General features: G+C 72.1%; 57 protein-coding genes (1 of these 57 only partly in view). 43 read left to right on the top strand and 14 right to left on the bottom strand.

Going from position 1 to position 56709, the window contains the following annotated elements; all coding sequences use genetic code 11:
* Together ACFCZ1_RS26175 and ACFCZ1_RS26180 are read left to right on the top strand one after the other, a co-directional pair.
* Window positions 1-127, top strand: a 127-nt coding sequence (locus ACFCZ1_RS26175; RefSeq protein WP_366083555.1) for a methionine adenosyltransferase domain-containing protein, incomplete at its 5' end; no start/stop codon positions are given.
* A gap of 245 nt (window positions 128-372) precedes the next feature.
* Window positions 373-2472 (top strand): primosomal protein N', encoded by a 2100-nt coding sequence (locus ACFCZ1_RS26180; RefSeq protein WP_376680703.1) that lies wholly within the window; start codon window positions 373-375, stop codon window positions 2470-2472.
* Between the two features lie 169 nt (window positions 2473-2641).
* Here the strand turns inward: ACFCZ1_RS26180 and ACFCZ1_RS26185 are convergent, their stop codons facing one another.
* Window positions 2642-3163, bottom strand: a complete 522-nt coding sequence (locus ACFCZ1_RS26185; RefSeq protein ID WP_376680704.1) for a hypothetical protein — start codon at window positions 3161-3163, stop codon at window positions 2642-2644.
* Between the two features lie 251 nt (window positions 3164-3414).
* Here ACFCZ1_RS26185 and fmt point away from each other — a divergent pair, with 251 nt between their 5' ends.
* The 7 genes from fmt to ACFCZ1_RS26220 all read left to right on the top strand — a co-directional run bounded on the left by fmt (window position 3415) and on the right by ACFCZ1_RS26220 (window position 9124).
* Window positions 3415-4359 carry a methionyl-tRNA formyltransferase gene (gene fmt / locus ACFCZ1_RS26190; RefSeq protein ID WP_376680705.1) on the top strand — a complete coding sequence of 315 codons (945 nt, stop codon included), beginning with the start codon at window positions 3415-3417 and terminating at the stop codon, window positions 4357-4359.
* A 101-nt stretch (window positions 4360-4460) separates the two neighbouring features.
* A complete protein-coding gene (locus ACFCZ1_RS26195) occupies window positions 4461-5939 on the top strand; it encodes an RsmB/NOP family class I SAM-dependent RNA methyltransferase (protein ID WP_376680706.1) in 1479 nt (492 codons plus the stop codon).
* Window positions 5940-6138: 199 nt separating this feature from the next.
* Window positions 6139-6825: a ribulose-phosphate 3-epimerase gene (gene rpe, locus ACFCZ1_RS26200; RefSeq protein ID WP_376680707.1), complete on the top strand. Its 687-nt coding sequence runs from the start codon at window positions 6139-6141 to the stop codon at window positions 6823-6825.
* A gap of 124 nt (window positions 6826-6949) precedes the next feature.
* The gene (locus ACFCZ1_RS26205; RefSeq protein ID WP_376680784.1) at window positions 6950-7966 is read left to right on the top strand and encodes a sugar-binding transcriptional regulator; all 1017 of its coding nucleotides are present in this window, start codon (window positions 6950-6952) and stop codon (window positions 7964-7966) included.
* An 81-nt stretch (window positions 7967-8047) separates the two neighbouring features.
* Window positions 8048-8269 (top strand): CarD family transcriptional regulator, encoded by a 222-nt coding sequence (locus ACFCZ1_RS26210; protein ID WP_030012151.1) that lies wholly within the window; start codon window positions 8048-8050, stop codon window positions 8267-8269.
* A 49-nt stretch (window positions 8270-8318) separates the two neighbouring features.
* Window positions 8319-8747, top strand: a complete 429-nt coding sequence (locus ACFCZ1_RS26215; RefSeq protein WP_376680708.1) for a ribonuclease domain-containing protein — start codon at window positions 8319-8321, stop codon at window positions 8745-8747.
* Entirely contained in the window at window positions 8744-9124 is a 381-nt protein-coding gene (locus tag ACFCZ1_RS26220) for a barstar family protein (RefSeq protein WP_376680709.1), read from the top strand. The genes ACFCZ1_RS26215 and ACFCZ1_RS26220 overlap by 4 nt, the downstream gene beginning before the upstream one ends.
* Window positions 9125-9220: 96 nt before the next feature.
* On the opposite strand, the gene ACFCZ1_RS26225 is transcribed toward ACFCZ1_RS26220, so the two are convergent.
* From ACFCZ1_RS26225 to ACFCZ1_RS26245, 5 genes are all read right to left on the bottom strand, one after another.
* On the bottom strand, window positions 9221-9697 hold the full coding sequence (locus ACFCZ1_RS26225; RefSeq protein WP_376680710.1) for a group II truncated hemoglobin: 477 nt from the start codon (window positions 9695-9697) through the stop codon (window positions 9221-9223).
* Window positions 9698-9699: 2 nt separating this feature from the next.
* A complete protein-coding gene (locus tag ACFCZ1_RS26230; RefSeq protein ID WP_376680711.1) occupies window positions 9700-10023 on the bottom strand; it encodes a putative quinol monooxygenase in 324 nt (107 codons plus the stop codon).
* Between the two features lie 72 nt (window positions 10024-10095).
* A complete protein-coding gene (locus ACFCZ1_RS26235; protein ID WP_376680712.1) occupies window positions 10096-10614 on the bottom strand; it encodes a hypothetical protein in 519 nt (172 codons plus the stop codon).
* A gap of 59 nt (window positions 10615-10673) precedes the next feature.
* Window positions 10674-12386: an FAD-dependent oxidoreductase gene (locus ACFCZ1_RS26240; protein ID WP_376680713.1), complete on the bottom strand. Its 1713-nt coding sequence runs from the start codon at window positions 12384-12386 to the stop codon at window positions 10674-10676.
* A complete protein-coding gene (locus ACFCZ1_RS26245) occupies window positions 12383-12655 on the bottom strand; it encodes a UBP-type zinc finger domain-containing protein (protein ID WP_376680714.1) in 273 nt (90 codons plus the stop codon). Before ACFCZ1_RS26245 ends, ACFCZ1_RS26240 begins: the two co-directional genes overlap by 4 nt.
* A 278-nt stretch (window positions 12656-12933) precedes the next feature.
* Between ACFCZ1_RS26245 and ACFCZ1_RS26250 the strand changes: the two genes are divergently transcribed.
* From ACFCZ1_RS26250 to ACFCZ1_RS26385, 28 genes are all read left to right on the top strand, one after another.
* Complete coding sequence (locus ACFCZ1_RS26250) at window positions 12934-13758, top strand: type 1 glutamine amidotransferase domain-containing protein (RefSeq protein ID WP_376680785.1); 825 nt, start codon at window positions 12934-12936, stop codon at window positions 13756-13758.
* 48 nt (window positions 13759-13806) lie between these two features.
* Complete coding sequence (locus ACFCZ1_RS26255; RefSeq protein WP_376680715.1) at window positions 13807-15456, top strand: thiamine pyrophosphate-binding protein; 1650 nt, start codon at window positions 13807-13809, stop codon at window positions 15454-15456.
* Window positions 15457-15496: 40 nt separating this feature from the next.
* Entirely contained in the window at window positions 15497-15931 is a 435-nt protein-coding gene (locus ACFCZ1_RS26260; RefSeq protein WP_376680716.1) for a nuclear transport factor 2 family protein, read from the top strand.
* 22 nt (window positions 15932-15953) lie between these two features.
* Window positions 15954-16409, top strand: a complete 456-nt coding sequence (locus ACFCZ1_RS26265) for a nuclear transport factor 2 family protein (protein ID WP_376680717.1) — start codon at window positions 15954-15956, stop codon at window positions 16407-16409.
* Window positions 16410-16438: 29 nt separating this feature from the next.
* Window positions 16439-16807 (top strand): nuclear transport factor 2 family protein, encoded by a 369-nt coding sequence (locus ACFCZ1_RS26270; RefSeq protein ID WP_376680718.1) that lies wholly within the window; start codon window positions 16439-16441, stop codon window positions 16805-16807.
* An 18-nt stretch (window positions 16808-16825) separates the two neighbouring features.
* Window positions 16826-18433, top strand: coding sequence for a GMC family oxidoreductase (locus ACFCZ1_RS26275; RefSeq protein ID WP_376680719.1), 1608 nt, complete (start codon window positions 16826-16828; stop codon window positions 18431-18433).
* Window positions 18426-19064 carry a DJ-1/PfpI family protein gene (locus tag ACFCZ1_RS26280; RefSeq protein WP_376680720.1) on the top strand — a complete coding sequence of 213 codons (639 nt, stop codon included), beginning with the start codon at window positions 18426-18428 and terminating at the stop codon, window positions 19062-19064. Before ACFCZ1_RS26275 ends, ACFCZ1_RS26280 begins: the two co-directional genes overlap by 8 nt.
* Window positions 19064-19519 (top strand): VOC family protein, encoded by a 456-nt coding sequence (locus tag ACFCZ1_RS26285; RefSeq protein WP_376680721.1) that lies wholly within the window; start codon window positions 19064-19066, stop codon window positions 19517-19519. The genes ACFCZ1_RS26280 and ACFCZ1_RS26285 overlap by 1 nt, the downstream gene beginning before the upstream one ends.
* A 143-nt stretch (window positions 19520-19662) precedes the next feature.
* Window positions 19663-21486 (top strand): AGE family epimerase/isomerase, encoded by a 1824-nt coding sequence (locus ACFCZ1_RS26290; protein WP_376680722.1) that lies wholly within the window; start codon window positions 19663-19665, stop codon window positions 21484-21486.
* Between the two features lie 37 nt (window positions 21487-21523).
* Entirely contained in the window at window positions 21524-21886 is a 363-nt protein-coding gene (locus ACFCZ1_RS26295; RefSeq protein ID WP_376680723.1) for an STAS domain-containing protein, read from the top strand.
* Window positions 21883-24021 carry a glycogen debranching protein GlgX gene (gene glgX, locus ACFCZ1_RS26300; protein WP_376680724.1) on the top strand — a complete coding sequence of 713 codons (2139 nt, stop codon included), beginning with the start codon at window positions 21883-21885 and terminating at the stop codon, window positions 24019-24021. Before ACFCZ1_RS26295 ends, glgX begins: the two co-directional genes overlap by 4 nt.
* Window positions 24022-24037: 16 nt before the next feature.
* Entirely contained in the window at window positions 24038-24349 is a 312-nt protein-coding gene (locus ACFCZ1_RS26305; protein ID WP_376680725.1) for an STAS domain-containing protein, read from the top strand.
* Entirely contained in the window at window positions 24346-24810 is a 465-nt protein-coding gene (locus tag ACFCZ1_RS26310; protein ID WP_376680726.1) for an ATP-binding protein, read from the top strand. Before ACFCZ1_RS26305 ends, ACFCZ1_RS26310 begins: the two co-directional genes overlap by 4 nt.
* 195 nt (window positions 24811-25005) lie before the next feature.
* Window positions 25006-26262: a PP2C family protein-serine/threonine phosphatase gene (locus ACFCZ1_RS26315; RefSeq protein WP_376680727.1), complete on the top strand. Its 1257-nt coding sequence runs from the start codon at window positions 25006-25008 to the stop codon at window positions 26260-26262.
* Window positions 26263-27006 carry an AAA family ATPase gene (locus tag ACFCZ1_RS26320; RefSeq protein ID WP_376680728.1) on the top strand — a complete coding sequence of 248 codons (744 nt, stop codon included), beginning with the start codon at window positions 26263-26265 and terminating at the stop codon, window positions 27004-27006. It begins immediately after the preceding gene.
* Between the two features lie 69 nt (window positions 27007-27075).
* On the top strand, window positions 27076-27816 hold the full coding sequence (locus ACFCZ1_RS26325) for a type 1 glutamine amidotransferase domain-containing protein (protein WP_376680729.1): 741 nt from the start codon (window positions 27076-27078) through the stop codon (window positions 27814-27816).
* Between the two features lie 34 nt (window positions 27817-27850).
* Entirely contained in the window at window positions 27851-29344 is a 1494-nt protein-coding gene (locus ACFCZ1_RS26330; protein ID WP_376680730.1) for an aldehyde dehydrogenase family protein, read from the top strand.
* The gene (locus ACFCZ1_RS26335) at window positions 29281-30000 is read left to right on the top strand and encodes an NADPH-dependent F420 reductase (RefSeq protein WP_376680731.1); all 720 of its coding nucleotides are present in this window, start codon (window positions 29281-29283) and stop codon (window positions 29998-30000) included. The genes ACFCZ1_RS26330 and ACFCZ1_RS26335 overlap by 64 nt, the downstream gene beginning before the upstream one ends.
* Window positions 29997-30497: a (2Fe-2S)-binding protein gene (locus ACFCZ1_RS26340; RefSeq protein WP_376680786.1), complete on the top strand. Its 501-nt coding sequence runs from the start codon at window positions 29997-29999 to the stop codon at window positions 30495-30497. The genes ACFCZ1_RS26335 and ACFCZ1_RS26340 overlap by 4 nt, the downstream gene beginning before the upstream one ends.
* Window positions 30498-30502: 5 nt before the next feature.
* The gene (locus ACFCZ1_RS26345) at window positions 30503-32908 is read left to right on the top strand and encodes a xanthine dehydrogenase family protein molybdopterin-binding subunit (protein ID WP_376680732.1); all 2406 of its coding nucleotides are present in this window, start codon (window positions 30503-30505) and stop codon (window positions 32906-32908) included.
* Window positions 32905-33732 (top strand): FAD binding domain-containing protein, encoded by an 828-nt coding sequence (locus ACFCZ1_RS26350; protein ID WP_376680733.1) that lies wholly within the window; start codon window positions 32905-32907, stop codon window positions 33730-33732. Before ACFCZ1_RS26345 ends, ACFCZ1_RS26350 begins: the two co-directional genes overlap by 4 nt.
* A gap of 60 nt (window positions 33733-33792) precedes the next feature.
* Window positions 33793-35040: an MFS transporter gene (locus ACFCZ1_RS26355; protein ID WP_376680734.1), complete on the top strand. Its 1248-nt coding sequence runs from the start codon at window positions 33793-33795 to the stop codon at window positions 35038-35040.
* On the top strand, window positions 35037-36587 hold the full coding sequence (locus tag ACFCZ1_RS26360; RefSeq protein WP_376680735.1) for an ATP-binding protein: 1551 nt from the start codon (window positions 35037-35039) through the stop codon (window positions 36585-36587). Before ACFCZ1_RS26355 ends, ACFCZ1_RS26360 begins: the two co-directional genes overlap by 4 nt.
* 15 nt (window positions 36588-36602) lie before the next feature.
* A complete protein-coding gene (locus tag ACFCZ1_RS26365) occupies window positions 36603-36944 on the top strand; it encodes a nuclear transport factor 2 family protein (protein WP_376680736.1) in 342 nt (113 codons plus the stop codon).
* A 96-nt stretch (window positions 36945-37040) separates the two neighbouring features.
* Window positions 37041-37688, top strand: a complete 648-nt coding sequence (locus ACFCZ1_RS26370) for a TMEM175 family protein (RefSeq protein ID WP_376680737.1) — start codon at window positions 37041-37043, stop codon at window positions 37686-37688.
* Between the two features lie 72 nt (window positions 37689-37760).
* A complete protein-coding gene (locus tag ACFCZ1_RS26375) occupies window positions 37761-39086 on the top strand; it encodes an IS701 family transposase (protein WP_376680738.1) in 1326 nt (441 codons plus the stop codon).
* On the top strand, window positions 39086-40300 hold the full coding sequence (locus ACFCZ1_RS26380; RefSeq protein WP_376680739.1) for an XdhC family protein: 1215 nt from the start codon (window positions 39086-39088) through the stop codon (window positions 40298-40300). The genes ACFCZ1_RS26375 and ACFCZ1_RS26380 overlap by 1 nt, the downstream gene beginning before the upstream one ends.
* A 72-nt stretch (window positions 40301-40372) precedes the next feature.
* A complete protein-coding gene (locus ACFCZ1_RS26385) occupies window positions 40373-41836 on the top strand; it encodes a GuaB1 family IMP dehydrogenase-related protein (protein ID WP_376680787.1) in 1464 nt (487 codons plus the stop codon).
* 273 nt (window positions 41837-42109) lie between these two features.
* Here the strand turns inward: ACFCZ1_RS26385 and ACFCZ1_RS26390 are convergent, their stop codons facing one another.
* From ACFCZ1_RS26390 to ACFCZ1_RS26415, 6 genes are all read right to left on the bottom strand, one after another.
* Window positions 42110-43345: a sensor histidine kinase gene (locus tag ACFCZ1_RS26390; protein WP_376680740.1), complete on the bottom strand. Its 1236-nt coding sequence runs from the start codon at window positions 43343-43345 to the stop codon at window positions 42110-42112.
* Entirely contained in the window at window positions 43342-45072 is a 1731-nt protein-coding gene (locus ACFCZ1_RS26395; RefSeq protein WP_376680741.1) for a cation acetate symporter, read from the bottom strand. The genes ACFCZ1_RS26390 and ACFCZ1_RS26395 overlap by 4 nt, the downstream gene beginning before the upstream one ends.
* A 140-nt stretch (window positions 45073-45212) precedes the next feature.
* Complete coding sequence (locus tag ACFCZ1_RS26400; RefSeq protein ID WP_376680742.1) at window positions 45213-45488, bottom strand: hypothetical protein; 276 nt, start codon at window positions 45486-45488, stop codon at window positions 45213-45215.
* Window positions 45489-45812: 324 nt separating this feature from the next.
* Window positions 45813-46673 (bottom strand): LytR/AlgR family response regulator transcription factor, encoded by an 861-nt coding sequence (locus tag ACFCZ1_RS26405; RefSeq protein WP_376680743.1) that lies wholly within the window; start codon window positions 46671-46673, stop codon window positions 45813-45815.
* Between the two features lie 174 nt (window positions 46674-46847).
* Window positions 46848-47828 (bottom strand): SCO0930 family lipoprotein, encoded by a 981-nt coding sequence (locus ACFCZ1_RS26410; RefSeq protein WP_376680788.1) that lies wholly within the window; start codon window positions 47826-47828, stop codon window positions 46848-46850.
* A gap of 124 nt (window positions 47829-47952) precedes the next feature.
* Entirely contained in the window at window positions 47953-48975 is a 1023-nt protein-coding gene (locus ACFCZ1_RS26415; protein ID WP_376680744.1) for a GDSL-type esterase/lipase family protein, read from the bottom strand.
* A gap of 469 nt (window positions 48976-49444) precedes the next feature.
* On the opposite strand from ACFCZ1_RS26415, the gene ACFCZ1_RS26420 reads away from it, so the two are divergent.
* On the top strand, window positions 49445-50899 hold the full coding sequence (locus ACFCZ1_RS26420; protein ID WP_376680745.1) for an amino acid transporter: 1455 nt from the start codon (window positions 49445-49447) through the stop codon (window positions 50897-50899).
* 10 nt (window positions 50900-50909) lie between these two features.
* A complete protein-coding gene (locus ACFCZ1_RS26425) occupies window positions 50910-51365 on the top strand; it encodes an Lrp/AsnC family transcriptional regulator (protein ID WP_007262967.1) in 456 nt (151 codons plus the stop codon).
* Window positions 51366-51632: 267 nt separating this feature from the next.
* On the opposite strand, the gene ACFCZ1_RS26430 is transcribed toward ACFCZ1_RS26425, so the two are convergent.
* Both ACFCZ1_RS26430 and ACFCZ1_RS26435 read right to left on the bottom strand, forming a co-directional pair.
* Window positions 51633-51950, bottom strand: a complete 318-nt coding sequence (locus ACFCZ1_RS26430; protein WP_376680746.1) for a WhiB family transcriptional regulator — start codon at window positions 51948-51950, stop codon at window positions 51633-51635.
* Window positions 51951-52030: 80 nt separating this feature from the next.
* Entirely contained in the window at window positions 52031-52732 is a 702-nt protein-coding gene (locus tag ACFCZ1_RS26435) for a GNAT family N-acetyltransferase (RefSeq protein WP_376680747.1), read from the bottom strand.
* Between the two features lie 369 nt (window positions 52733-53101).
* Here ACFCZ1_RS26435 and ACFCZ1_RS26440 point away from each other — a divergent pair, with 369 nt between their 5' ends.
* The 4 genes from ACFCZ1_RS26440 to ACFCZ1_RS26455 form a co-directional block, all read left to right on the top strand.
* Window positions 53102-53485, top strand: a complete 384-nt coding sequence (locus tag ACFCZ1_RS26440) for a hypothetical protein (RefSeq protein WP_376680748.1) — start codon at window positions 53102-53104, stop codon at window positions 53483-53485.
* 184 nt (window positions 53486-53669) lie between these two features.
* Window positions 53670-54470: a carbon-nitrogen hydrolase family protein gene (locus ACFCZ1_RS26445; protein ID WP_376680749.1), complete on the top strand. Its 801-nt coding sequence runs from the start codon at window positions 53670-53672 to the stop codon at window positions 54468-54470.
* A 51-nt stretch (window positions 54471-54521) separates the two neighbouring features.
* Complete coding sequence (locus ACFCZ1_RS26450; protein ID WP_376680750.1) at window positions 54522-56219, top strand: flavin monoamine oxidase family protein; 1698 nt, start codon at window positions 54522-54524, stop codon at window positions 56217-56219.
* Window positions 56220-56382: 163 nt separating this feature from the next.
* Window positions 56383-56709: the start of a GDSL-type esterase/lipase family protein gene (locus ACFCZ1_RS26455; RefSeq protein ID WP_376680751.1), read on the top strand. 870 nt of this gene lie beyond the right edge of the window; only the first 327 of its 1197 coding nucleotides appear in the window; it begins with the start codon at window positions 56383-56385; its stop codon lies off the right edge, out of view.

Raw genomic sequence — 56709 nt, forward strand, 5'->3', positions numbered from 1 at the left:
CCTCGACCTGCTGCGCCCGATCTACGCCCAGACCGCCGCCTACGGCCACTTCGGCCGCGAGCTCCCCGACTTCACCTGGGAGCGCACCGACCGCGTCGACGCCCTGCGCGCCGCCGCCGGTCTGTAAGCACCACCGCTCGTGACGGACGGCCCCGGACCCGGTCCGGGGCCGTCCGCATGCCCGGGGGAACGCGGGTGAGCCCCGCCGTGATCGCGGCTATGCCGGCGCACGCCTCCCGGTGCGAAGGCAGCGGTTACTTCCGGAGCGGTTGTGTCGTCCCCGTGTTGGAAGAAACCCCCCGCCGCCGGTGAAGATCTCGGGAGGACGCCGGCCCCCGGCCGTTGTCGGTCGCGTTTGGTAAGAATGCAGGTGTGAGCAGCGCGAACGATTCCCCGCCGGAGCAGCTGGCGCTGATCCGGGAGATGGTCGCCGAGGCGAAGGCCAAGGCGCCCAAGGCGAAGCCCCGCACATGGCGCGGGGCCGCCCTCGCCGAGGAGCTGCCCGTTGCCCGCATCCTCGTGAACAAGGGCGTGCTCCACCTCGACCAGCTCTGGGACTACGCCGTCCCCGCCGAACTCTCCGAGGCCGCGCAGCCGGGCGTCCGCGTCCGGGTCCGCTTCGGCGCCGGCTCCCACCAGGTGCACGGCGGCCGGCGCGAGGGCGGCGGCCTCATCGACGGCTTCATCGTCGAGCGCCGCGCCGAGTCCGACTACAACGGAGCGCTGGCCGCGCTCGCCCACGTCGTCTCGCCCGAGGTGGTGCTGAGCCCGCGCATGCTGGCGCTCGCCCGGGCCGTCGCCGACCGGTACGCGGGCAGCCTGGCCGACGTACTCCAGCTCGCCCTGCCCCCTCGCAACGCCCGCGCCGAGGCCAAGCCCTCGCCCGAACCGCTGCCCCCGCCCGCCGCGCCCGACCCCGGCGGCTGGCAGCGGTACGGCTCCGGGCCCGCCTTCCTGCGCGCCCTCGCAACCGGCGCCGCCCCGCGCGCCGTCTGGACCGCCCTGCCCGGCCCCGGCTGGGCCGACGAGCTCGCCCGGGCCATGGCAGCCACCCTCGCCTCCGGCCGCGGGGCCCTCGCCGTGGTTCCCGACGGGCGGACCGCCGCCCGCGTGGACACGGCGCTCACCGCCCTGCTCGGCGAGGGGCGGCACGCGCTGCTGACCGCCGAGTCCGGGCCCGAGAAGCGTTACCGCCAGTGGCTCGCCGTGAGCCGGGGCTCGGTGCGGGCCGTCGTCGGAACCCGGGCGGCGATGTTCGCGCCCGTACGGGACCTCGGGCTGGTCGCCGTCTGGGACGACGGGGACTCCAGCCACAGCGACGACCGCGCCCCCTTCCCGCACGTCCGGGAGGTGCTGGAACTGCGCGCCGTCACCGACGGCTGCGGCTTCCTGGCCGGGAGCACGAGCTGCACCGTGGAGGCCGCCCAGCTGGTCGAGTCGGGCTGGGCGCGGCCGCTGGTCGCCGACCGCGAGACGGTGCGGGCCCGCGCGCCCCGGATCCGCACCGTGGGCGACGAACTGCTGGCCCGCGACGAGGCGGCCCGGGCTGCGCGGCTGCCGAGCCTGGCGTGGGAGACCGTACGGGAAGGCCTCAAGACCGGGCCCGTGCTCGTCCAGGTGCCCCGGCGGGGCTACGTACCCCGGCTGGCGTGCGAGCGCTGCCGAACGCCGGCCCGCTGCACGGTCTGCGCCGGGCCGCTGGAGGCGCCCGACGAGCGGGACCTGCAGTGCGGGTGGTGCGGGCGGGCCGAACCGTCCTGGCACTGCGAGGAGTGCGGCTCGTTCCGGCTGCGCGCCCAGGTGGTCGGCGCGCGGCGGACGGCCGAGGAGCTGGGGCGGGCCTTTCCGGCCGTGCCCGTACGGACGTCCGGGCGCGACCACGTCCTGGACGAGGTGCCGGACCGGCCGGCGCTGATCGTGTGCACCCCGGGGGCGGAACCGGTCGCGGCGGGGGAGGGGTACGCGGCGGCGCTGCTGCTGGACGGCTGGGCGATGCTGACCCGGCCCGACCTGCGGGCGGCCGAGGACGCGCTGCGGCGGTGGATCGCGGCCGCGTCGCTGGTCCGGGGCGACGGCCAGGTCGTCGTGGTCGCCGAGCCGACGCTGCGGCCCGTGCAGGCGCTGGTGCGCTGGGACCCGGTGGGCCATGCCGTCCGGGAGCTTGCGGAGCGGGCGCAGCTCGGTTTTCCGCCGGTGTCGCGGATGGCGGCGGTGGCGGGGCGCGGCGAAGCGGTGGAGGCCTTCCTGGCCGACGCCGGGCTGCCGCCCGACGCGGAGATCCTCGGCCCGGTGCCCCTCGTGGGGCGGCGCGGTGAGCCCTCCGCGGGGGAGCGGGCGCTGGTCCGCGTCCCGCCGGGCAGCGGCGCGGCCCTGGCGGCGGCCCTGAAGTCGGCGCAGGCCGCCCGGATGGCGCGGGGGGTCCCGGCGTCGGAGGCGGTCAGGGTCCGCATCGACCCGCTGGACATCGGCTGACGGGCCGGCTGCCGCTGCGCGGGCGGGCCTCGGCCGCACGCCGGGCGGGCGGGGAGGGGATCGGTGACGCCGAACGACCCCGGCGGGGCGGCCCGTGGGGGCGCTCCGCCGGGGTCGGGGGGCCGGCTGGGGGCCGTCGGGGGTCGGCGTCCCGGCGGCGGGCGCCGGGTCAGCCGTTGCGGGGGCCCGGGAAGGCCGGGGAGCGGGGGGCGCTCGCGGCGGGCTGGGAGTCCTCGCGCTGCGGCTGCGGCGGCACCGAGCGGGCCGCCGGGATCGTGGGGAGCGGCCCCAGCGTCCGGGTGGTCGTCGCCTCGGCCGGCGGCTCCGCGGATTCCGCCGCCTGCGCGCGCCGGGCACCGTAGCGCCGGTGCACGGCCTGCTTGGTGACACCCAGCGCCGAGCCGACCGCGTCCCACGAGAAGCCGAGCGAGCGGTCGAAGTCCACGGCGGCGGTGACCAGCGTCTCCACGCTGTCCCGCAGCTCCTGGGCGAGGCGGACGGTGGGCGCCGGCGCCCGGCCGTAGACGACGAAGCCCGTGGACGGACCGGAGCGGCGGGGACGGTACACATTGCCGAGCTGGGCAGTGAGCGTACGCAGGGCATCCACCTGCCGGCGAACCCGCTCGATGTCCCGCACCAGCAGGTGCAGGCTGGCCCGGGCTTGGGCGTCGTGGGTGGCGTGGTCGGCCATGAAGAAGCCTCTCGAACCGGTGCTGAAGGGCGGATCGGGCCGCGGAAACCGTTCCCGAAGCGGCCCGTTTTGGTCAATCTCTCTTGACCAACGCGCCACCCGGCGCCCAGGTCACGCTCTGGGGGCGTGTCGGCATATGCGAGAGGCGCGCGTGTGTGCGTACGCCCCCTGACGGCCACCGGACACCCCCGGCCCCCGCGCCCCATAGACTGATGTGCTGCTGACAGCCGAGATAGCGAGGTAGGACCCCAGTGAAGCTCGTCTTCGCAGGCACCCCCGAGGTTGCCGTGCCCGCCCTGGACGCCCTCATCGCCTCCGGGCGGCACGAGGTCGCGGCCGTCGTCACCCGGCCCGACGCACCCGCCGGCCGCGGTCGGCGGCTCGTCGCCAGCCCCGTCGCCGAGCGCGCCGAGGAGGCCGGGATCGAGGTCCTCAAGCCGGCCCGCCCGCGCGACCCCGACTTCCAGGCCCGGCTGCGCGAGATCGACCCGGACTGCTGTCCGGTCGTCGCGTACGGGGCGCTGCTCCCCAAGAGCGCCCTGGAGATCCCCAGGCACGGGTGGGTCAACCTGCACTTCTCGCTGCTGCCCGCCTGGCGCGGCGCCGCGCCCGTACAGCACTCGATCATGGCGGGGGACCAGGTCACCGGCGCCTCCACCTTCCTGATCGAGGAGGGCCTCGACTCCGGCCCGGTCTACGGCATCCTGACCGAGGAGATCCGGCCGACCGACACCAGCGGCGACCTGCTCACCCGGCTCGCCTTCGCCGGCTCCGGACTGCTGGCCGCCACCATGGACGGCATCGAGGACGGCACCTTGCGCGCCGTCCCGCAGGCCGCCGACGGGATCTCGCTCGCACCCAAGATCACTGTGGAGGACGCCCGGATCGACTGGGCGGCCCCGGCGATGCGCGCCGACCGCGTCGTGCGCGGCTGCACCCCGGCACCGGGTGCGTGGACCGTCTTCCGCGGGGAGCGGCTCAAGCTGATCTCGGTCGGCCTGGTGCCCGACCGCACGGACCTGGAGCCCGGCGTGCTGGCCCCGGCCAAGAACAACGTCCACGTCGGCACCGGCTCGCACGCCGTGGAGCTGCTGTGGGTGCAGCCGCAGGGCAAGAAGCCGATGCGGGGCGCCGACTGGGCGCGCGGGGTGCGGATCGCGCCCGGCGAACGGCTCGGCGGCGCCGACGTAGGCTGAACCCAGCCGTTCGTCGTACCGGCGGCCTCCTCTTCCGTCTCCCTGTCCTGACCGCACACCCGTAGCACTCGTAGCACTCGTACCTCCGGAGCACCTTTCACGTGAGCGAACAGCCTCGTCAGCCCAGTCGGCGTCCCGCGGGCGGCGGCAAGCCGTCCGGCAAGCAGGCCAAGCCGTACCGCCGGCCCCAGAAGGACCCCGTCCGGCTGCTGGCCTTCGAAGTGCTGCGGGCGGTGGACGAGCGCGACGCGTACGCCAACCTCGTGCTGCCGCCGCTGCTGCGCAAGGCCCGCCAGGACGAGAGCTTCCAGGCGCGCGACGCGGCCCTGGCCACCGAGCTGGTCTACGGGACGCTGCGCCGGCAGGGCACGTACGACGCGGTGATCAAGGCGTGCATCGACCGCCCGCTGCGGGAGGTGGACCCGCCGGTGCTGGACGTGCTCTCGCTCGGCGCGCACCAGCTGCTGGGGACCCGGATCCCCACGCACGCGGCCGTCTCGGCGAGCGTGGAGCTGGCCCGGGTGGTGCTCGGGGACGGGCGCGCGAAGTTCGTGAACGCCGTACTGCGCAAGATCGCCGCGCACGACCTGGACGGCTGGCTGGAGCGGGTGGCGCCGCCTTACGAGGAGGACGCCGAGGAGCACCTCGCGGTGTACCACTCGCACCCGCGGTGGATCGTCAGCGCCCTGTGGGACGCGCTGGGCGGCGGGCGCGCCGGGATCGAGGACCTGCTGGAGGCCGACAACGAGCGGCCCGAGGTCACGCTGGTGGCCCGGCCGGGGCGGTCCACCCCGGAAGAGCTGCTCGCGGCCGTGGGCGAGGAGTCGGCGCTGCCGGGCCGCTGGTCCCCCTACGCCGTGCGGATGGCCGAGGGCGGCGAGCCGGGCGCGCTGGAGGCCGTGCGCGACGGCAGCGCGGGCGTCCAGGACGAGGGCAGCCAGCTGGTGGCGATGGCCCTGGCCGCCGTGCCGGTCGAGGGCCGCGACGACCGCTGGCTCGACGGCTGCGCCGGCCCGGGCGGCAAGGCGGCGCTGCTCGCGGCGCTTGCGGCGCAGCGCGGGGCTTTCCTGCTGGCCTCGGAGAAGCAGCCGCACCGCGCCCGCCTGGTGGAGAAGGCCCTGTCGGGCAACCCCGGGCCGTACCAGGTCATCGCGGCGGACGGCACCCGTCCGCCGTGGCGGCCGGGCTCCTTCGACCGCGTGCTGATGGACGTGCCGTGCACGGGCCTGGGCGCCCTGCGCCGCCGCCCGGAGGCCCGCTGGCGCCGTCGCCCGGAGGACCTGGAGGGCTTCGCGCCGCTCCAGCGCGGGCTGCTGCGGGAGGCTCTGTCGGCGGTACGGGTGGGCGGTGTCGTGGGCTACGCGACGTGCTCGCCGCACCTGGCGGAGACGCGGGTGGTCGTGGACGACGTCCTGAAGGGCCGGGGCGCGGGCCAGGCCCCGGTGTCCGCCGAACTGATCGACGCCCGGCCGTACATGGCGGGCGTACCGGGCCTGGGCGACGGCCCGGACGTGCAGCTGTGGCCGCACCTGCACGGCACGGACGCGATGTACCTGGCGCTGCTGCGGCGCACGGCGTAGGGGCCGCTGCCCATCGTGACGTAGGAGAACGGGGCACGAGTGCCCCGTTCCCGTACCGATCGGCGTCGTCCGGCCCGGGCGCGAGATCCGACGCTCCATCCGGTCCGGGCGCCGGACCTGTTCGGGCAGCGGCGCCTGCGCCGCGGACGACTTGCAGGGTCGTGGCCGGAACCGTGCGGAGGCATGGCAGGCTTGGGGCATGGCCGCTCAGATTTATCCCAGCATCCTGTCCGCCGACTTCGCACGGCTCGCCGACGAGGCGAAGGCCGTCGAGGGGGCCGACTGGCTGCATGTCGACGTCATGGACAACCACTTCGTCCCCAACCTCACCCTCGGTATGCCGATCGTGGAGTCCCTGAGCAGGGCCACCGACATCCCGCTGGACCTCCACCTGATGATCGAGAACCCGGACCGCTGGGCCCCGCAGTACGTGGAGGCCGGCGCGGGTTCGGTCACCTTCCACGCCGAGGCCGCAGCGGCGCCGGTGCGCCTGGCGCGGGAGATCCGGGCCAAGGGGGCGCGGGCGTCCATGGCGCTCAAGCCCGCGACGCCGATCGAGCAGTACGAGGACATCCTCCCCGAGCTCGACATGCTGCTGATCATGACGGTCGAGCCGGGCTTCGGCGGCCAGCCCTTTCTCGACATCATGCTGCCCAAGATCCGCCGCACCCGGGAGCTGATCGCCAAGCACGGTCTGGAGCTGTGGCTCCAGGTGGACGGCGGGGTCTCGGCCTCGACCATCGAGCGCTGCGCCGAGGCCGGAGCCGACGTCTTCGTCGCGGGCAGCGCGGTATACGGCGCGGTCGATCCGGCCGCCGCCGTGAGCACGCTGCGTGAGCAGGCGGGCGTGGCGATCGCCGCGGCGCCGTGGGCTTGCGACCACTGAACCAAGGGTTGATGAACAGCTCGGTGCACGGGGGCTGTCCAGGCTGATCAACGGCCGTCGGATCTGACAGGATGAACGGCGAGTCGAGAGTGTGAACAGCAGTGAGGAGAACGCGGTGTCTGCAATGTCGGCGGGACGGTCAGCCCTGCGGATGGGACCCGCGGAGCTGGTGCAGGCGGCGGCCATGGCCCGCCGCTTCTACCTGGAGGGCAAGTCCAAGATCCAGATCGCCGAGGAGTTCGGCGTGAGCCGCTTCAAGGTGGCCCGGGTCCTGGAGACCGCACTCGAACGCGACCTCGTACGGATCGAGATCCGGGTTCCGGCGGAACTGGACGCGGAGCGGTCGGACGCGCTCCGGGCCCGGTACGGGCTCAGGCACGCCGTCGTGGTGGAGTCGCCCGCCGACGCCACCGAGGACGCGCCGGATCCGGAGAACCTGGGCGCCGTCGCCGCCGACCTGCTGGGCGAGCTGGTCAACGAGGGCGACGTGCTGGGCCTGGCGTGGGGGCGGTCGACCATTCACATGGCCGCGTCCCTGCACCGGCTGCCGCCGTGCACCGTGGTCCAGCTGACCGGCGTGTACGACGCGGGGACCGCCGAGCGCGGGTCCGTGGAGGCGGTGCGGCGGGCCGCGCAGGTGTCGGGCGGGGACGCGCACCCGATCTACGCGCCGATGCTGCTGCCCGACCCGGCGACCGCGGCCGCGCTGCGCAACCAGACGGGGATCGCACGCGCCTTCGAGTACTTCGACAAGGTGACGGTCGCCGCCGTCTCCATCGGCTCCTGGGAGCCGGGCATCTCCACCGTCCACGACATGCTGACGGACGAGGAGCGGGAGCACTACGCCTCGCTGGGCGTGGCGGCCGAGATGTCGGCGCACCTGTTCGACACGGAGGGCCGGCGTGTCGGCCGCGACCTCGGCGAGCGGTGCATCACCGTTGAGGCGGACCGGCTGCGCCGGATCCCCGAGGTCGTGGCCATCGCGGGCGGGCTGCGCAAGGCCTCCGCGATCGGGGCGGTGCTGCGGTCGGGTCTGGTGACCAGCCTGGTCACGGATACGGCCGTCGCCGACTACCTGCTCACCGAGTCGTCCCCGGGGCTGCGGCCGGCGCTGGAGCGGGCCGACCCCGACGACCTGTAGCCACGGCCGCGGCGGATGGTGCCGGAATTGAGATCCGAACGGCGGGCCGCGAGGCGGCCCGCTGGGCGCATACTGGTTTCAATGACAAAGTCCGCAGTACCTCGCCGCCATTTGCCGTCCAGCCCGTTCAAGGCCCCCGTGGAACAGCCCATCCGGCAGTTCAACGTCGGTGACCGGGTTACTCACGATGAGCACGGCCTCGGCCGTGTCGTCGGAATCGAGGAGGGGATCGCTGTTCTCGTCGACTTCGGTTCGGTCCAGAAACGAATCCTGAGTCCGTACACCAAGATGGCCGCCCTCTGAGGCGACCGGGCGATTCGCGAGCGAATCGGATATTTGGCACGATCGGCGCATGATCTTTCGGAACGTGCCCCGGTCGTTGCTGCGCGTGCTGGGGGCAGTGTTCCTGTGCGTCGCGCTGGTCGGTGCGGTGGGCTGTGGCGGGCAGAAGTCCGCGCCCGCCGCCGCCGGCGCCAGCACCGGCGCTCCGGCGTGGGCGCGGGGGCTGGTGACCGTACGGGCCGCCGAGCTGCCGCGGCAGGCCCGGGACGTGCTGGCGCTCATCGACGAGGGCGGGCCGTATCCGTACCGCCAGGACGGGGCGGTCTTCGGGAACTTCGAGAAGGCCCTGCCCCGGCAGAAGCGCGGCTACTACCACGAGTTCACGGTGAGGACGCCGGGGGAGCGGGACCGCGGGGCCCGGCGGATCGTGACGGGCGAGGGCGGGGAGTTCTTCTACACGGACGACCACTACGAGACCTTCAAGGCGGTTCTCCGATGACCCTCGACCCGCAGCCGCTCGCCCCTGCCCTCGCCGCCGCCGAGGCCGCCGGCTGGACGACGGTGCGGCTGGACCTGGACGGCGTACGGGGCAAGGCCGGGCTGATGCGCCGGTGCGGGGACGCCCTGCGGCTGCCGGAGTGGTTCGGGGGGAACTGGGACGCACTGGCGGACTCGCTGAGGGACCTGTCCTGGCTGCCGGACGCCGCCGGCCGGCTCGTGGCCGTGACCTCGTGGCGTGGGTACGCCGCCGAGCGGCCCGGCGACTGGGAGACCCTGGTGGAGATCCTGGAGGACGCCGTGGACTTCTGGCGCGGGCAGGACGGGGCGCCGCCGCTCACCGTGCTGCTGGCCGGGCCCGGTCCCGGGCGGGGCTGAAGGACCGGGCTCCGCCCCGGACCCCGGTCCCGGCCCCGGACGCAGAGGCCGGCCGGGGCGGAGCCGGGCCGGGCCCTCGTGGTCAGTGCGTCGCGGTCATTCCGTCGCGGTCTTCGGGACCCACGGAGGGGTCTGGCCCCAGGACCAGACCGGGATCTTGGCCGCGTCGACCGGGGGCGGGTTGGGGCCCGAGTAGATCAGGGCCATGCGGGTTCCCCACTCGATGTAGTAGACGAACACCGCGCGGAACTCCGGGTCCGTCGGGAGGCCGACCTCGTCGGCCGTGTCCAGGAGCAGGTCCACCCAGCGGCGGCGCTGCTCTTCGGTGATCGCGCGGCCCAGGTGCTTGGTGGCCATGTGCTGGTGGCCGCCGTGGTGGGCGGAGTAGTCCGACGGGCCGCCGAAGACCTCCGACAGCCAGACCGCGACGTGCTGCGGGTGCTCCGAGTCCATGCCCGCGAAGACCGGGGCCAGGACCTCGTCCCGCAGGGCGCGGGCGTAGAAGGCGTCGGTGAGACGGTTCATCGCCTCCGCGCCGCCCATCCACTCGTAGATGGTGGGTGTCGTGCTCATGGTTACCCTGCGGCCTTTCCGGTGCCCACGACGCCGGTCACCGTGTAGTGCTGCATTTCCTCGATCGCCGTCACGTACGGCCGGATCGCGCTGAAGAAGGCCGGGAAGTGCTCGCCCTTGCGGAAGCCGCCCAGGTGGGCGTCGACCGAGGTCCAGCGGATGCGGAGGATGTAGCGCTCCTTCTCCTCCTCGCAGCGTGCCAGCTCGTAGTCGATGCACTCGGGCGAAGCGGCCAGGGCCTCGGCCGCCCGGGTGTACGCGTCCTCGAAGGCCTGCTGGTCGTCCAATGCGATCCGGTAGCGGATGTATTCGACGGTGGTCGTCATCGTGCGTGCCTCTCCCTGGATGGTGGTCGTGGCCAGCCTTGCGGGATCATGCGTGCCCGTGGGGGAATTCCGTTATTCGGACTCGGACTTCCTGGAGTCCGTCGGTTCCGGGGACCCGGCCACGTCCGGGCCCTGCGCGCGGACCTGCTGGACCTTGTCCAGGGAATCGCGCAGTTCCGCCAGCCAGGTGTCGGTGTTGCGGCCCACCAGGCGGACGCACCAGGCGAGGGCGTCGGCCCGGCTGCGGGCCACGCCGCCGGCGACGAGGGTGTCGAGGACCTGGCGCTCGGACTGGCGCAGGCGGGTCATGACCGGGACGGCGAGGTGGGTGAAGAGCGTCGTCTCCCCGCCCACCCGCACGCCCCAGGCCACTTTGCGGCGGTAGAGCTCCTCGGCCTCGCGGGCGACCTCGATGCGCTGCTCGCGGGTGCGCTCGCGGAACTCCTTGACCGACTCGGTCGCCGGGACGGTGCCGACGACCGTGATCTCCTCGCGGTCGGCCGTGACCGACACGAGGGACTCGTAGACGTCCACCGGCAGACGCTCGGCGAACCACACACGGAGCTGTTCGCTCTGTTCGGCTGTAATCATGTAATCAACGTTGCGTCCGGTGTGGCCTTGATCGCAAGCGTCGCGGCGTCTGTTCGCTCTCAGCCCATCGAGCGGTAGCGGTGGACGAGGGAGACCGCCATGGCGCCCTCGCCCACGCCCGACGCGACCCGCTTCACCGAGTGGGCCCGGACGTCGCCCGCCGCGAACACGCCCGGGACACTGGTCTCCAGCGGGTAGGGGGCGCGTTCCAGACTCCACTCGGCCGGGAGCTCGCCGCCGTTCGCGATCAGGTCCGAGCCGGTGAGGACGAAGCCGTACTCGTCCCGCTCGACGACCCCCGAGAGCCAGTCGGTGTGCGGGCGGGCGCCGATGAACGTGAACATGAAGCGGGCCGGGACCTCCGTGTCCGCGCCCGTCTCCCCGTCGTGCAGGGTCAGCCGTTCCAGATGCTCGTCGCCGTCCAGCCGGACCACCGTCGTACGGACCTTCACCTCGATGTTCGGGGTGCGGCCGATCTCGTCGATCAGATAGCGGGACATGCTCGCGTCCAGCGAGTCCGCGCGGACCAGGATCGTCACGCGGGCGGCGTACTTGGCGAAGTGCACCGCGGCCTGGCCGGCCGAGTTGGCCCCGCCCACGATGAACACGTGCTGCGAGATGCACGCCGAGCTCTCGGTCGTGGCCGCGCCGTAGTAGAGACCGGCTCCCTCGAAGCGGTCCGCGCCGGGCGCCTGGAGGCGGTTGTAGGAGACCCCGGTGGCGAGCAGGACCGTCTCGGCGGAGATCTCCGTGCCGTCGGCCAGGGTGAGGATCTTCGCCGGGTCGTCCCTGGTCAGCGAGACCACCTCCACCGGGTGCAGGATCTCGGCGCCGAACCGGGAGGCCTGGATGGTGGCGCGGCGGGTCAGGTCGCCGCCCGAGAGGCCCGAGGGGAAGCCGAGGTAGTTCTCGATCAGGCTGGAGGTGCCGGCCTGGCCGCCCGGCGCGCGGGAGTCCAGCATCAGGGTCGACAGGCCCTCCGAGGCCGCGTACACCCCGGCCGCGAGGCCCGCGGGCCCCGCGCCGACGATGACGCACTCGTAGTGCGGGCGGGAGGCGGTGGTGGCCAGGCCCAGGCGCCGGGCGAGCTCGGTGTCGGTGGGTGCGCAGAGCACCGACCCGTCCGGGAAGCGGACCAGTGGGAGCACCGCGTCGGGCTGGGCGGCGATCAGGGTCAGCGCCTCGGGGTCCCGCTCCACGTTGAGGAAGCGGAACGGCTGGCCGTTGCGCGTGAAGAAGTCCCGCACGGCGTGGGTGCCGGGGGCGACCAGGTGACCGACGACGATGATCCCGTCGTACGCGGGCCGGTAGGTGGCCAGCCAGTCCGACAGCAGGTCGTCCAGGACCGGGAAGAGCCGCTCGTGGGGCGGGTCCCAGGGCTTGAGCAGGTAGTAGTCCAGCCGGACCCGGTTGATGGCGGTGATCGCCGCGTCGGTCTCCGCGTACGCGGTCAGCAGCACGCGGCGGGCGTCCGGGAACCGGCTGACCGCCTCCAGGAGGAACTCGACGCCGGTGACGTCGGGCATCCGCTGGTCCACGAGGAACAGCGCCGGGTCGTGGCCGCGCTCGTCGAGCGAGTCCAGGATCTTCAGGGCGTCGGCGGCCGAGGAGGCGCCGAGCACCCGGTAGCGGTCGCCGTAGGCACTGCGCAGGTCGCGGCGGACGGCGCGGAGCACCTGCGGGTCGTCGTCCACGGCCAGGATGACGGGCTTCCTGTTCTCCGCGTGCTCGCCGGCGGCCGTGACGGCCGCGCTCTCCGGGGCCGCGCTCACGCCGGGTCCAGCATCAGTTTGTCGGCGTAGCACCAGGCCCAGTCCTCGCCGGGCTCGTGCGATGCCGCGATGGGGTGCTCGGTGGTGCGGTAGTGGCGGGTGGCGTGACGGTTCTTCGAGGAGTCGCAGCATCCGACGTGCCCGCAGCTGAGGCACATCCGCAGGTGCACCCAGGCGTCACCGGCGATGAGGCACTCCTCGCAGCCCTCGGTTCCGGGCTCCACCGGACGTATCCGATCGGTATGGGTGCACAACAGGTCCATCGTCATCGTCCCCGTCCCTCTTCATCTCGACGGTCTCGTACTCCGCGCGCCCGTGATTCACAGCGCGTCCAGACGATAGGGCGCGGCCTTGGCGATGGTTCACCGATTCGGCCGAAGTCAGGTAGTCCTGGAGGTACTTCATGACGTCGGGAGACGACTTCCTGAGGTGCCCCCATGAGCTGGGCCGCTACCTCACGAAGTCGCACACCGGCGCTTTGACGAAGGCTCCGGGCGCGGCCAGTGTGGGGGACGCCAACGACAACAGGCGGCGCCTGGAGGAATACGTGAGCAGAAAGATTCTGGTCATTGTCTCCGAACACGGTTACTGGGCCGAAGAACTGATAGGGCCCGTATCGAAGTTCGACGAGCGGGGCTACGAGGTCGTGTTCGCCACGCCCACCGGAAAGCGTGCGCACGCTCTTCCGCCGAGCCTCGACGCGAACTACGTCGATCCTCCACTGGGACGCTCGGTCACCACCGAGGAGAACGCCCGGCTGGGCCGGGAGTTCGAGCAGTCGAGCCGGCTGGACTCGCCGCTCGACATCGAGGCGTGGGTCCCGGAGCGCCCGTACACGAGCGACGAGGGCTATCTGCGGAAGCTCGAGCAGTACCACCGCGATCTGGACCGGCTCGACGCCGACATCGCCGGATACGACGCGATCCTCATCGTCGGCGGCAGCGGCCCGATCGCCGACCTCGCCAACAACGAGCGCGTGCACGCCCTGATCCTGGCCTTCGAGAAGGCCGGCAAGGTCGTGGCCGCGGAGTGCTACGGGGTCGCCTGCCTGGCCTTCGCCCGGGACTGGAGCGACCGCAGGAGCATCATCCGGGGCAAGCACGTGACCGGCCACTGCAAGGAGTACGACTACAAGGACGGCACCGGATTCCTCGGTACCGATTTCAACATGGGGCCGCCGCCGTATCCGCTGGAGTACATCCTGCGCGACGCGACGGGCCCGCTCGGCGCGTACCACGGGAATTTCGGCAAGCCGGTCTCGGTCATCGTCGACTTCCCGTTCGTGACCGGACGGTCCACCCCTGACTCGTACCTCACCGGACAGAAGATCGTGGAAGTCCTGGAGGACGGTCTCACCCGATACGGCTGGTAGTTCCGGAAACTGGTGGGCCGGCAACTCGTGGGAATGAGGGGGAGTTCGATGAACACCGGAGCCACTCCCGGACGGGAAAGGCTGATCGAGCAGTTCAAGGCCGACGGCCTGAATGTGATGTTCGGAAATCCCGGGACGGTGGAACAGGGATTCCTCGACGCGGTCGACGCGGCGGAGGACTTCCGTTACGTCCTCGCCCTCCAGGAGACCGTGGCCGCCGGTATCGCCGACGGCTACGCCCGGGCGACCGGCGGCGCGGCGCTCCTCCAGCTGCACTCCGGGGTGGGGCTGGGCAACGGCATCGGCATGCTCTACCAGTCGCTGCGCGGCCACACCCCGCTCGTCGTGGTCGCCGGTGACGCCGGGGTGCGCTACGACGCCATGGACGCGCAGATGGCGTCCGACCTGGTGGCGATGGCCAGGCCGGTGACGAAGTACGCGACCCGGGTCACCGACCGGCACTCCGTGCTCCGCACCGTCCGGCGGGCCGTGAAGATCGCGCTCACCCCGCCCCGCGGGCCCGTGTTCGTGGCGCTGCCGATGGACGTGCTGGACGAGCTCAACTCCGAGCCCGTCCTGCCCGCCACGGTGCCGCTCACGGACGTGGCGCCCTCGCCGGCCTCGGTGGGGCGGGCGGCCGAGCTGCTCGCCTCCGCCGAGCGGCCGGTCGTCCTCATCGGGGACGGGGTCTCGCTCTCCGGGGCGCAGCACGAACTGGCGGCGGTCGCCGAGCTGCTCGGGGCCGACGTGTACGAGGTCGACTCCTCCGAGGTCAACATCGCGGCCTCGCACCCGCTGCGGCGCGGCCAGACGGGCCACATGTTCGGCCCGCACAGCACGGACCTCGTAGCGGACGCCGACGGGGTGCTGATCGTCGGCACGTACGTCTTCCCGGAGGTGTTCCCCGAGCTGGAGAGCCCCTTCCGGGACGGCGCGAAAGTCGTCCACATCGACCTCAACGCCTATGAGATCGCCAAGAACCACCCGGTGGACCTCGGCCTCGCCGCGGACCCCAAGCAGGCACTGCGCGCGCTGGCCGGCGCTCTGGAACACCGGCTGACCCCGCAGCGGCGTGCGGCCGCGGCCGCCCGGCTCGACGTACGGACCCGGGAGCGGGCCCGCGACGCGCAGGCGCAGGCCCGGACGGACGACGGCACGCCGATGGCCGTCTTCCTGCGGACCCTGGCGGAGCGCACCGGCGGGGACCTGATCGTCTTCGACGAGGCGCTGACCACCTCCCCGCTGGTCACGAGGTACCTGCCGGCGGAGCGTCCGGGCGACTACCACCTAACCCGGGGCGGTTCGCTGGGCGTGGGCTTCCCGGGCGCGGTCGGCGCCAAGCTCGCCCGCCCGGACCGGCTCGTCGTCGGCTTCGCGGGCGACGGCGGTTCGATGTACACCTACCAGGCGCTGTGGACGGCGGCCCGGCACGGCATCGACGCCAAGTTCGTGGTCTGCAACAACCGCAAGTACCGGCTGCTGGACGACAACATCGCCCAGTACTGGCGGGAGCGGGACATCCCCGAGCACGGATTCCCGGGCTCCTTCGACCTCTCCCACCCCGAGATCGACTTCGCCGGGCTGGCCCGGTCGCTCGGCGCCGGCGGGATGCGGGTGGAGAAGCCGGACGAGGCGGCGGCCGCGGTGAGCCGGATGCTGGCCCACCCCGGTCCGTTCCTCGTCGACATCCAGATCTGACCAGAGCAGTCACGCAGCACACGGAACGGGAGGAGACCGCATGCCCGCCGAAAGGCAGTTGACCGAGGACGCGATCCGCAGTTTCGCCGAGGACTGGTACGTGGCGCTGGACCGGCACGTAGGGCTGGACGAGGTGCTCGCCCTGATCACCGAGGACCTGGAGTTCAAGGTCCCCGAGGACACCTTCCTCGGCCACGAGGGCTTCGGCCGCTGGTACGAGGCCGTCACCCACCGGTTCTTCGACGAGGCGCACACGGTCACGAAGGTGGAGCCCGTCATTGAGGGCGACCGGGCGGTCGTCCGGGTCCTCGTCAACTGGCAGGCCAAGATCTGGGACCCGCCGGCGGCGCGCAGCCAGTGGCTGGGCTTCGACGCCGACCAGACCTGGACCGTGGTCGCCGGCCCCGACGGACCGCTGATCAAGCAGTACACCGTCAACGACCTGGCGCCGATGCCCGGTTCCAGCTCCCTCTGACGCCGGCCAAGGAGACGTCACGATGACCGAAGTGACACGGGAGCGGGTGAAGGCCGCCTACGCCGCCCTGGGTTCGGGCGACCGGGCGCGCATCCTGGAGTACTACTCCGAGGACCTGAGCTGGCTGGTACCGGGCAACCACCCGCTCGCCGGCCGGTACGAGAGCCTGGACGCCTTCCTGGAGCTGATGGGGCAGACCCACAAGCTCACGGGCGGCACCTTCCGGATGGACCTGGAGGCGGTGCTCGTCGGCGAGGACTGTTCCGCCGACGTGTGCCGCAACGTCGCCCTGCGGGCCGGCGCGGCCGAGGACAGCCGGTCCCCGTACGAGCGGATGGACTACCCGGTCTTCCACTTCATGCGGTGGCGGGACGGCCGGATCGTCGAGGGCCGCGACGGGCTCTTCGGTGACACCGCCTCCGCCTTCAGCCAGTTCTGGGCGCCGTTCGCGCCGGACGGAACCCGCAGGGACCGATAGGGATGAGCGACGTCATGGATGCGCGAGAGATGAACACCGAAGTCCTGCGAAAGTACTACGAGTACGCCAACGCGGGGGACTGGGACCGCTGGTGCGACCTGTTCGCCGACGACCAGGTCATGGACGAGCAGCTGGCCGGCCACATCGAGGGCCTCGAAACGCTGCGCTCGATGATGAAGGGCATGGGCACCATGTACCGGGTCTTCCGGAACGAGCCCGTGCACTTCCTCGTCGACGGGGAGAAGGCCGCGGCCGTCTCCCACCTGACCGCGGTCAGCGCCTCGGGCGAGTCCGTCGAGGCCGAGGTCATGAACTTCTTCCGGATCGTGGACGGGAAGATCGCCTACATGGCGAACTACCACGACACCGTCCCCTTCCAGGTGCTGAGCCAGGGCTGAGGGGGAGATCTCGTGGGAGTGTCCGAGACCGAAGAGTACGACTACGTCGTCGTGGGATCCGGCACCGCGGGCAGCGTGCTGGCGAGCCGCCTCTCCGAGGACCCGGACGTCACCGTCCTGGTCCTGGAGGCGGGCGGATCGCGGATCCCGCCCGAGGTGGACGACCCGTCCTCCTGGTACAAGCTGCTCGGCGGCCCCGTGGACTGGGGCTACACCAGCACCCCGCAGCCCGGCCTGGGCGGCCGCCGCACCTACGAACCGCGCGGCAAGGCCCCCGGCGGCAGCAGCAACCTCTACATCATGATGCACATCCGGGGCCACGCCTCGGACTTCGACAACTGGGCCTACCAGGGCGCGGCCGGCTGGGCGTACGAGGACGTGCTCCCGTACTTCGCCCTCCTGGAGGGCCAGGAGGACGCCACCGCCGCCACCACCGGCACCCGCGGCCCGCAGCGCATCACCAACGCCGGGCAGCACGGCCCCAACCCGGTCTCCCGCGCCTTCATCGACGCGGCCGTCGAGCTGGGGCACCAGGAGATCGCCGACTTCAACACCGACGGTCCCCGGCGCGGCCTCTTCGGCACCGGCTGGCACCACATCGACGTGGCCGACGGCCGCCGCCAGGGCACCCTCGCCGCGTACCTGGAGCCCGCCCTCGGCCGCCCCAACCTGACCCTGCGCACCAGCGCGCAGAGCACCCGGCTGCTGTTCGACGGGGACACCTGCACGGGCGTCGAATACGTCCAGCTCCGGCCCCCGGCCGAATTCCCGGGCCGCACCGTCCGCGACGGCCACAGCGCCGCCGCCGCGCCCGGCCCGCACACCGTACGGGCCCGCCGGGAGGTGATCGTGGCCGCCGGGGCGATCGAGTCCCCGAAGCTGCTGCTGCTCTCCGGCATCGGGCACCCGCACCAGCTGCGCGAACACGGCATCGAGGTCACCGCGGCCCTGCCCGGGGTCGGTGAGAACTTCCACAACCACGTCCTGACCGGGCTGATGGCCGAGGTCACCCAGGAGCTCCCGCCGCCGGCGCAGAACCTGTCGGAGAGCGCTCTGTTCCTGTCCTCCCGGCCGGGACTGCCCGCGCCGGACCTGCAGATCGCCTTCGTCCACGTGCCCTTCGACGTGATCGTCGGCCGGGACCACCCGAACACGGTGTCCATCCTGCCCGGTGTCGTACGGCCCGTCTCGCGCGGCTGGATCAAGCTCGCCAGCGCCGACCCGCTGGCCCACCCGCTGATCAACCCGAACTACCTGGGCGACCGGTGGGACCTGGAGCGGATGGTGCAGGGCGTCAAGACCGCAAGGGAGATCTTCGCGACCTCCGCCTTCTCGCCCTGGTACAAGCAGGAACTCCAGCCCGGGCCGGGCACCGTGTCCGACGACGACCTGCGCACCTTCGTGAAGCAGAAGTCGGAGAGCTACCACCACCAGACGGGCTCCTGCCGGATGGGCATCGACGACCTCTCCGTCGTCGACCCCGAGCTGCGGGTGCACGGCGTACGGAACCTGCGCGTCGTCGACGCGAGCGTGATGCCCGCCGTCCCGTCGGGCAACTGCCACACCGCCATCGCGATGATCGCCGAGCGCGCGGCGGACTTCCTGAAGGGGGTGTCCCGTGCCTGACGCCGTACTGCGCGAGGGCGCGCTGAGCGGGACCCGCATCGCGGTCCTGGTCGAGAGCGATTTCTACGAGCCGGAGATCTTCTACTACCAGCACCGGTTCGCGGAGGAGGGCGCCGAGGTCGACTTCCTCACCCGGCTGTGGGGCAACGACTCGATCACCTTCTCGGGCCACGAGTACCGGGCGCCCTTCACCGCCAGCCGGTCCCTGGAGGGGCTGAGCGACGACGAGCTGCGCCGGTACGCGGCGATCATCGTGCCCTCGGGCATGGTGGCCGACCGGCTGCGCTACACCGAGGACGTGGACGTGCTGGCGCCCGCGACGGAACTGCTGCGCCGGGCGTTCGAGGAGCCGACGGTCCTCAAGGGGATCATCTGCCACGGCATGTGGCTGGCGTCCTCGATCCCGGGCAAGGTGCGCGGTCGCAAGGTGGTGTGCCACAACAATCTCATCGGTGACGTGCGGAACATGGGTGCCGAGTACGTCGACGAGGACGTGGTCGTCGACGGGGACCTGGTCACCGGCCGCACCGGCGCCCACCACCACCTCTTCGCCCGCCGGATCATCGAACTGATCTCCCCCGGCTACCGCCGGGGGTACCCCCAGGCGGGGCGGGGCCGGGGGGCCGCCTGATGGGACGGATGGTCTGGTCGCACGTGGGCCTGAACTGCACGGACCAGAAGACCACCGAGGAGTTCTACACCCGGTACTTCGGCTTCGCACGGGCCAGGGTGGTCGACCTCGGAGAGGCCCAGATCGTGTTCCTGCGCAAGGGGGACGCGTACCTGGAGCTCTTCGCGGCCGGCGCCGAACCGACCCGGCAGGCGCTGGGGGTCCCCACAGCGGTAGCGGGGGGAGACGGGCCGCAGACCCCCGGCCGGATGCGTCACCTGGCCTTTCAGACCGACAGCGTGGACGCGTTCCTGGCGGAGCTGGGCGACGCGGCCGAGGTGACCCTGGGGCCGCTGGACTTCGACGACTTCATCTGCGGCTGGCGGACCGTCTGGGTCCGCGATCCCGACGGGGTGATCGTCGAGGTCAGCCAGGGCTTCGAGGACGACCGCAACATTCCCGCTTCCGGCGAGTGATCCGAAGGGGCGCGCCGGGGGAACAGGTTCGAGCGCGCGGAGGAAACGCGAGGAACGAACGTTTTCGAGCACGCACGGACCTGTGAGCCCGGCTGCAAGCGCCCCGGAGGCGAACCGAGCCCTCAAACAAAGGACGGCATGACATGGCGGACGCCGTGAGCTTCTCCTTCTCCGACACCATCGCCGGATACGTCACCCGCTTCGACTCCGGTTCGCGCGTGCTGGGTCTCAAGACCTCCGACGGGCGCGCGTTCGACGTCTCGCTCGCCGGTGACCCCAGCGCCGAGCTGGTCCGCAACCTGGACGAGCCCTACATCGACGCGTCCGGGCACATCGACGAGATGCTCTCGCCCGGCCGGTTCCTCTTCGTCTACGGGGTCCACTACCCGGAGCAGGGCGGGCGCTTCGACGCCAAGCGCCTGGTGTTCCTGGGCCGCGGCGCCGAGGACTTCCGCTTCGAGGAGCCCAGCTGGTGGATCAAGCAGATCGAGTCGCTGGCCGACTTCTACAAGCGGGCGCAGTTCGGCGACGGGCCGGTGGACTTCACCGAGTACCGCACCGAGATCCGGCTCGGCGGTGACAAGACCGCGAGCCACGTCCAGGAGACCGACACCATCTCCCGGCTGGTCTACGGCATGGCCTCGGCCTACCTGCTGACCGGCAAGGACGAGTACCTGGAGGTCGCCGAGCGCGGTACCGAGTACCTGCGCAAGCACATGCGGGTCGTGGACAGCGAGGAGGACGTGGTCTTCTGGTACCACGGCATCAGCGTCGACGGGGACAGCGAGCGCAAGCTGTTCACCTCGGAGTTCTCCGACGACTACGACGCGATCCCGATGTACGAGCAGATCTACGCGCTGGCCGGCCCGATCCAGACGTACCGCGTCACCGGTGACGTCCGGATCAAGAACGACGCGGACGCCACCATCCGGCTGTTCGACAAGTTCTTCTTCGACCCGGAGCAGGGCGGCTACTACTCGCACATCGACCCGATCCTCTTCAGCGCCGACCACGAGTCGCTCGGTGAGAACGCCGAGCGCAAGAACTGGAACTCGGTCGGCGATCACGCGCCCGCGTACCTGATCAACCTGTACCTGGCGACGGGCGACCAGAAGTACGCCGACTTCCTCGAATACACCTTCGACACCATCGCGGACAAGTTCCCGGACTACAAGAACAGCCCGTTCGTCCAGGAGCGGTTCTTCCGCGACTGGTCGCACGACACCGCGCACAGCTGGCAGCAGAACCGCGCGGTGGTCGGCCACAACCTGAAGATCGCCTGGAACCTGATGCGGATGAACTCGCTGAAGGCCAAGCCGGCGTACGAGGAGCTCGCCAGGAAGATCGGCGAGATCATGCCGGCCGTCGGCAGCGACGTGCAGCGCGGCGGCTGGTACGACGTCGTGGAGCGGACCACGTCCGGGGACGAGGAGACGTATCGTTTCGCCTGGCACGACCGCAAGGCCTGGTGGCAGCAGGAGCAGGCGATCCTCGCCTACCTCATCCTGAACGGCACGGTCGGCGGCGAGGCGAACCTGCGCGAGGCCCGGCAGGCGCAGTCCTTCTACAACACCTTCTTCCTCGACCACGACGAGGGCGCCGTCTACTTCAACGTGCTCGCCAGCGGTACGCCGTACCTGCTCGGCACCGAGAGGCTCAAGGGCAGCCACTCGATGTCCATGTACCACTCGGCGGAGCTCTGCTACCTCGCCGCCGTCTACAACAACCTGCTCGTCAACGGCCGGGAGATGGACTTCCACTTCCAGCCGGACCCGACCGGCCTGCCCGACCGCGTCCTGCGCGTCTCGCCCGACCTGCTCCCGGCCGGCTCGGTGCGGATCGCGTCCGTCGAGATCGACGAGAAGCCGTACACGGACTTCGACGCCGAAGCCCTCACCGTACGGCTGCCCGATGTCCAGGGGCGGGTGAAGGTCAAGGTCCGGCTGCGTCCAGTGGCCAAGAAGTAGCGCTCAACGGGGGGCGCCCCAAACAGAGGGGAATGCAATGACTCTCAACGTCAAGGAACGCCGGAACAAGACGGGCACCGTGCTCGTCGCCACCGGTGAGATCAACAGCGAGACATCCGGCTCACTGCTCGAGGCGCTGCTGCCGCTCGTCCGCGAGGGCAGGCCGCTGAAGATCGACCTCACCGCGGTCAGCTACGTCTCCAGCGCGGGCCTGCGCACCCTGCTCGTGGTCTACCGCGAGGCCCAGCACGCCGGCGTCGCCGTGACCCTCTACGGGGTGAGCGAGGAAGTCCGGTTCGTCATGTCGGCCACCGGGTTCCTCGACTTCTTCGAGACCGGCGAGGCGGCCGCCGCGGCCGCCAAGGCCAAGGCCAAGGCCAAGGCCAAGGCCGCGCGATGAGCGAGGCCCGGTCCGAGCAGGTCCTGCGCGTCGACGCGTACCCGACCCACGAGGTGGGCGGGTACCGCGTCCGCGCCGGCAAACCGTTCCCCTTCGGGGCCAACGTGGTCCCCGGCGGGGTCAGCTTCTCCGTCTTCTCCGACCAGGCCACCTCCATGACCCTGGTCATCTACAAGCGCGGAGAGCCCGAGCCGACGGCCGAGCTGGAGTTCCCCGAGGAATTCCGCACCGGCAGCGTCTTCTCCATGATCGTCTTCGGTCTCGACCACGAGAACATCGAGTACGGGTACCGGGCCGACGGCCCCTACGATCCCGTCACCGGCCACCGCTTCGACGCCCGGCAGGTGCTCTCCGACCCGTACGCCCGGCTGATCGCCGGCCGCGACGTGTGGGGCGTGGAACCGGACCGCAGCCGCGGCTACCAGTACCGCTCCCGGGTTTGCCTGCAGGACTTCGACTGGGGCGACGACACCCCACTGGGCATCCCCGCCGAGGACCTCGTCGTCTACGAGACCCACGTGCGCGGCTTCACCCGGCACCCCTCCTCGGGCGTCACCGCCCCCGGCACCTTCGCGGGGCTGCGCGAGAAGATCCCGTACCTCAGGGAACTCGGGGTGAACTGCATCGAGCTGCTCCCCGTGTTCGAGTTCGACGAGAGCGACAACCCGCGCTCCAACCCGGAGACCGGCGAGAAGCTCTTCGACTACTGGGGCTACAACACCGTCTCGTTCTTCGCGCCGAAGGCCGGCTACGCGGCCACCGGACGGTACGGGATGCAGGGCGACGAGTTCCGCACCCTGATCAAGGACCTGCACGCCGCGGGCATCGAGGTCATCCTCGACGTCGTCTTCAACCACACCGCGGAGGGCAACGAGCAGGGGCCGACGATCTCCTTCAAGGGGCTCGACAACGCCACGTACTACATGCTCACGCCCGAGGGGTACTACTTCAACTTCAGCGGCACGGGCAACACCGTCAACTGCAACCACCCCGTCGTGCGCAACTACGTACTCGACTGCCTGCGGCACTGGGTCGCCGACTACCACATCGACGGCTTCCGCTTCGACCTCGCGGCCATCCTCGGCCGGGACCTGGACGGCACCCCGCTGCCCAACCCGCCGCTGCTGGAACTGCTCGCCTTCGACCCCGTCCTGCGGCACACCAAGCTCATCGCCGAGGCCTGGGACGCGGGCGGCCTCTACGAGGTCGGCAACTTCCCGGCCTACGGCCGCTGGGCGGAGTGGAACGGCAAGTACCGCGACACCGTGCGCAGCTTCCTCAAGGGCGACCCCGGGGTGACCGGTGAACTGGCCACCCGCATCGCCGGCTCGCCGGACCTCTACTCCACCCGCGGGACGTCGGCCTCCGTCAACTTCCTGACGGCGCACGACGGGTTCACCCTCGCCGACCTGGTCTCCTACAACGACAAGCACAACCAGGCCAACGGCGAGGACAACAACGACGGCGCCAACGACAACGCCAGCTGGAACTGCGGCGCCGAGGGGCCGACCGACGACCCCGAGGTGGGCGCGCTGCGGCTGCGCCAGATGAAGAACGCCCTCGCGATCCTCTTCACCAGCCAGGGCATCCCGATGCTGCTGGCCGGGGACGAGGTCGCGCGCACCCAGCAGGGCAACAACAACACGTACTGCCAGGACAACGAGCTGTCGTGGTTCGACTGGGACCAGGTCGAGGAGAACGCCGAACTGCTCCGCTTCACACGGCAGATGATCGCCTTCCGGGGGCGCCACCGGGAGCTGCGCTCCACCTCGCACCCCACCGGACAGGTCCGCCAGAACCTGGGCCTGCCGGACATCAGCTGGCACGGGGAGCGGGCCTGGCAGCCCGACTGGTCGGCCGAGAGCCGACTGCTCGCGGTGGCCCGCTGCGGCACCGGTGACGACGACGTGGTGTACGTCGCCATGAACGCGCACTGGGAGTCCCACGACCTGGAACTGCCCGCGCTGCCCGGCGGGCGGAGCTGGCACCTGTTCGCCGACACGGGGGCCGAGGCGCCGCACGACATCCGCACCCCGGGCACCGAGCAGGAACTGGACAACGCCGGGAAGTACCTGATCGGCCCGCGGTCGGTCGTGATCCTGGTGGGCCGTACCAATGATCCCGAGATGCCGTGACCGAAGGAGACCTGACATGCCGCTTTCCGTGTCCCTGAGCATCGAGGGCGACACCACCGTGATCGAGCTGACGGGCGAGCTGGACGCCAAGACCGCGCCGGACTTCCACCAGACCATCGAGAAGGCCGCCGGACACGGCACCAGCACCGTCGAGATCAGGATGGCCGGCGTCGGCTACATGGCCAGCGCCGGGCTCCGCTCCCTGGTCTTCGCCCAGCAGAAGGTCGCGAACCACGTCACCATCAAGGTGGTCGGTGCCATCGAGCCCGTGTCCCGGACCATCCGGACGGCGGGGCTCGACCGCAGCATCCTCCTCTCCGATGAGTGACCACCGTGAGTGACATGGTCGAACTGGCGAGGACGCCCGTCGTACTGGAGGTGCCCGCGACGGTGGGGGCACTGGGCGAGATCGCCTCGTTCGTCCTGCGGCTGGCCGGACGGGCGGGCCTGGACAAGGGCGCCGCCTACCGGCTCCGGCTGGCCGTGGACGAGCTGGCCACGAACATCGTGATGCACGGGTACCGGGGCGGCGACGGACGGATCACCGTCCGCGGCCGCTCCGGCCCGGGCGGGGTGCAGATCGCCATCGAAGACGCCGCACCCGCCTTCGATCCCGTCGAAGGCCGCCTTCCGCCCGCCCCCGGGGTCGCCCCCGAGGACCGGCGGATCGGCGGCCTCGGCATCCATCTGGCACTGACCAGCGTGGACGAGTTCAGCTATGCGCACAGGGACGGCCGCAACATCAGCACGCTGACTGTGAAGGCCCATCATGGGGGTAACCGTGCGTAGCGACCTTGGAACGACATGTGCACGCACGCCCGGCGCCCAGGCGACGTCGGGCACCCTCCTCGGCACACGGCCGCACGGGCTCGGGCCGACCGGCGTCCGGAGGGACGTGCTCACACGCGCCGCGGGCCGGCGCCGGGGCACGAAGACGACCGGCGGGATCGCTGCGCCGATCAGAGACGCTGAGGGGACGGACCCATGGCCTCCACGACCGTGATCATCCTCGACGAGTTCCCGCCTCCGCCACCCGAGCTGCTCACCGCACTACGGGAGATGGATGCGGTACTCGTCCCCCGTACCCTCGCCGAACTGCTGTCGGGTCCGCTGGAGGACCTGGCCGCCGCGGACGTCCTGCTCGCCCCCGCCGAGGCGGACGGGGAGGATGTACGCGCGGCCGTACGCCGGCTGCGCCGCTGGGCCGGGGCCCCCATCGTGGTCGTCTGGACGGTGACCGAGTTCGCCGCCCTGGAGGAACACGTCAGGATCGGGCACGACTACCTCGTACCCCCCTTCCTGCCCGCCCTCGTCGGGGCCCGGCTGCTCAGCTGCTCGGAGCGCGCCGGACTCGGCCGCACCCTGCGGGAGGCCGACGCCCGCGCCGAACTCATGGGCTACGAGAAGGAGCTGGAGATCGGCCGGGAGATCCAGGCCGGGTTCCTGCCCGAATCGCTGCCCGTCCCGGACGGCTGGGAGATCGACGTCCGCTTCCGGCCCGCACGCCAGGTCGCGGGGGACTTCTACGACGTCTTCGAGATCTCCCGCGGCCGCCGGCTCGCGTTCGTCGTCGCCGACGTCTGCGACAAGGGGGTCGGGGCGGCGCTCTTCATGGCGCTCATCCGCTCGCTGCTGCGGCACACCGCGGAGAACAGCGGCCTCCAGCACCTGGTCGCCGGACGTGCGGGCGGCAGCCGGCGGATCCCGGTGGTCGGAGCCACCCCGCTGCTCAACGCGGTCACCGCCACCAACGGCTACCTCACCCGCAACCACCTGCGACAGGGCTACTTCGCCACCCTGTTCTTCGGCGTGCTCGACCCGCTGACCGGCAGCCTCGTCTACATCAACGGCGGCCACAACCCGCCGCTGCTGCTGCGCGCCGACGGCAGCGAGCCCGTCGCGCTGGACGTCACCGGCCCGGCCGTCGGGGTCCTGCCCGACTGCGTGTACACCCTGGGCTACGCCCAACTGGACCACGGCGACACCCTCTTCGCCTTCACGGACGGCGTCCCCGAGGCCCGCTGCCCCAGCGGCAGCTTCCTCGGCGACGAACGGATGCTGGAACTGCTCGCCGGCGCCCCGGTGAGCGGCAAGGACGTGGTCGACCGGATGGACCTGGCGGTGCGCGAGCACACCGGCACCGCCGAACAGCACGACGACGTCACCATGCTGGCCCTGCACCGGCCACGCGCGGCGCGGGGGCCGTACGCCGACGGTGCCGGTCACAAGGTGGTGGCCTAGGTGACCCGGACCATCGTGGTGCACTCGCACCGCGGCGGGACGGGCAAGTCCTCGGTGCTGGCGAACCTCGCGCTGCTGATCGCCGCCGAGGGGCGCCGGGTGGGACTGGTGGACACCGACATCCAGTCACCCACCCTGGACCTGCTGTTCCGGCTCGGCCCCGGCGCCTCCCTGGCCGACTACCTGCTCGGCCGCTGCGAGATCGAGGCCGCGGCCCAGCAGGCGGGCGCGCCCGGGCTGTACGTCGTACCGGCCCGGACCGGCACCCCGGCCCTGCGCGAGCTCATGACCAGCGGCTACGACGTGGGTCTGCTCCCGGAGGGGTTCGACCGGCTCGCCGGGCACTACGCCCTCGACGTCCTGCTCCTCGACACCCACGCCGGGCTGAACAACGAGTCGGTCACCGCCATGGCGAGCGCCGACGTACTGATGATCATGGCCCGGGCCGACCGGATCGACCTCTCCGGGGTCGAGGAGACCATCGCCCTCGCGGGGCGCCTGGCCTGCCGGCGGACCGTGGTGCTGAGCATGGCCCCCGAGGGCATCGACCGCGTCCGGGCCCGGCGGCGGACCGAAGAGGTCTACTGCGCACCCCTGGCCGGAATCCTTCCGTACTCACCGGAAATGGCGGCGCTGTACGGAGAACGCATATTCGCAGAAGCCCATCCCGACCACCCCCTGGTCGGTGAATTCCGCACCATCATCTCGGCGTTGGACGCACGTGACGAAGTATCGCGGGCCTGACGCCGTCCCCTTACGCCCCCTGCGGGGGCCGTGTTGAATCGGCAGCGAATCCAGAACAAGGAGAGAATCATGAAGATTCTCGTCGTCATGACGGCCAAGGCCACGCTCCATCTGCTGGACGGCGAAGAGCACCCCTCGGGATTCTGGGCCGAGGAATTCGTCGTTCCCTTTACCCTGTTCAAGGCCGCCGGCCACACCGTGGACGTGGCGACGATCGGGGGCCGGGCTCCGACCGTCGACCAGACGAGCATCGATCCCCAGTTCCTCCGGTGGGTCCGCCCGCAGGGCTCGCCGGACGAGGACGCGGCCAACGCCGCCGAGTACGTCCGGGTCATCGGGGACACGCCCCAGCTGAAGGCCCCCCTCGCGCTGGAGTCCCTGACCGAGAAGGACATCGCCGACTACGACGGCGTCTACGTCAGCGGCGGTCACGGCGCCATCGGCGACCTGCCGAAGTCCGACGAACTCGCGCAGATCCTGCGCTGGGTGATCGCCCAGGACAAGCCGCTCGCCACCGTGTGCCACGGCCACACCTCCCTGCTCGCCCTGCGCGACGGCGAAGGCCACTGGCCCTTCGAGGGCTACCGGATGACGGCCTTCTCGCACAGCGAGGAGCTCGTCACCAACATGGCCGGCCGGCTCCCGCTGATCCTGGAGGTCGAGCTCACCCGGCTCGGCGCCCGCTACGAGAAGGCCGAGGCGATCTGGGACTCGCACGTCGTCGTGGACCGCAAGCTGACCACCGGTCAGAACCCGTACTCCTCCAAGGCCCTCGCCGAGACGTTCCTGACGCAGCTCGCGAAGCACTAGGCACCGCCCCAGCATCCGACACCGGAAGGCAGCCATGACCAAGCGCGCGCTCAGCGACCAACCCTTGGCCAACCCCGGGAAGCTGTTCATCGGCGGCACGTGGGTCCCCGCCCGGGACGGCCGTACCGAACCGGACATCAGCCCTGTGGACGGCCAGGAGATCGTGCCGGTGGCCCAGGCCACCGCAGCCGACGCGGACGCGGCCGTCGCCGCCGCCCGCAAGGCGTACGAGGAAGGTCCGTGGAGCAGACTGTCCGCGCAGGAGCGCGCGCTCAGGCTGAACCGGGTCGGTGAGCTCATCGAGCGCGACCTGGAGGAGATCGCCCTGCTGGAGACCGTGGACATGGGCAAGCCGTTCGCCTTCTCCAGCACGGTCGACGCCCCCATGGCCGCCCAGCTCATGCACTACTACGCCGGTGCGGTGACCCGCGTCGACGGCTCCTCGCGGGCGCCGGCCGGCGGGCAGCTGGCCTACACCCTGCGCGAGCCGCTGGGCGTGGTGTGCGCCATCACCCCGTTCAACTTCCCGCTGCTGCTGTCGATGACGAAGATCGCACCGGCGCTGGCGGCGGGGAACACGGTCGTCCACAAGCCCTCCCCGGCCACTCCGCTCACCGCCCTGAAGATCGCCGAGCTCTTCCAGGAGGCGGAGATCCCGGACGGCGTGCTGAACGTGATCACCGGTCCCGGGGTGGAACTGGGGGAGACCCTCACCGACCACCCGGACATCGACAAGATCGCCTTCACCGGCTCCACCGTGGTCGGCCAGTCCATCATCCGCAAGGCGGCCGGCACCCTGAAGAAGGTGACGATGGAACTCGGCGGCAAGTCCGCCAACATCGTCTTCGCCGACGCCGACCTCGACGCCGCCGAGGAACTCGCCTTCTTCGGCATCTACTACAACAAGGGCGAGATCTGCACCGCCGGCTCCCGTCTGCTCCTGCACCGGCCCATCCACGACGAGATGGTCGAACGCCTGGTCCGCCGGGCCGCCGCCCTCAAGCCGGGCGACCCGCGCGACCCCGCCACGCTGTTCGGGCCGCTGGCCCACCGCGGCCAGTTCGACAAGGTCAGCTCGTACATCGAGATCGGCGAGAAGGAAGGCGCCGTCCTGCGCACCGGCGGCACCGGATGGACCCCCGAGGGCGCATCCAGCGAGCTCTCGGCCGGCCTGTACTTCCTGCCGACCGTCTTCACCGGCGTCGACAACGGGATGCGGATCGCCCAGGAGGAGATCTTCGGACCGGTCCTGTCGATCATCCCCTTCGACACCGAGGAGGACGCCGTGCGCATCGCCAACGACAGCGCGTACGGCCTCGCCGCCGGCGTCCACACCAAGGACCTGCGGCGCGCCCACCGCGTCGCCTCGCAGATCAAGGCGGGCACGGTCTGGGTCAATTGCTACAACCAGTACGACCCCTCCGTCCCCTACGGCGGCTACAAGGCCTCCGGCTACGGCCGCGAGTGCGGACCCGAGTCGCTGGAGAGCTACACCCAGACCAAATCGGTCTGGATCGGCATGGACTGACCCCGCGGGCCGCGCGGAATCCAGCGATCGAGGAGCGTCACATGCGGACAGGCATCATCGGCACCGGACGGATCGGCACGGTCCTCGCACGGATCCTGGTGGCCGCGGGCCACGAGGTCGTGCTGGCCAACGCCCGGGGCCCGCAGACCCTCGGCCCGCTCGTGGCCGAACTCGGCCCGGCGGCCTCGGCGGCGCACCCCGCCAAGGCCGCCGGACAGGCCGAACTCCTGGTGCTGATGGTGCCGTTCGACAGCGTGCGGGGACTGCTTCCGCCTCACGTCGTGCAGGACAAGGTGCTGGTGGACGCCACGAACGCGTTCAGCGGCCCCGGCGCCCCCGCCGACCTCGGCGGCCGCGGCTCCAGCGACCTGGTCGCCGAGTGGTATCCCGGCGCGCTGGTCGTGAAATCCCTCAACACCATGCATTTCGAAACTCTCGCAGTCGCCGGCGCCGCTGCCGGTGAGCGCCTGGCGCATTTCACGGCGGGCGACGACGGGAAAGCGAAGGAAATCGTCGCGGGAATCATCACGGATCTGGGATTCGCGCCCGTCGATACCGGCCCGCTGCACTCCGGGGGAATTCTCCAGCAGCCCGGCGGGCCCCTCTTCAACCGGCCGCTCACGGAAGCGCAGGCGCTGGCATGGATATCACACTGAACGTGAACGGAAGACCCGAGCAGTTCTCGGCGCAGCCGAACGAACTGCTCGTGGAAAGGCTCCGGGACGGCCTCGGACTCACCGGCACCAAAGTCGGCTGCGACACCGGCCAGTGCGGCTCCTGCGTCATCCGGCTCGACGGCAGGTCGGTCAAGAGCTGCCTGATCCTCACCGCCTCGGCCGCCGGCTCCGAGGTGGCCACCATCGAGGGCGTCACCACCGCCGGCGGCGAACTGACCGGGCTCCAGGAGGCCCTGCGCCAGGAGCACGGCACCCAGTGCGGGTTCTGCACCCCCGGCATGGTCATGGCCCTCGGCGAGCTGGTCGGCAACACCGCCGGCGGCGAGGCCCCCACGGAGCCCGAGATCCGTGAGTGGCTCACCGGCAACCTGTGCCGCTGCACCGGCTACCACAGCGTCGTGCGCGGAGTGCAGCGGGCCTGTGCGGCCGCCCGCGCCGAAGCGCCCGCCGGCTCCACCGCCGGACAGGAGGCGTGAGGAACATGACCACAGTGACGGGGGAGAGCGCCCAGCAGGGCAACGGCATCCTCGGCGAGCCCCTGGACAGCCGCGAGGACCCGCAGCTCCTGCGCGGCGAGGCCACGTACGTCGGGGACATCGACCTGCCGGGTACGGCCCACATGGCCATCCTGGGAAGCCCGGTCGCCCACGCGAAGATCCTCTCCATCGAGACCAAGGCCGCGGAGCAGCTGCCCGGCGTGCTGAAGGTGGCCACCGCCGCCGACTTCACCGACGTCATGCCGCTGCCGTGCATCTGGATACCCGGCGGGGTCGAGAGCCACTTCCCGCCCCACCCGTACGGCCTTCCCGGCGCCCGTCCGGTCCTGACCGGCGACACCGTCCGGCACGTCGGCGACCCCATCGCCGTCGTCGTCGCCGAAACCCCGCGCCAGGCCGCCGCCGCGCTCGCCGCCATCGCCGTCGAGTACGAGCCGCTGCCCGTGGTCACCCGGGCCGACGAGGCGCTCGCCGAGGGCGCGTCCCAGCTGCACGAAGCCGTCCCGGGCAACCTGAACGCGTACTGGACCTGCGGAGACAAGGACCGCACCGACGCGGCCATCGCCGAAGCCGAGGTCACCGTCGAGCTCGACCTCGTGAACCAGCGCACCATCAACAGCCCCATCGAGCCGCGCGGAGCGGTCGGCGACTACGACGCCGCCACCGGTGAGTACACGCTCTACGCCTCCACCCAGGGCCCGCACAACCACCGCTTCCTGCTCTCCGCGCTGGTCCTCGGCATCCCCTTCAACAAACTACGGGTGATCGCCCCGACCGTCGGCGGCAGCTTCGGCACCAAGGGGTACCTGTACCCCGACATGCCACTGGTGCTGCTCATGTCCAAGGCGCTCGGCCGGCCCGTGAAGTGGGTGGACACCCGCACCGGTCTGATGACCTCCACGGTCCAGGGCCGCGACCACCGCCAGCACGTCACCCTCGCCGGTACCCGCGACGGCCGCATCACCGCCGTGCGCTGCACCAGCTACGCCAACCTCGGCGCGTACCCCTCGACGATCGGCCCCGGTGTCGCCACCGCCCTGATGGGCCGCTCCATCAGCGGGATGTACGACATCGACGCCGCCTTCTGCGAGGTCTACGCCGCCTTCACCAACACCGTCCCGCTCGGCGCCCAGCGCGGCAGCGGGCGCGCCGAGGCCGCCTTCCTCATGGAGCGCCTGGTCGACCGGTACGCCTCCGAGATCGGCATGGACCCGGCGGCGGTGCGGCGCAAGAACCTGGTGCCGGCGGAGAAGTTCCCGTACGACAACGGCCTCGGCTGGACCTACGACTCCGGGAACTACCGGCTGAACTTCGACCGGGCCATCGAGCTGTCCGGCTACGCCGACATGCCCGCCCGCAAGGCCGAGGCCCGCACCCGCGGCAAGCGCCTGGGCGTCGGCCTCGCCACCTACGTCGCGGTCTGCGGTGTCGGGCCCTCCACCCGGATGTCCCAGGAGGGCATGCTCGGCGGCACCTGGGAGAGCGCGAACATCCGCGTCCACCCGACCGGCGAGGTCACCGTGACCGTCGGCTCCGCCTCCACCGGCCAGAGCCACGGAACCGTCTTCGCACAGGTCGCCGCCGAGGAGCTCGGCATCGACCCGGAGCAGGTCCAGGTCCACGAGGGGGACACGCAGAAGGCCCCGTACGGGCAGGGCACCTACGGTTCCCGCTCCTACAGCATGGCCGCCCCCGCCGTCGCGCTCACCGCCCGCAAGATCAAGGCCAAGCTCGTCCGGGCCGGCGCCGTCTTCCTGGGCGTCCCCGAGGACAAGGTCGTCTACGAGGGAGGCAAGGTCTACGAGGAGGGCAACGCGCAGAACGCCAAGACCTTCGCCGAGCTGGCAATGGCCATGTGGTACGGCTGGGGGCTGCCGCCGGAGATCGAGCCCGCGCTCGACGAGACCACCCATTTCGACCCGCCGGACTTCAACTTCCCCTTCGGCACCCACGTCGCGGTCGTCGAGGTGGACGAGCTGACCGGCGAGACCGAGGTCGTCGCCTACACCGCCGTCGACGACGCCGGGAACATCGGCAACCCGAAGGTGGTCCTCGGCCAGATCGAGGGCAGCATCGTGCACGGCCTGGGCCAGGCCCTCATGGAGGCCGCCGAGTACGACGAGAACGGGCTGCTCGTCAGCTCGGACCTGGGCCACTACGCCCTGCCGCGGGCCGCCGACGCGCCGTTCTTCGCCCTCGACAAGACGTGCACGCCCAGCCCGCACAACCCGCTCGGCGCCAAGGGCGCCGGCGAGATCGCCACCGTCCCGCCCGCCGCGGCCGTCGTCAACGCCGTCGTCGACGCCCTCGGCGACCTGGGCGTCCGGCACATCGACATGCCGCTCACCCCCGAGAAGGTCTGGCGCCGCCTGAGAGGGGAATCCCAGTGATCCTCACCGAGTTCGACTACGTCCGGCCCGCAGGCCTCGACGAGGCGCTGACCCTGCTGTCCGCGACGCGCAACGCCCGGGTACTGGCCGGGGGCCAGAGCCTGCTGCCCGATCTGCGCGCGGGCACCGTCCGCGCCGGGCTGCTGGTCGACATCCGGCGGCTGGAGGAGCTGCGGGGCATCACGCGCACCCCCGGCGGCCCGCGGCTGCGGATCGGAGCCCTGACCACGCTCGCCGAGCTCTCCGCCGACCCGCTGGTGCTCGCCGGGGCACCGGAACTGGCCGCCGCGGCCCGCGCCAACGGCGACCCCCAGGTCCGCAACCTCGGCACCGCCGGCGGCAACCTCGCCGCCGGCGGGCGGGCCACCGACCTGCCGGTCGCCGCCATCGCCGCCGACGCCGAAGTCGAGCTGGCCGGTCCGGGCGGGCGGTCGACCGTACCCGCCGAGCGGTTCGCGGCCGACGGCGCACCCGCCGGCACGGTCGTCACCGCCCTGCTGGTGCCCGCCGCCGGACCGGCCGCCGCCTTCGAGAAGACCGCGGACCGCGCCACCCGCTACCCGGTGTGCGCCACGGCCGTACGGATCACCCCCGGCGGACCGCGCATCGCCGTCACCGGAGCCACCGCCCGCCCGCTGCGCCTGCGCGGGGTCGAGGACCGGCTGCGCGGGGGCCCGTACACCACGGACGCCGTGCTCGCGGCGTTCCGTGCCGAGCCCCGGGAGCTCTTCGTGCCCGGGCGCGGCACCTCGGCCGAGTACCTCGGCCACCTCGCGGGGGTGCTCACGGCCCGCGCGCTGGCAAGGGCCCAGGCCCTCGCCTGACCGTCATCACTGGTCCCACGCGGGGTCCATCACGGGGGAGTTGAGCAAGCAGTGGCCGACATGTCCAAGACGACCACGGGAGTCGGCGTGCACCCGGCCGCAGCGGCGGCCGGCGTGCCCAGAGGTTCCGGGTTCTGGGTGGTGGGTGCGGTCCTCGTCCTTCTGATGCTCTCCTCCTCCGTACCCTCCGCCCTCTACGTGCTCTACCAGGAGAAGTGGGACCTGTCCTCCGGGGTGATCACGGTGGTGTTCGCGCTGTACGCGGTCACCGTGCTCGCCGGGCTCCTGCTGTTCGGGTCCCTGTCCGACACCCTCGGCCGGCGCCCGGTACTGGCCGCCGGGCTGCTCCTCGCGATCGTCTCGATGGTTCTGTTCGCCTCGGCCCAGGGGCTCGGGCTGCTGCTCGCCGCCCGCGCCGTGCAGGGGCTCGCCGTGGGCCTGGCCACCGGGGCGATGGGCGCGGCCCTGCTGGAACTCAGCCCCGCGTCCCGGCCCGCGCTCGGCGCCCAGGTCAACAGCGCCGGGCCGACCGTGGGGATCGGGCTCGGCGGGATCGGCGCCGGCCTCCTCGTCCAGTACGCGCCCGCCCCGACCGTACTGAGCTACCTGATGCTGGTCGGGGCCTTCGCCGTGACCTTGGTGGGCGTGGCACGGATGCGCGAGAGCGCGCCGGGGGCGGGGGGCCGCTTCCGGGTGGTCCCGCACCGGATCCACGTGCCGGCCGGCGCCCGCGGCCGGTTCGCCGTCCTCGTCCTGACCATCGTCGCCGTCTGGTCCGTGGGGGGCTTCTACCTCTCGCTCGGCCCGCACCTGGCCCTCTCGCTCCTGGAGTCCACCAACTACCTCGTCGGCGGGGCCACGGTCGCGCTCCTCGCGGGCGCCGCCACCGTGGCCCAGCTGATGCTGGGCCGCACCGAGGCCCTGCGCACCGCCGTGCTCGGGCTGTGCGGACTGCTCGCCGGGCTCGCCCTGGTCCTGCTCGCGCTGGGCCTCGGCTCGGCCACGGTGTTCCTCGTGGCCACGGCGGTCCTCGGCAGCGGCTGGGGCGCCGCCTTCCTCGGCTCCTTCCGGGCGCTGAGCGCGCTCGCGGACCCGGCGCACCGCGGCGAACTGACCGCCGCCGTATACGTTTTCGCATACCTCGCGATGAGCGTCCCGGCGGTCCTCGCCGGGATGCTCACCAACATCCACGGGCTGCACCGCACCTCGGTCGGGTTCATGGCCGCCGTCGCCGGAGTGTGCGCGCTCGCCCTGCTGGTCACGCTGCGGATGGCCGCCCGCACCCGGTCCGAGGGGAGCACCGCGTGAACGCCCTGGAGCTGAGGTCCGCGCTGCGCGGGCTGGAGATCTTCGCGGGGATCACCGAGGACCAGCTGGACTGGCTCGTCTCGGTCTCCGAGCCCCGGGTCCTCGACGACGGCGAGGTGCTCTTCCGGGACGGGGAGGAGGCGACCGGCTTCCACGTGCTGCTCTCGGGCGGGCTGGTCGTCACCAAGGTCGTCGACGGCCGGGAGGAGGTGCTCACCCGGCACTCCACCGAGGAGGCGGGCGCCGCCGCCGAGGAGCACGACGGCAAACCGTCTGCCGCCCACCGGTTCACCGGCGAACTGCCGCTGCTGACGGAGGGCTCCTACGTGGCCACCGCGGCGGCGAGCGGGCCGTCGACCACCGTCGTGGCCTATGCGAAGCCGGTCTTCTTCGAGATGCTGACCCGCTGCCACGGGGTGGCCGCCGTACTGATCCCCGTACTGGCCTGGCGGATCAAGTCCTCCGAGGTGCAGGCCCGCAAGCGGGCCACCGTGGAGGCGCTCGGCACCCTCGCCGCAGGACTGGCCCACGAGCTGAACAACCCGGCGGCCGCCGTCGCCCGGGCCGCGCAGGAGCTGGCCCCCGCCCTGGACCGGCTCACCCGCACCGCGCAGGCCTGGGGCGCGGCCGCCACCGGTACGGAGCGCTCCGTGTTCGACCGGCTCGCCGGGGAACTGGACAAGCTGCCGCCGCCGGAGATCACCGACCCGCTCGCCCAGGCCGACGCCGAGGAGGAGATCGCCGACTGGGCCGAGGAGGCGGGCACCGAACGCCCCGGCCTGCTCGGCTCCGGGGTCGCGGACCTCGGGCTGGAGCTGGGCTGGCTGCTGGAGCGGCTGGAGGGCGTCGGCGAGCCGGCCCTCGCCGCCGCCCTGGACCACCTGGCGGCGCTGCTGGAGATCCGCTCGCTCGCCGCGGAGCTCCGGGCGGCCGGCCCGCGCATCTCCCAGCTCGTCTCCGCCACCCGGGATTACGCCAATCTCGACCGCGCGCCCGAGCAGCGCTTCCCGGTGACCGACGGACTGGAGAACACCCTGGTCGTGCTGCGCGCCAAGCTGGCCGGGATCAGCATCGTGCGCGCCTACGAGCCGGACCTGCCCGAACTGACGGGCTATCCCGGTGAGTTGAACCAGGTGTGGACCAACCTGGTCGACAACGCCGCCGAAGCCATGGAAGGGGCCGGCGTGCTCACGCTGCGCGCCCGGGCCGAAGGCGTCTGCATGGTCGTGGAGATCACCGACACGGGCCGCGGCATCCCGGAGGAATCCCTGCCGCGGATCTTCGAGCCCTTCTACACGACCAAGGACGTGGGCAAGGGCACGGGGCTGGGGCTGCACCTCAGCTACCGCATCGTGACCCAGCGCCACCACGGGTCGATCACGGCCCGCTCGCGTCCGGGCGAGACCCGGATGGTCGTGCGGCTGCCGTTCGCCGGGAACGCCCGGTCCTGCGTCCCACCTGCCGAAGCATCCACCCCGACCAGCTCCCCGACCAGTTCCCCGACCGGTTTCCCGACCAGCTCCTCCAGCAGTTCGTCCACCAGTTGAAAGAACGGAGTCGACATGGCCAAGTACGACATCTCCACGCTGCACCCGGTGTTCGTCCGCCAGATGGAAGCGCTGGCCGCGCTGGACATCGAGGCGGTCATGAAGAACTACACCGACGACGCGGTGCTGTTGCGCTTCGAGGGCGTCTCGGAGGGCATCGACGCCGTTCGCGAGACGTTCACCGGCTACCTCACCGTGAAGCCGACCCTGGTGGAACTCCAGGAGTACATCGAGACGGACGACACCATCTTCTACCGGGCGATCATGAATCTGAACGGTGAACCGGAGCATGCGTTCGGGACACTTGTCGTCCGCGATGGCCGAATCTGGCGGCAGACCGCCGGGTTCGGCGGCTGACAGCAGAAATCTGGGTAGCGTGTGCGGGGAGGGCGGGGGATGAGCGCCCTCCCCGTATGCGCAGTCGTAGATATATGCAGGGTTGAAGGGGAGGCCATGGAACGCGAAACCGGACGGGTCGAGGCATTCAGTGATGGTGTATTCGCCATCATCATTACGATCCTCGTCCTGGAATTAAAGGTTCCGGAAGAAACGGGATCCGACTTCTGGCACGGAGTCCGGGAACAGTGGCCGCATTACGCCGCGTACGTGGTGAGTTTCCTCATTATCGGTGTGATGTGGGTGAATCACCACACCATCTTCAGTCACCTCAAGCGTGTCGACCGCCCGCTGTTGTTCCTGAATCTCCTGGTGCTGATGGTGGTGTCGGTGATTCCGTACACGACCAATGTCCTCGCCGAGCACCTCATGGAGGAAGGCGGCTCCGCCAACGCCGCCGCCGTGCTCTACAGCCTCGTCACCGTGGCCTACGCCTTGGCCTTCCTGGCCTTCTGGTGGTACGTCACCCGGGTCGGGCACCTCTTCCACGAGCAGGTCGACAAGGAGGGTGCGCGGGCTACCCGGGTGCGTTTCGGCCTCGGCGCCATCGCCTACCCGCTGACCGTGATCCTCGCCTTCTTCTCCGCATCGCTCACGCTTGTCGCACACTTCCTGATCGCGCTCTACTATGCGGCGAACCAGATCCCCATCCCACTCGTGGTAGAAGAAGAGCGGCTCGATACTGCCAGCGACCTCAGGAAGTAGCCGCCGGGGCCTACGGCCGTTTTCCGCGGTCAAGTAGGGTATTGGATCTAGCTGGTCGCGGGGGAGGCCCAGATGGCTCGCGTAGTCCTGCCGGAGGATTCCACGAAGGAAATCTCCGAATTGATCGACGTCCTGATCTCTCTTCTCTTCGAGTCCTTACCCCGGCGGGACCAGCGAAACTGGGCCCGCGTCTATGTGAACGGCCTGGTGCGGACCACCGGAAAGAAAACCATTCGTAACATCGCCGGAACAGGAGCCAGTTCCGTCGAGCAGAGCCTTCAGCAGTTCATCAGCAAGTCCCCCTGGGACTGGACCCCGGTCCGCCGCTCCCTCGCCCAGCACCTCGAACGCACCACCCAGCGCCCGCTGGCCTGGGTGCTCCAGCCCATGGTCATCGAGAAGGCCGGCGACCGCTCGGTCGGCGTCGGGCGGCAGTTCGTCCCCCAGCTCGGCCGCACCGCCAACTGCCAGCAGGCCAGCGGGATCTGGCTCGCCTCCAGCGAGGCGAGCTTCCCCGTCGAATGGACCCTCACCCTTCCCGGGCCCTGGACCAGCGAACTCCTGCGCCGCCGCAGGGCCGGCATCCCCGACACGGCCCGCTCCCTCACCCCCGCCCAGGACGCCGTACACGCCGTCCAGCGGATGGCCGCCACATGGCAACTCCAGCGCCGGCCCGTGGTGATGGAGGTCGCCAACGGCGACCTCCAGCAGAGCATCGAGTCCTTCACCCTCCAGGACATCCCCTTCGTCTTCAAGGTCGACGGCTCGCTGCCCGTCTCCTTCGGCGGCGCCGGGCGCCACAAGCCGGGCCCCCACACCGCGCCCGCCCGTGAACTCATCGACTCCCTGCGCTCGCAGCGCCGCGTCGTCGAATGGACCCGGCACGGCCGGGCCGAAGGCGCGGTGACCCTGCTGACCTCGGCCTCCATCCTCGCCACCCCCGGCGAGGACCGGCCCGCACCCGCGCCGTCGCCCCCGCTGCTGCTGCTGGGGGCCTGGACCGAAGCCGCCCTGCTGCCCTCGGAGTTCTGGATCACCAACATCGGCGACCGGCCCCTCGCCCAGCTCTTCCTGCTCGCCAAACTCACCGACCGGGTCTCCCTCGACTTCGCCGAGACCTGCGAACCCGTGGGCATCCGGGACTTCGAGGGCCGCTCCTTCCGCGGCTGGCACCACCACGCCACCCTGGCCAGCGTCGCCCACGCCGCGAGACTCCTGGGCGCGCGCGACCCGGCGCACGACGCGTACACCGGAACCGTCCGCTCAGCCGCCGTCCGCTCGGCCGCCACCCGGTCCGCTGCCGCCCGGCCCCCCGTTCCCCGGCCGACGGCCCCGGCCGTCATGCCGCCCCGGCCGCTCATCCCCGGCCAGACAGCGCGCCGCGAATACATCCGCTGATGCTCGACATAGCCGACGAGCTACGCGCGTGGTGCGCCGCGCGCCGGGAATTCGCCCTGGCCACCGTCGTGTCCGTCAGCGGCAGCGCGCCACGCGGACCGGGCGCCTCACTCGCCGTCGACGACCGGGGCACCGCGCTCGGCTCCATCTCCGGCGGTTGCGTGGAGTCCGCCGTGCACGAGCTCTGCCTCGACGCGATCGCATCCGGCCGGGGCGGCCTGCACCGCTTCGGCTACAGCGACGACGACGCCTTCGCCGTGGGACTCACCTGCGGCGGAGTCCTGGACGTCCTGGTCACCCCGGTGCGCGGGCGCGACCCCGTGCGGCCGGTCCTCGGCTCGGTGCTCGACGCCGCCGCCGGCGGGACGCGGGCCGCGCTGGCCCGGGTGGTCGTCGGCCCCCCGCCCCAGCTGGGCCGGGCACTCGCGGTGCACGCCGACGGATCGTACGAGGGCACCCTGGGCGCCGGCGCGGAGCTGGACCGGGCCGCGACCGGGCAGGTCAGAGCGCTGCTGCTGGCCGGGCGCACCGGCACCGTCGAGCTCGGCACCGCCGACGGGCTGTGCGGGGAGCCGTTGAGCCTGCTGGTCGAATCGGCCGCGCAACCGCCCCGGCTGATCGTCTACGGAGCCATCGACTTCGCCGCCGCCCTGGCGCGGATCGGCGCCTTCCTGGGGCATCGCGTCACCGTGTGCGACGCCCGGCCCGTCTTCGCGACCCCGGCCCGCTTCCCCGACGCCGACGAGGTGGTCGTGGACTGGCCGCACCGGCACCTGGCCGCGGAACGGGACGCGGGCCGGCTGGATTCCCGTACCGCCGTGTGCGTCCTGACCCACGACGCCAAGTTCGACGTACCGCTGCTCGCGCTCGCCCTGCGGCTGCCGCTCGCCTACGTAGGAGCCATGGGATCGCGGCGCACCCACGCCGAACGGGCCGCGCGGCTGCGCGAGGAAGGAGTGCCGCAGGCCGCCCTGGACCGGCTGCGCTCCCCGATCGGCCTCGACCTGGGCGGCGCGACCCCCGAGGAGACGGCCCTGGCCATCGCCGCAGAGTTCACCGCGGTCCGGCACGGCGGGTCGGTCCTCCCGCTGGCGCGGCGCCGCGGTCCGGTGCACCGGCGTGCGGCGCAGCCCGCGCCGGCCCGGGACCCACGACCCGTAGGAACAGACCACGCGGCCAGGTATGTCCTGGACGATCAGCCCAGGCGGCATTGACGCCGGGCCATGGGAGAATGAAGTACGTGCGTTTCCTCGGCTGCCCTGTCGAGGCCATAGAAGGATCCTCCGATCGACTGGGATGTTCAGCACGTGCGTTTCCTCAATGACCAGAAGCCGCCGTACGACCTGACGTACGACGATGTGTTCATGGTGCCGAGCCGCTCCGCGGTCGGTTCCCGTCAGGGCGTCGACCTTTCCGCGCCCGACGGCACCGGCACCACCATTCCCCTCGTCGTGGCGAACATGACCGCCATCGCGGGCCGCCGGATGGCCGAGACGGTCGCCCGTCGCGGCGGCATCGTCGTCATCCCGCAGGACATCCCGATCGACGTCGTCACCGATGTCATCTCCTGGGTGAAGACCCGCCACCTCGTGCTCGACACCCCGATCACCCTGGCGCCCGCCCAGACCGTCGCCGACGCGCTGTCCCTGCTGCCCAAGCGCGCCCACGGCGCCGGCGTCGTCGTCGACGACGAGGGCCGCCCGGTCGGCGTCGTCACCGACCACGACCTCACCGGCGTGGACCGCTTCACCCAGCTCTCCGAGGTCATGTCGAAGGAGCTGCTGCTCATCGACGCCGACATCGACCCGCGCGAGGCCTTCAACAAGCTCGACGCCGGCCACCGCAAGCTGGCCCCGGCCGTCGACAAGGACGGCAGGCTCGTCGGCATCCTCACCCGCAAGGGCGCGCTGCGCGCGACCCTGTACACCCCGGCCACCGACTCCGGCGGGAAGCTGCGCATCGCGGCTGCCGTCGGCGTCAACGGCGACTTCGTGGCCAAGGCCAAGCAGCTGCTCGACGCGGGCGTGGACACGCTCGTCATCGATACGGCGCACGGCCACCAGGAGTCGATGATCAACGCGATCAAGGCCGTCCGCGCGTTGGACCCGCAGGTTCCGATCGTGGCCGGAAACATCGTCGCCGCCGAGGGCGTGCGCGATCTGATCGAGGCCGGCGCGGACATCATCAAGGTCGGTGTGGGTCCGGGCGCCATGTGCACCACCCGCATGATGACCGGCGTGGGCCGCCCGCAGTTCTCCGCGGTGCTGGAGTGCGCGGCCGAGGCCAAGAAGTTCGGCAAGCACGTGTGGGCCGACGGCGGCGTCCGTCACCCGCGCGACGTGGCGATGGCCCTGGCCGCCGGTGCGTCGAACGTCATGATCGGCTCCTGGTTCGCCGGTACGTACGAGTCCCCGGGCGACCTCCAGCAGTCCGCCGACGGGCGCCTGTACAAGGAGTCCTTCGGCATGGCCTCCGCGCGTGCGGTGCAGAACCGTACGAGCGAGGAGTCGGCCTACGACCGGGCCCGCAAGGGTCTGTTCGAGGAGGGCATCTCCACCTCGCGCATGTTCCTCGACCCGGCCCGCCCGGGCGTCGAGGACCTGATCGACTCGATCATCGCGGGTGTCCGGTCCTCGTGCACCTACGCCGGCGCCGGATCCCTCGCCGAGTTCGAGGAGAAGGCCGTGGTCGGCGTCCAGTCGGCCGCGGGCTACGCCGAGGGCAAGCCGCTGCACGCCAGCTGGAACTAGCCCCCCGCTTCTCCCCGCTTCCTCCCGTGGCCCCCGGGCCCGTCCCCACGGACGGCTCCCGGGGGCCGCGGGCGTCTCCGGGGGCGCGGCCCGTCCTGCCGCGGCTCCGTCCCGGATCCTGCCCCGGACCGGCTGGCGCCGTCGTCCGGCGAGTCGGGCGCCCGCGCTGCGCGCACCACGGCCGCCGGGGGCCGGGCCGCCGATCGGCGGCGACCGCGCCGGCACCGGTCACGCCGCGCCGGCCGCACGATGCCGCGGCCGCGGCCGCCGCCGTCAGTACCGGTGAGGCGGCTGGCCCGGCGGTGAACTGTGCACACCCGCACGGTACTTCGGTATCCGCACGGTGACCTTCATGCCGGCCCCGACGCCCGTCTCGATCACCGGCCCGTACTCGTCCCCGTACACCTGCCGGATCCGCTCGTCGACATTGGGGAGCCCGACACCGGACGAGGATCCCCGGTGCTCTCCGGCCAGGATCCGGCGCAGCAGGGCCGGATCCATTCCCACCCCGTTGTCCTCCACCGTGATCACGGCCTCCGCCCCCGCGTCCCGCGCGGTGATCGTGATCCGGCACTCCCGCGGGGAGTCCTCCAGACCGTGCCTGACGGCGTTCTCCACCAGCGGTTGGAGGCACAGGAACGGCAGCGCCACCGGCAGCACCTCCGGCGCCACCTGCAGCGTCACCTTCAGCCGGTCCCCGAACCGGGCCCCGGCCAGCGCCAGATACTGCTCGACGGACCGCAACTCCTCGGCGAGCGTGGTGAAATCACCGTGCCGCCGGAAGGAGTACCGGGTGAAATCCGCGAACTCCAGCAGCAGGTCCCGGGCCCGCTCGGGATCCGTCCGGACGAACGAGGCGATCGCGGCGAGGGAGTTGAAGATGAAGTGCGGGGAGATCTGCGCCCGCAGCGCCTTGATCTCCGCCTCCATCAGACGGGTCCGCGACCGGTCCAGTTCGGAGAGCTCCAGCTGTACGGACACCCACCGCGCGACCTCCGTCGCCGCCCGCACCAGCACCGCCGATTCCCGCGACCCGTAGGCCACCAGCGCGCCGAGCATCCCGTCCTCGCCCGTGAGCGGCGCCACCACCGCCCACTTGAGCGGACAGTCCGGCCGCTGGCACTCGGTCCGCACGCTCTGGCTGCGCCCCGACGCCAGCATCACCGCCACCCGGGCCATCGCCCGCCGCTCGTGGTGGTCGGCGCCCGGGCCGTCCCAGGCCAGCACCGACGTCCGGTCGGTCAGGCACAGTGCCTCCGTGCCCAGAAGCGACCGCAGCCGCCGGGCGGCCTTGCGGGCGGCGTCCTCGGTCAGCCCGGCGCGCAGCGGGGGAGCGGCCAGCGAAGCCGTGTGCAGGGTGTGGAAGGTGGCCCGCTCCACGGGGGTCCCGAGATCGAGGCCGGCGGCCCGCCCACCGTGCCGGGCGTGCCGGTGGCCCGCCACCCAGCCCGCGCCCAGCAGCAGGACCGCGCCCGCCACCGCGAGCAGCGCGAGAACCGCCCCCGTCACCGGGCGCTCGCCGTCCGGTCCCCGGCCACGTCCTCCGGCAGGTGCAGCCGCGCCAGGGTGGCCGCCGTCCCGGCCGGGATCCTCGACCGCGTGGCCAGCGACACCAGCACCATCGTCAGGAACCCCAGGGGCACCGACCAGGCCGCCGGCCACGCCAGCAGCGTGTGCACCCAGCCCGCCGGGGCCAGGCCGCCCCGGGTCGCCAGTACCGCGCTCAGCGCCGCCCCGCCGCCCGTGACCAGCCCGGCCACCGCACCCGGTGGGGTCAGCCGGGGCCACCAGATGCCCAGGACCAGCAGCGGACAGAACGACGAGGCCGACACCGCGAAGGCCAGCCCCACCGCGTCCGCCACCGGCACGTCGCGTGCCGGCACGCTCCCGGCCAGCGGCACCAGGATCGCCACCAGCACCGCGAAGCGGAAGCTGCGCACCCCGCGGGCCGACAGCAGGTCCTGGTGCAGCACCCCGGCCACCGCCATGGTCAGCCCCGAGGCCGTCGACAGGAACGCCGCGAACGCGCCCCCGGCCAACAGCGCCCCCAGCAGCTCCCCGAGCAAGCCGCCCAGCATCCGCTCCGGCAGCACCAGCACCGCCGCGTCCGCGTCGCCGGTGAGGGCGAGCTCGGGCGCGTAGATCCGGCCCAGCGCCCCGTAGACCGGCGGCAGCAGGTAGAAGACCCCGACCAGCCCGAGCACGACCAGCGTGGTGCGGCGGGCGGCCCGCCCGTTGGGGCTGGTGTAGAAGCGCACCGCGACGTGCGGCAGACCCATCGTGCCGAGGAAGGTGGCCAGGATCAGCCCGTACGTCGCGTACAGCCGGTACTCCCGGCGGTCCCCGGACAGCGGCTCCGACCAGCTGGACACCCCGAGCCCCGCCTCGGCCCGGGTGCCTGGCACCGCCGTGTCCGGGGTGAACTCCAGCCGCGCGCGGGCCCGTATGGAGTGCTGCCCGGCGGCCAGGGTCACCGGGGCGGCCTCGTACGTCCGCCCGTCCACCTGCCCGGTCACCGTCACCGTCAGCGGCGCCTCCACCGACAGCCGTACGTCCTCGGCCAGCGTGACGGCGGTGTGCTCGCGGAAGACGGCCGGGGCGTCGAAGGAGGCCCGCGGTGCGCCGTCCCCGGCCCACGCGGCGACCAGGAAGAAGGCCGGGATCAGCAGCGCGGTGAGCTTGAGCCAGTACTGGAAGGCCTGCACGAAGGTGATGCTGCGCATCCCGCCGGCGGCCACGGCGGCGCTCACCACGACGGCGACGACCACCCCGCCCACCCAGTGCGGGGCCCCCGTCAGGATCTCCAGGGTCAGCCCCGCGCCCTGCAGCTGCGGCAGCAGGTACAGCCAGCCGACCCCGATGACGAACAGCACCGCGATCCGGCGCACCGCCTGGGACTCCAGCCGGGCCTCGGCGAAGTCCGGCAGCGTGTACGCGCCCGAGCGGCGCAGCGGGGCCGCCACCAGCACGAGCAGCACCAGGTATCCGGCGGTGTAGCCCACGGGGTACCAGAGCATCTCCGGACCCTGGAGCAGCACCAGCCCGGCCACCCCGAGGAAGGACGCGGCGGAGAGGTACTCCCCGCTGATGGCCGCCGCGTTCAGGCGGGGCCCGACCGTGCGGGAGGCGACGTAGAAGTCGGAGGTGGTCCGGGATATCCGCAGGCCCAGGGCGCCGACCAGGACCGTGACCAGGACGACGACGGTGACCGCGGTCAGCGCGTACGTCTGGTTCACCGGGCGGTCCTTCGGCAGGGGCGGGGGACCCCCGGCGAAGCAACGGGGGAGGGTGACGGGAGTCTACGCACGCCCCCTGACAGGGCAACAGGCCCGATTCGGACCGGCCGGGCCCGGCCCGTCGGGCGGGGCCCGGCGGCTCAGATCGCCGGGTCGCGGTGTTCCGCGCAATCGCGCAGGGCGATCTCCAGCTCCACGTACGACTCCTCGGCGCGGCGGAAGGCCAGCGTCAGCGCCGCCTCCGCGCGGGGCGGCAGCCGGCCGCGGACGCCCTCGCCGGCCTCGTACAGGACGTCGGCCCAGCGCGCGGCCGCGCTGCGCAGCCGGGCCAGCAACTCCTCGGCCTCGGCGGGCCCGGTGGGCCGGGTGCGGGGCAGTGCGGCGAGGGCGTCGAGCAGCGCCTGGATTTCGGACATCTCGCTCCTCCCGCGCCGGAAGATCCACGATACGCGGGGGCGGCGACCCCGGTGGGCCGTCGACCCGGGCGGTGCGGCCGACGGCCGCGGCGGATCGCCGTACGCCCCTCGGCGCGCGACGAACGGCGCCGCCACGCCGTCGGACGGTCGCTGTCGCCCGGCGGGCGGTCGACTTGCGGACCGTCGACGGAAGGCCGACGTGCGGCGGGCGGTCGGCCGACGTGCTGCCGGGAGCCGGGAGCCGGGAGCCGGGAGCCGGGAGCCGGGAGCCGGGAGCCGGAAGCCGGGAGCCGGCCGACAGTCGGCCGGGAGTCCCCGGTCGGCTCAGCCGGTGGCCTGGCGCATCAGGACGTCCCTCAGCCCCCGCGCGTGCCTGCGGCTCACCTGGAGCTCCGCCGAACCCACCCGGACGCTGGTGGTGCCCGCGTCCAGCCTCAGCTCGTCGATCCGGGCCAGCGCCACCAGATGGCGGCGGTGGATCCGGACGAACCCGCGCGCCGCCCACCGCTCCTCCAGCGTGGACAGCGGGATCCGGACCAGGTGGCTGCCCCCGTCGGTGTGGAGCCGGGCGTAGTCGCCCTGGGCCTCGACATAGGCGATGTCGGCGATCGCCACGAACCGGGTGACCCCGCCCAGTTCGACGGCGATCTGCTCCGGCGTGCGGTCCGCGGCGGTGACCTCGGCCGCCGGGCGGTGCGCCGCCGGTACGCCGGGCGGGCCCGGCACGGCCGGCACGGCGCCGGGCGGGCCTCCCGGTGGCCCCTCGGCAGCGGCGGCCGGGGCCTCTGTGGCCCGGCCCAGCTGCGCGCAGGCCCGCCGCACGGCCTCGGCCAGCCGCTCCGGGCGGACGGGCTTGAGCACGTAGTCCACGGCCTTGAGGTCGAAGGCCTGTACGGCGAAACCCTCGTGGGCGGTGACGAACACGATCAGCGGCGGCCGCGCGAACCCGGCGAGCAGCCTGGCGATGTCCAGCCCGGTCAGCCCGGCCATGTGGATGTCGAGGAAGACCACGTCGATGCCGTCGTCCCCGTCCGGGCCGGCCTCCAGCGCCCGGGTGATCCGGCGCAGCGCCCCGGTCGCGTCCGAGGCCCCCTCCGCGCTGCGCACCCGGGGATCGGAGCGCAACAGGTAGAGGAGCTCCTCCAGGAGCGGCTTCTCGTCGTCGACGGCCAGTACGCGCAGCATGCGGCGCAGTCTAGGGACGAGTGCGCCGCGGCGAAACGGTGCGCGGCCCGCCTGCCGGGGGGAGGGGGCAGGGGGCCGCGCGGCTCGGGATGCGGGGGAGGGGTCCAGGAGGAAGAGGCGACCTGGAAGGCGGTCAGCAGGTGGTGATCAGGGGTGGTGATCAGGAGGTGGTGATCAGGAGGTGGTGATCAGCTTGCCGTCGGGCGAGACCGCGTACCAGGTGCCCCCGACGCCCTGCCCGTTGACGTCGCCGGCCTTCTTGTCACCCGTGAAGGTGTAGATGGGCCAGCAGTCGACCGACTGCTGCTTCTTGCCGTCGGGGCGGTCCAGGACCGAGAAGCCCTTCTCCACGATGCCCTTGACGTTGGCCTTGTCCACCGGGGGCACGACCGGCCACTTGGCCACGCAGTCGCCGGTGCAGTTGGAGGCCATCGGCCACGCCGTGTCCTTCTTGAACCGGTAGACGGTCATGCCGTTCCCGTCGACGATGTGGTCGCCGAGCTTGGGGTCGTTGGCCACGGTCAGCGCGCCGGAGACCTGGCCCGCACCGGCGGGAGCAGGAGCGGGAGCGGGAGCGTCAGCCGCCTTCGCGGCCTTCTTGCCGTCGGGGCCGAAGGCGAACCAGGTCCCGCCGACGCCCTGCCCGTTCGTCTCGCCGGCCTTGGTGTCCTTGCTGTAGCGGTACACCGGCCAGCCGGCCACCGTCAGCTGCTTGCTGCCGTCGGCGCGGGCGACCTCGCCCAGCAGCGCCGGGTCCATGCCCGCGGCGGCGGTGGCGTCGCCGGCCGGGACCACCGGCCAGGTCTTCGCGCAGTCGCCCTCGCAGTTGGACTTCGGCGGCTTCGCGGTGTCCTTGTCGAAGCGGTAGAGAGTGAAGCCGGCGCTGTCGGCGAGGACGGCGCCGATCTGTTCGTTCTGGGCGGCCGCCAGCTGCCCGGCGGGCTTGCCGCCCGAGTCGGCGGCGTCTCCCGGGGCGGCGGCGGATCCCGCGCCGTAGTCGGAGCCGTAGTCGCCTGAGCCGGATGCGGGAGCCTGGGCCGCGGCCCCGGCCGGCTTCGCGTCGCCGGCCTTGAAGTCGTACCCGCCGCAGGCCGTCGCCGTGAGGGTGACGACGACTGCCACGGCGGCCAGGGTGGTTCCGCGCTTGATGCCCATCTTGATCTCTCCCACGTGTGGTGTCTCCGTGTCCGCCGCCCGTCTCCGGTGCGTCGGCAACTGTGCGAAGGACACGCCCTGTCGGGGTCGATCCGTTCAATCGGAGTCGTGTGGGCTGTTTCACTCACCCCGCGTCGAACCCGGCCCGCCGCAGAGCCGTGGCCACAGCGAGGCCGAGCACCTGGTGTCCGGCGTCGTTGGGGTGCAGTCCGTCCGCCAGGTGTTCGGGACCGAGCAGGTCACGACCGGGGAGCACGGCGAGGCGGTCGTCCCCGGCGGCGATCCGGTCCCGCGCGGCGCGCTCCATCGCGTCGCGCAGGGCGCCCAGCGTGGCGCCCAGCCTGTTAGGGGTGCGCTCGGCGTCGGGCCGTAAGACGGGGGAGACCAGCAGGACCGGGGTCCGCGGGTGCCCCTGGCGGACCAGGTCGAGGAAGACGCGGGTGGTCTCGTACAGCAGGGAGGCGGAAAACGGCACCCGGGACCAGCAGTTGGTGCCGAAGGCGAGGGTGATGACGTCGGCGGGCAGACCGGCGAGCTGTTCGGCGGTGGCGAGCTCCCCGCGGGCGGCGCCCGCGTAGCCGAGGTTCACGGTGTCCCAGCCCAGCGCCCGGCCGGCGACCGCGGGCCAGCCGTGGGCGGGGCGCGTGGACCACCAGCCCTCGGTGATGGAGTCGCCGTGCACGATCCAGCGCGGTGCGGGCGGCGGCGGGGCGAGGAGTCCGCCTATTCCGCGCAGGCCGAGGACCAGCGGGGACTGGGTCTCGGGCGGGTGGACGGTGAAGGGGCCGGTACCGCCGCGCAGTTCGATCCGTACGACGGCCTCGGCGGCCGGTTCGGTGAACACCTCGCGGACCACCCCGCGGCGGTCCCACAGCGCGAAGCCGTGCGCGAGGTCGCGCAGGGCGTCGGTGGGGCCGGGAACTGTGGCCCGGTAGCGGATCTCCACCGCCCGCGCGGTCTCGGTGGTGAACTCCACCCGGACCCCGATGGGCAGGGTGGCACGCTCGCCGGTGTCCCAGGGCAGCCGCATGGTGTCGGCCGGGTCGGCCCGTACCGGGCGCCCCTTGTCCAGCCAGGCCACCCCGCGCAGGAAGGGCCCGGGGTCCTGCCACCGCGCGTCAGGGCTCAGCGGTTCCGCTGGTCTCACTCTTCGCCTCCGGTCGTCGGGTACGAACGTCCGCGGCGCCCGGCACCCCGGCGCCCCGGCACACCCGGCCCCGCGGCACCCCGGCGCCACCGCGTTCACCAGTACCCCGCCCGGGCCCGGTTCACCGCCGCCGCGCGCACCAAAGCCGGTCGGGCCGGCCCGGGCCGCACACTGCGACACATCTGACGGAGTGTCAAGAACGGCGTTCGGGGCCGGCTGCGCATCGATCGATCATCCGCGCGCAACAAAGGACCATCCGGGACAGATCCGCGCAACGATCGTGCGCCAATGTGCAAGGATGGTGCATTACGGGCGGTATCCATCAGCTCGTAGGCTCACTCGCTGTACGTGGAGTGGCGAGGACCGCCTGCTCGGCGGTCCCCCATGCCCAGGCTCAGGCCTGCTCCTGCTCCGGACCGCTGCGGTCGACGCCTGACAGTCTCCATCCGCAGTGAACAAGGAGTCCTTCGTGCTCGACCACGGCCAGGCGCCACCCGTCTCGACCGAGCCCCGCAGGGCCGCCCACCCGCTCCTCCGCCGCAAGCCGGTCGAGCAGCTGGTCGCCGAGGGAGGTCAGGGCGAGGGCGGCTCGCTGCGCCGCTCGCTCACCATGTGGCAGCTGACGATGATCAGCATCGGCGCGACCCTGGGCACCGGCATCTTCGTCGTCCTCGGCACCGCCGCCCCCAAGGCCGGCCCCGCCGTGACGATCTCCTTCATCATCGCGGGCCTGACCGCGCTGTTCTCGGCGCTGTCCTACGCCGAGCTGGCCGGATCCGTCCCGGTCTCCGGATCCTCGTACTCGTACTCGTACGCGACCATGGGCGAGTTCATCGCCTGGATCTGCGGCTGGTGCCTGGTCCTGGAGTACGCCGTGTCGGTCGCGGCCGTCGCCGTCGGCTGGGGCCAGTACCTCAACGAGCTCCTCGACGGGACCATCGGCTACACCCTCCCCGAGACGCTCTCGAACCCGCTGGGCGACGGCGGCTGGATCAACCTGCCGGCGCTGGTCGTCGTCCTGCTCGCCATGGTCTTCCTGATGCGCGGCGCCAAGGAGAGCGCCCGGATCAACTCGATCATGGTCGCGGTGAAGATCGTCACCCTGCTGCTCTTCATCGGCATCGGCTTCATGGGCATCAAGGCCGGCAACTACGCCCCGCTCGCCCCGCTCGGCATCACCGGCATCAGTGCCGGCGCCGCCACCCTCTTCTTCTCCTACATCGGCTTCGACGCCGCCTCCACCGCCGGTGAGGAAGCCAAGAACCCGAAGAGGGACCTGCCCCGCGCGATCATGCTCTCGCTGGGCATCGTCACCGTCCTGTACGTGCTCGTCGCCTTCGTCGCCGTCGGCGCCATGCCCTGGAAGGACTTCGAGGGCACCGAAGCCGCGCTCGCCCAGATCATGACCGACGTCTCCGGCCACAGCTTCTGGGGCGTCGTCCTCGCCGCAGGCGCCGTCGTCGCCATCGCCTCGGTCGTCTTCGCCGTCCTCTACGGCCAGACCCGCATCCTCTTCGCGATGTCCCGCGACGGCCTGGTCCCCAAGGTCTTCGCCAAGGTCGACGAGAAGACCGGCGCGCCCCGCGCCAACGTGGTCATCGTCTCCCTCTTCTGTGGCGTCCTCGCGTCCTTCATCCCCTTGGGCAAGCTGGCCGACGCCACCAGCATCGGCACCCTCTTCGCCTTCGGCCTCGTCAACGTCGCCGTCGTCATCCTGCGCAGGACGCGCCCGGAGATGCCGCGCACGTTCAAGGTGGCGCTCTTCCCCGTCACCCCGATCCTGGGCGTCGTCGCCTGCGGCTACATGATGTCCACCCTCGATACCGCCACGTGGTTCGTCTTCGGTGGCTGGATGGCCGCGGGCCTCGTGTTCTACTTCCTGTACGGCATGCGCCGCTCCACATTGGCCACAGCAGAGAAGTGATCCACCCGCAGTGCGACTGAACGATCTCGACGAACGCATCGTGCACGCCCTCGCCGAGGACGCCCGCCGCTCCTACGCGGACATCGGGTCCGAGGTCGGCCTCTCCGCCCCCGCCGTGAAGCGGCGCGTGGACCGGCTGCGGGCCGAAGGCGCCATCACCGGCTTCACGGTCCGCGTGGACCCCGCCGCGATGGGCTGGGAGACCGAGGGCTTCATCGAGATCTACTGTCGCCACAACACCTCGCCGGACGACATCCGGCGAGGGCTGGAGCGGTACCCCGAGGTGGTGTCCGCGTCGACCGTCACCGGCGACGCGGACGCCCTCGTCCAGGTCTTCGCCTCCGACATGCGGCACTTCGAGCGGGTACTGGAGCGCATCGCGGGCGAACCCTTCGTGGAACGCACCAAGTCCGTCCTGGTCCTCTCCCCGCTCCTGCGCCGCTTCACCTCGGGCGCGCCCGCGTAGGGGCCGTTCCGCACACCCCTGCGCCCCGGCATGCGATGCCGGGGCGCAGCCGCGTTGACGCGGGCGGGGCCGTACGGGATCCCCACGCGCCGGGCCGCACGCCCGGCCCGTACGGCGGTCCCGGAGGCCCGGCCCGTAACGGCGGGCCCGCATCCCAGGACCTCCCGGCGGGACGGAAACGGCAGCCCGGTACGGCCTCGGCGGGGCCGAACCGCCGGCCGCGCCGAGGCCGTACCGGGCGTGCCCACCGGGTCCGGCGGGCAGCGATCAGCGATGCCCGGCGCTCACGCGGGCCGCACCGGCGTGAGCGCCGGCCGGACCCAGCAGGGCCCGGCGTTCCTCCTCCGTCAGCCCGCCCCAGACCCCGAAGGGCTCACGGGTCCGCAGCGCGTGCTCCAGGCACGCGGCGCGCACGGGGCAGACCGCGCAGACCTGCTTCGCCGCATCGTCGCGGTCCGCCCGTTCCTCGCCCCGCTCGCCCGCCGGATGGTAGAAGCGCCCGGGGCCCAGGTTCCGGCAGGCCGCGCGCAGCTGCCACTGCCAGTGATGGTGCGCGGAGCCGGGCAGCCTTGAGACGTCGGTCATGGCAGTTCCTTTCCGTGGGTTGTCCCGCGTCTGACCGCTGGACGCCCCGCGAAACCCCGCCGAGGCCAACCGCCTGCGGATCACACCTCCCCGGCCGGCGTACGGAGCCCCAGGAAGTCCGGCCGGCGCCGCAGGGTGAACCCCATCGACCCGTAGAGCCGCACCGCCCCCGCGTTCTCCGCCGCCGCGTGCAGGAACGGGCTGTCCCCGCGCTCGCGCACCGCTGCGGCGACCGCCCGTATCAGCCGGCCCGCCAGGCCCCGGCCCCGGTGGTCCGGGTGCGTGCACACGGCGCTGATCTCCGACCAGCCCGTCGGCCGCATCCGCTCCCCGGCCATCGCGACGAGCCGCCCCTCGTGGCGGATCCCCAGGTAGGTGCCCAGCTCGACGGTCCGGTCCATGAACGGGCCCGGCCTGGTCAGCTCGACCAGCTCCAGCATCTCCGGCACGTCGCCGGGCCCCAGCGGGGCCGCCTCGGGCGCCGCCTCGGCCCGTACCGCCCGGCCGTCCAGCTGCACACCGGGAACGGCCGCCACGGTCTCCCAGCCCGGCGGCGGGGTCAGCAGCCCGGTCACCCAGACCCCCTCCCCGGGTCCGGCCAGCGCCGCCAGATCCGCCCACGCACGGGGGTCCCGCGGGTCGGCGAGCGCCGCGAACGGGCTGGCGTCCCGCGGATAGCGGGCGGCCAGACCCGCGGGCCCGTGCTCGGCGAAGGCACGGTGCGGTCCGGTCAGCGCGGCCCAGACCGGGTTGTCGAGTACGTCGAGTGCCTCGGGGGACATCGGTGCGGAGCTCCATTCGGTGCGTAGGGTTGCGAAGCCGGCCCTCACCGCCTTCTTGACGGCCCCGTGCGCCGCCACGAGACTGCCGGGGACGGCCACGACGGCCGGCGGGCCGCCGCGGGAAGCCTAACGACCGCGGGACGGGCCGTGCGAGGACGGGGACGGGGGTGGGACGGGTGGACACACGGACCCTCCGCCGCCGGTGGCTGACCCGTCGCCTGCACATCGACCTCCTGCGGGTGTGCAGCGCTTCCGGCGCGCGGGGCTGAACCACCCCGGACCGACTCGGGCGACCCGGACCGCGCGCCCCGCGCCGCCGGGAACCCAGCCCTGATCAGGCCACTACCCCGCGCCCGCCCCAGGAGAGCCATGTCGCACACCGCCTCGCCCCGCACCGGTCCGGCCCCCGCCCCGCGCGGCCGCATCGGGACCGGTTTCTCCCCCGTCCCGCACCGCTACCGCCTGTACCTCTGCGCCGGCTGTCCGCGCTCCCGGCAGGTGGCGGCGGCCCTCGCCCTGCTGGGCATCGAGGACTCCGTCGGCGTCACCGTCCTCGCCGAGGACACCGCGGCACCCGGGCGCACCGAGCTGCGCCTCGCGTACGAGGCGGCGGACCACCACTTCGACGGCACTGCGGCCGCCCCCGCCCTCGTCGACACCTGGAGCGGCCGCGTGGTCCGCGACCACACCCCCGACATCCTCGACGATCTCCGCTTCCTCGCCGCGCACCCGGCCTTCCGCACCGGATCCTGAGCGGACCGCGGGGGCTCCGACCGGGCCGGCCCGGCCCCTCGGGGCCCCCGCGCAACGAATCTCCGGGCAAGTGGTGGAACACGCAACGAATCGATGCGCGCAGCGCAACGGTCACGGCTTGTCCGGGTCGAACGCGCGAACGTACCGTCTAAGGACCCCACCCCTCCTGCCACAGAGGTAGTCCATGGCCCCGCTGCGCACCGCCCTCCTCCAGAGCTCCGGACGGCTCGGCGACACCGCCGAGAACCTCAAGGCGCTCGACGAGGCCGCGGCGCGCGCCGCACAGGGCGGGGCCGGGCTCCTCGTGACCTCGGAGATGTTCCTGACCGGGTACGCCCTCGAGGTCGAGGACATCGCCGGTCTCGCCGAGCCCGCCGACGGCGAGTCCGCCCACGTCATCGGCGGCATCGCCCGCCGCCACGGGATCGCGGTCCTCTACGGCTACCCCGAGCGGGACGGCGACACCGTCTACAACGCGGCGCAGCTCGTCGGCCCGGACGGCGCCCGGCTCGCGAACTACCGCAAGACGCACCTCTTCGGCTGCTTCGAGCAGGAGGCCTTCACCCCCGGCGACACCCCCGTCGTCCAGGCCGACCTGAACGGCCTCCGCATCGGCATCATGATCTGCTACGACGTGGAGTTCCCCGAGAACGTCCGGGCGCACGCGCTCGCCGGCACCGACTTCCTCCTGGTGCCGACCGCGCAGATGCACCCGTTCCAGTTCGTCGCCGAACAGCTCGTCCCCGTACGGGCCTTCGAGAACCAGATGTACATCGCGTACGTCAACCGCACCGGTCCGGAAGGCGAGTTCGAGTTCGTCGGACTCAGCTGCCTGACGAGCCCCGACGGGGTCACCCGCACCCGGGCCGGCCGCGGCGAGGAGCTGGTGTTCGGCGAGGCCGATCCCGAGCTGCTGGCCGCCTCGCGCGAGAACAATCCGTACCTGCGCGACCGCCGCCCCGGGCTCTACGCCTCCCTCGTCTGAGCCCTCCTCTTCCACCAGTCCCGCCGCAAGGCCGCAAGGAGACGTACCCCCATGACGTCCACGGTGCCCACCACCGCCGTCCCGCACAGCGACGGACAGCCCCCGATCACCATGTTCGGGCCGGACTTCCCGTACGCGTACGACGACTTCCTCGCCCACCCGGCGGGTCTCGGCCAGATACCGGCGACCGAGCACGGCACCGAGGTCGCCGTGATCGGCGGCGGCCTGTCCGGCATCATCTCGGCCTACGAGCTCATGAAGATGGGCCTCAAGCCCGTCGTCTACGAGGCCGACCAGATCGGCGGCCGGCTGCGCACCGTCGGCTTCGAGGGCGCCGGCACCGAGGAGCTGACCGCGGAGATGGGCGCGATGCGCTTCCCGCCGTCCTCCACGGCCCTGCAGCACTACATCGACCTCGTCGGCCTGGTCACGGAGCCCTTCCCGAACCCGCTCGCCGAGGCGACCCCCTCGACGGTCGTCGACCTCAAGGGCGAGACGCACTACGCCGAGACCATCGCCGACCTCCCGCAGGTCTACCGCGACGTCGCCGCCGCGTGGAACGAATGCCTCGACGAGGGCGCCGACTTCTCCGACATGAACACCGCGATGCGCGAGCGGGACGTCCCGCGCATCCGCGAGATCTGGGCCAAGCTCGTCGAGAAGCTCGACGACGAGACCTTCTACGGGTTCCTCTGCAAGTCGCAGGCCTTCCAGTCGTTCCGCAAGCGCGAGATCTTCGGCCAGGTCGGCTTCGGCACGGGCGGCTGGGACACCGACTTCCCGAACTCCATCCTGGAGATCCTGCGCGTCGTCTACACCGAGGCCGACGACCACCACCGCGGCATCGTGGGCGGCTCGCAGCAGCTCCCGCTGCGCCTGTGGGAGCGTGAGCCCGAGAAGATCGTCCACTGGGCCCAGGGCACCTCGCTGTCCTCCCTGCACGACGGCACCCCGCGCCCGGCGGTCACCCGCCTGCACCGTACGGCGGGCAACCGCATCACGGTCACCGACGCGTCCGGCGACATCCGCACGTACCGCGCCGCGATCTTCACCGCGCAGTCCTGGATGCTCCTCTCCAAGATCGAGTGCGACGACACGCTGTTCCCGATCGACCACTGGACGGCGATCGAGCGCACCCACTACATGGAGTCCAGCAAGCTCTTCATCCCGGTCGACCGGCCCTTCTGGCTCGACAAGGACGAAGAGACGGGCCGCGACGTCATGTCGATGACCCTCACGGACCGCATGACCCGCGGCACGTACCTGCTGGACAACGGCCCGGACAAGCCCGCCGTCATCTGCCTCTCGTACACCTGGTGCGACGACAGCCTGAAGTGGCTGCCGCTGTCCGCGAACGAGCGGATGGAGGTCATGCTGAAGTCCCTCGGCGAGATCTACCCGAAGGTCGACATCCGCCGCCACGTCATCGGCAACCCGGTGACCGTGTCCTGGGAGAACGAGCCCTACTTCATGGGCGCGTTCAAGGCCAACCTGCCGGGCCACTACCGCTACCAGCGACGCCTGTTCACCCACTTCATGCAGGACCGCCTCCCCGAGGACAAGCGCGGCATCTTCCTCGCGGGCGACGACATCTCGTGGACGGCCGGCTGGGCCGAGGGCGCCGTACAGACCGCCCTGAACGCGGTCTGGGGCGTCATGCACCACCTGGGCGGCACGACCGACTCCACCAACCCGGGCCCGGGCGACCTCTACGAGGACATCGCCCCGGTCGAACTCCCGGAGGACTGACCTCCCCCTCCCGGACTCCGGTGGTGACACCCCCGCCCCGGACCCCGTGACCACGGGCCGCCCCCGCGCAGACATCGCGGCGGCGGCCCGTTCTCATGCCCGGCGCGAGCGCGCCCGCGCAAAAACGGGTGCGGGACGGACCCGGAGCCGACAGGGTGGGGGCATGACCGCCCCGTTCGGACAGGCCCGCCCGGCCCCGTGGATCACCACCGCCGTCGGGCCGCGCCTGCTGCGCGGCGCCCTCGACGTGGAACGCACCGCGCACGGCGTGCTCCCGCACCGGCTGCCCGCCCGCGCGCGCGAGCAGTTCACCGACGCGAGCCTGGCCACGGTCGAGGCCCAGCCCTCCGGGGTGCGGCTGGCCTTCCGCTCCGGGGCCACCGCCGTCGAGCTGGACGCGCTCCCCACGAAGCTGGTCTACCAGGGCGCCCCGGCCCGCCCGGACGGCGTGTACGAGCTGCTCGTCGACGGCCGCCCGGCCGGCCGGGGC

The sequence above is a fragment of the Streptomyces sp. NPDC056224 genome, from assembly GCF_042267665.1.
Taxonomy (GTDB): Bacteria; Actinomycetota; Actinomycetes; order Streptomycetales; family Streptomycetaceae; genus Streptomyces.

Excerpts from the sequence above, each read along its gene's own strand:
- ACFCZ1_RS26185 (WP_376680704.1), bottom strand. The coding sequence starts at position 3,163 with ATGGCCGACCACGCCACCCACGACGCCCAAGCCCGGGCCAGCCTGCAC.
- rpe (WP_376680707.1), top strand. The coding sequence starts at position 6,139 with ATGGCCGCTCAGATTTATCCCAGCATCCTGTCCGCCGACTTCGCACGG.
- ACFCZ1_RS26205 (WP_376680784.1), top strand. The coding sequence starts at position 6,950 with ATGTCGGCGGGACGGTCAGCCCTGCGGATGGGACCCGCGGAGCTGGTG.
- ACFCZ1_RS26210 (WP_030012151.1), top strand. The coding sequence starts at position 8,048 with ATGACAAAGTCCGCAGTACCTCGCCGCCATTTGCCGTCCAGCCCGTTC.
- ACFCZ1_RS26215 (WP_376680708.1), top strand. The coding sequence starts at position 8,319 with ATGATCTTTCGGAACGTGCCCCGGTCGTTGCTGCGCGTGCTGGGGGCA.
- ACFCZ1_RS26220 (WP_376680709.1), top strand. The coding sequence starts at position 8,744 with ATGACCCTCGACCCGCAGCCGCTCGCCCCTGCCCTCGCCGCCGCCGAG.
- ACFCZ1_RS26225 (WP_376680710.1), bottom strand. The coding sequence starts at position 9,697 with ATGAGCACGACACCCACCATCTACGAGTGGATGGGCGGCGCGGAGGCG.
- ACFCZ1_RS26230 (WP_376680711.1), bottom strand. The coding sequence starts at position 10,023 with ATGACGACCACCGTCGAATACATCCGCTACCGGATCGCATTGGACGAC.
- ACFCZ1_RS26235 (WP_376680712.1), bottom strand. The coding sequence starts at position 10,614 with ATGATTACAGCCGAACAGAGCGAACAGCTCCGTGTGTGGTTCGCCGAG.
- ACFCZ1_RS26245 (WP_376680714.1), bottom strand. The coding sequence starts at position 12,655 with ATGACGATGGACCTGTTGTGCACCCATACCGATCGGATACGTCCGGTG.
- ACFCZ1_RS26255 (WP_376680715.1), top strand. The coding sequence starts at position 13,807 with ATGAACACCGGAGCCACTCCCGGACGGGAAAGGCTGATCGAGCAGTTC.
- ACFCZ1_RS26260 (WP_376680716.1), top strand. The coding sequence starts at position 15,497 with ATGCCCGCCGAAAGGCAGTTGACCGAGGACGCGATCCGCAGTTTCGCC.
- ACFCZ1_RS26265 (WP_376680717.1), top strand. The coding sequence starts at position 15,954 with ATGACCGAAGTGACACGGGAGCGGGTGAAGGCCGCCTACGCCGCCCTG.
- ACFCZ1_RS26270 (WP_376680718.1), top strand. The coding sequence starts at position 16,439 with ATGAACACCGAAGTCCTGCGAAAGTACTACGAGTACGCCAACGCGGGG.
- ACFCZ1_RS26285 (WP_376680721.1), top strand. The coding sequence starts at position 19,064 with ATGGGACGGATGGTCTGGTCGCACGTGGGCCTGAACTGCACGGACCAG.
- ACFCZ1_RS26290 (WP_376680722.1), top strand. The coding sequence starts at position 19,663 with ATGGCGGACGCCGTGAGCTTCTCCTTCTCCGACACCATCGCCGGATAC.
- ACFCZ1_RS26295 (WP_376680723.1), top strand. The coding sequence starts at position 21,524 with ATGACTCTCAACGTCAAGGAACGCCGGAACAAGACGGGCACCGTGCTC.
- glgX (WP_376680724.1), top strand. The coding sequence starts at position 21,883 with ATGAGCGAGGCCCGGTCCGAGCAGGTCCTGCGCGTCGACGCGTACCCG.
- ACFCZ1_RS26305 (WP_376680725.1), top strand. The coding sequence starts at position 24,038 with ATGCCGCTTTCCGTGTCCCTGAGCATCGAGGGCGACACCACCGTGATC.
- ACFCZ1_RS26315 (WP_376680727.1), top strand. The coding sequence starts at position 25,006 with ATGGCCTCCACGACCGTGATCATCCTCGACGAGTTCCCGCCTCCGCCA.
- ACFCZ1_RS26325 (WP_376680729.1), top strand. The coding sequence starts at position 27,076 with ATGAAGATTCTCGTCGTCATGACGGCCAAGGCCACGCTCCATCTGCTG.
- ACFCZ1_RS26330 (WP_376680730.1), top strand. The coding sequence starts at position 27,851 with ATGACCAAGCGCGCGCTCAGCGACCAACCCTTGGCCAACCCCGGGAAG.
- ACFCZ1_RS26345 (WP_376680732.1), top strand. The coding sequence starts at position 30,503 with ATGACCACAGTGACGGGGGAGAGCGCCCAGCAGGGCAACGGCATCCTC.
- ACFCZ1_RS26355 (WP_376680734.1), top strand. The coding sequence starts at position 33,793 with ATGTCCAAGACGACCACGGGAGTCGGCGTGCACCCGGCCGCAGCGGCG.
- ACFCZ1_RS26365 (WP_376680736.1), top strand. The coding sequence starts at position 36,603 with ATGGCCAAGTACGACATCTCCACGCTGCACCCGGTGTTCGTCCGCCAG.
- ACFCZ1_RS26370 (WP_376680737.1), top strand. The coding sequence starts at position 37,041 with ATGGAACGCGAAACCGGACGGGTCGAGGCATTCAGTGATGGTGTATTC.
- ACFCZ1_RS26375 (WP_376680738.1), top strand. The coding sequence starts at position 37,761 with ATGGCTCGCGTAGTCCTGCCGGAGGATTCCACGAAGGAAATCTCCGAA.
- ACFCZ1_RS26380 (WP_376680739.1), top strand. The coding sequence starts at position 39,086 with ATGCTCGACATAGCCGACGAGCTACGCGCGTGGTGCGCCGCGCGCCGG.
- ACFCZ1_RS26400 (WP_376680742.1), bottom strand. The coding sequence starts at position 45,488 with ATGTCCGAAATCCAGGCGCTGCTCGACGCCCTCGCCGCACTGCCCCGC.
- ACFCZ1_RS26405 (WP_376680743.1), bottom strand. The coding sequence starts at position 46,673 with ATGCTGCGCGTACTGGCCGTCGACGACGAGAAGCCGCTCCTGGAGGAG.
- ACFCZ1_RS26410 (WP_376680788.1), bottom strand. The coding sequence starts at position 47,828 with ATGGGCATCAAGCGCGGAACCACCCTGGCCGCCGTGGCAGTCGTCGTC.
- ACFCZ1_RS26430 (WP_376680746.1), bottom strand. The coding sequence starts at position 51,950 with ATGACCGACGTCTCAAGGCTGCCCGGCTCCGCGCACCATCACTGGCAG.
- ACFCZ1_RS26435 (WP_376680747.1), bottom strand. The coding sequence starts at position 52,732 with ATGTCCCCCGAGGCACTCGACGTACTCGACAACCCGGTCTGGGCCGCG.
- ACFCZ1_RS26440 (WP_376680748.1), top strand. The coding sequence starts at position 53,102 with ATGTCGCACACCGCCTCGCCCCGCACCGGTCCGGCCCCCGCCCCGCGC.
- ACFCZ1_RS26445 (WP_376680749.1), top strand. The coding sequence starts at position 53,670 with ATGGCCCCGCTGCGCACCGCCCTCCTCCAGAGCTCCGGACGGCTCGGC.
- ACFCZ1_RS26450 (WP_376680750.1), top strand. The coding sequence starts at position 54,522 with ATGACGTCCACGGTGCCCACCACCGCCGTCCCGCACAGCGACGGACAG.